Here is a 57671-nt window from a genome sequence, read left to right as displayed (position 1 = left end):
AAGAAGACCGCGTCTTCCGTTTTCGCGCTATTTGGCCGACTTGAGCAGGGCGTGGAGGACGCCAAACTACCGGAGATTCTCGACAAGATCCAGAATGGCGAGAACCCCGGCATCTTGGGCTCGCTGATGGGTAAGCTACGTGGCAAACGCCCCGACGAGCTGGTATCGGATTTGATGGCTGAGATCGGTGACCTGATCTCGGGCAGGACTCGGACCCTCGCAGACGAGTTGACCAAGCTGGAAGGCGAACTGTCCGGGGAAATGCAACGGTTGTTCTCCGAGTTGCAGCAGCTCGATGTACTCAAGAAGAGCTACGCCACCCATTTCAGCGATTTCACAGTCGCCGCCGCCGTGTCCCGCGCCTTGCTGGAAGAGGCCCGAGGTTACGTCGCTGAGGAAGAAGGCAAACTCAACCCTGCCGATGTGGTGGCGCTAGGCAGGATAGCGGAATTGCGTGATAAACTGCGGCTGCTCGAAAGCCGGGCACTGGCGCTAGAGGGAACCTATACGCGCCTGCCGGCCGACCAGATGGTCATCCAGCAGATCGAGCAGGCCGGCGTAGCTACGCTGCAGGAGACCGCGACCACTGTTGCCTCCCGGTTCGCGTCGATCAAGATGACGCTGCTGTCGATCCATGGTGCCTTTGCCGTGAAAAGCGTCCAGCAGTTGGCCAGCCGCCAAGCCAAACTCGACAAGCAGCTAACTGATATTCGTGGTCGCGCGCTCAAGGATGTCGCCGTGACCGCGGCGCTGACGCCTGGTGACAACCGCCTTGCCCAGGCGCAGCAGATCGAGCAAATCATCGCCACGACCAACGAGATCCATGTCTTGGTCGACGCGGCCCGGAAAAGCACAGAGGAAAAATTCGAGCAAGCGCGACAGAAGTTCGCGGTCGCCCGGCAGGACCTCGCTGCTCTGGCATCGAGATAGAACGCAACAGGGCCTCCCATACGCTGCGCATCGAGTCCGTCAATCACTGAGGATATATCCATGCTGACACTTTCCCTCGAGAAACCTGGGGTGCAGGCTCCGAAGCTCAAGCTGTCCTTGAACAAGGGCGCGCAGTTCACCGCCCGGATCGAGTGGCAATGTAACGCCAATCACCGCGACGATGTCGATGTCCACGCGCTCGAGGCCCGCAATGACGGTAACGGCGCCAAGGTCACTGAACTGGCCAGTGTGCTCTCGACTTACAACACCAAGCTGATGAACCCAAGTGGTGGTGCCTTGCCCAGCGACCGCGACGGGTCTTTCCAGACGCCGAGTGGCGGTCTTTCCCATAGCGGCGACAAGCGCGTGCAGAACAACACCGAAACCATCGTGATTGACGGCTCAAAATTGCCCGTGGGAGTGAACGAAATCCCGATCCTCGTCACGGTCCATGAAGCCGAGCACGGGGCCGGTCATGAAGCGGGTGAGGAGGAGGAGGACGAAGCGGCATTCGGGGATATCGACGTCTGCACGATCACGCTTCTCGACGATACCGGCAAGGAACTGGGTGCTTACCGGCTCTCCGAGGAATTCAAGGAATTCAACGTGGTCCAGTTCGGCAGCCTGCTGCTCGGCGATAACGGATGGGAATACGCCGCGGTCGGAAGCGGGTTCAACGGGGATTTCAACGACGTCCTCACCCATTTTTCGTGAGGGCGAAGGTGCCCGTGGACAAACCCGATACGTCTCTGGAACCCGGTCCAGAGAACGCGGCCGCAAGGCTTCGGCCAACGGTGATCAAGCCACCCGCAAAGACGAAGACGTCCGATAGTGTCATGGAGCGATCCGAGGAGGCGGATCAGAGATCAACGGCTGCGCAAATGCCACCGATTGATCCCGCGACGCGGAAAATCCGACAGGAGAATGACCGGCATAAGTCCACACCAAGCACTCTGAAACCAACGGCTCTGCCGGGGATTGAACGGAAGCGAATAGAGGTCGGACCGGCCCACCTGAAGAAAATCGCCCCCCTTGCTAGCCCAGATGTCGTGAGGCGGGCTATTCGCATTCTGGAGACTTTTGTACTTGACGCCGCTACCGATCGTACGGCGGTACTGTGGGGGCATCAGCTTCAGCGGCAATACAGCGATCTCGTTTCGCGGACCTTAGAACTCTCGCACGACGACCTACTGGTCAAAGCCACAGGCTATATAAACAGGATGACTGCCATCCTGACTTCGATCGACATTCAGGCCGCCGCCGATGTCCCTGCAGGCGCCGGAGCGCTTCGCCAATACCTCAAGAGACTGAACAGCAGGATCGACACGCCGGATGAACTCGAGAGCGCCCGCGTTGAACTGGACCAGTTGGTCAGGCTCATGGGCTCGTCGCTCGAGCCGCTGCTTGCCCTGAAGGAAACCCTTGAGCGGCACTCAAGGCGGGTCGACGACATGGGGCTCGAGGTCGAGGCCGCTGCCCTGGCGGCGGAGTATCTATCCACGCGTTTTTCGGAGAGGCGGCAGGACCTCTCGCGGCGCTTCCTGGAGCGCAGCATGAGCCTGACTCAGACCGTGGCCCAAATTCGCGGCAGCTCCTCGCTGCGGGTAGTACAGATCGAACAGCCTCTGAGCCTGATCGCTGCCATCCAGAATGTCGCGTTGGTGACGGTGCCGGGTTGGCTCGGCGGTCTCGCGGCTATGACCACGGTCCTACGCGGTCGCCACAAGCCTACACCCACTGAAGCTGGTGAACTCGCCTACGAGCTTAGCAATATCGTACAACAACTCAAAGTATGAGGATCGAACCGATATGACCCTGCAACTCAACCTGCAAAAGTCCGCGGACAAGCTGCGCCTCTCGCTCGACAAGGCGGGCGTCGCAGCAGACATCAAGGCCGAGCTGATCTTCGACATGGATGTGTCGGGGTCATTCGAGCATGAGCACGAAGAGGGCACGACCAGCAAGCTCATCGCGCGACTGGTCCCCTACGGCATGGTGCTGGACCCGGACGGCAAGATGGACGTTTTCACCTTTAGCAATGACAGAGGGTCCGTCCATCACGTCGGAACGGTGACGCCGGAAGATTCCGATGATTACATTCTCCGGAAGGTGATCGACAAAGTGCCAGGCTGGAAAGGCGGGACCACCTATAGCTATGTGCTGGAGCGCAATCTCCGGCACTTCGGCTGGCTACCGGCGGAAGAGAACCTTGGGGGGCTGCTCAGCCGGTTCTTTGGCGTGCAAAGGGACGCCCCGGTTGCCGCTCAGAAACGTTCAGTAGTGGTCTTCGTGACAGATGGCGAAAATGACCCCGCCGACCACGCCAGAACGATCAGCGTGCTCGAGGCGTCGGAGCGGCGCGGCGACCAAGTCTATTTCCTGTTTATGGGTGCCTGCGAACACGACGTCGATTTCACGTTCCTCAGGACGATCGCGGCGCGGTTCAAGAACACAGGCGTCGTGATCGTCCGTGACCTCGACGGCTTTGTCGAGCTCTCCGATGAGGAACTGAATGCGCAATTGCTCCGCCCCGAATTGTTGGAATGGCTCAGGTCCTAGCTCTGCTGGCTAGGTCCACCTGCGGTCCGACATTCCAATGTGGTCCACGCCAATCAGGGTGGGAACCGCAGGGTTTCGAATCGACTATATTGAGCCGAACTGATCGACTCATTGCATGCAGCAAAGCGAAGGAAGAGACAGCGTCATTGCACGTGACACAGTGTCCGGGCAGGCACAATCCCCATGAATCTGATGGTTTCTCGGAGTGTTCCAAGCTCCGATAGCCTTGTTCCTCTAGCTGCTGGAGAACGCAATTTAGAGTGCCCGCCGGGGCTCAAACGGAAGTGATTGTGCAACAGCAAAACCGAGTCGGACCGCCAGGATACGCATCGATGTCGCAGTGCAGTGGGCGGCGGGACGGTCTATGGCTGTATAGAACCGAAGGAGTATCGATGACCGCACCATCTCTCAACCCGGCCGATTTGCGATCGCGTACGCGACGTTCAATAATTCTAGGCATCGTCCTAGCTGTGATAGTGGTTGGGTTTTACGTTTATTCCATCCTCGTGATGGGCTCTGCGGTTTTAATGAAAGACCTCTAGCGCAACACCCGGGATTCCAGGGACCCGCGTCGAAGCTGCGGTAATAAGCAACAAGTCATAAGACGACTTTGAAGCCAGAGACAGGGATTGTCTTCTCGCAAATTCCGAGGTGACTATGGAAGCCGCGCAGTGCTTCGAGGAGAAGCGGCGCCTAGCCAACTGACCGACGGCAAGGTGTGTCCGTCAGGATCCTGTGGCGTTCTGTCCGCCTGCCGGGGGACGTGTTTTGTAGTTTTTCGAAGTATGCGCCTTATAGGTGGTGATCATGCTGCGTGTCGGTTTCAAGCATTCGAGTTATTTTTTGGTGCATAACAAATGCCGCTCTGTCGCGGCCGCTGGGCACAAGGTCACTGCGACAATGTGGAATTTGAACGACTCTAACAGTCAGTTTCGTTTAGTGCTGGCCGCAATCGACTCCGATCTGGCCCAGGGTCGCCTAGGAGAGACCGAGGCGCAGGTCGCCAAGGCTGAGTTGGCACGTGAGATGTTGCGCCAGCAAGCAGAAGCCGAACGCCCCATTGCCGGTGCACCCCAATTCGGCAAGGGCCAGCTTCTCCTTTGTATCGGTATTGTGGCGGCGCTTGCCTTGGGCAGTTATGTATTTCTCGGCAGCCCGGCGATGCCGAGCCAGCCACTGACCGGACGTGCCGATGTGGCGACAGCCAACATCGACCTTGAGGATGCACTCGCCAAGATCGAAGCCCAATTAGCCAAGACTCCCGACGATTTGCGCGGCTGGGCGGTGATCGCTCCGGTTTACATGCAACGCCGTCGATATGAAGATGCCGAACAGGCCTTTCGCCAGATCATCAATTTGGCAGGCCCAACGGCCGATACACAAACCCGTCTCGCCGAAGCAATAATGCTGCAGATGGATGGCGATGCCAGCGGCGAGCCACTGGAACTGTTGCAAAGCGCCGCTTCGAGCGATCCGGATCATGTGCTGTCACGGCTCTATATTGCTGCAGAATTGACGCGCTTGCGGCGCTATGATGAGGCCGTATCCGCCTGGGAAGCGCTCCTTTCTATGGCCAAGGCCGATGAGCCATGGTTAGCTGCCGTACGCGAAGGGCTGTTGGTGGCGCAGAATAAGGGTGTCGCGCCCGAGAGCAGGGCGCGCAACCTCGCCGAAGCCGACCTGGTGCCTCAGATGGTCGAACGCCTTGCCGGGCGTCTTGAAGCCCGGGGCGGGACGATTGAGGAATGGACACAACTGGTGCGAGCCTATCTCGTGCTGGACGATACGATGCGAGCTCAAGTCGCCTATGATCGGGCGGTCGGCGCCTATCCGCGCGCCTTCGATCGCGGCGATCTCGACGGGATCGCTTTAGGAGCCGACCTCAAACTGAATGGACCAACCCCATGACCATGCGAGCGGCTACCGACGAACTCGGACCTGGCTGGGCGATAGAACTCGCCGGACTAGTGAAGGACGGCATTTGGGGGTGCGACGGTCAGGAATACCCATTCGGCGTTACCGATGGACCGTCCGACCGGGCTCCGAGTTATGCCGGCCTTTCGCCAAATTTGTTCCGCGAAAGGCGCAGTGGCATCGCCCGTAGCAGCATCCGGCGAGAAGGCGGGTTTACCGCCGACAATGTACTGTATAGGCGCGATAACAATTATGTCTGCAAGGACGTCGTCGATGCGACTAAGGTGGGCGGCAAATGGTGGCCTGAAACTGCGGGAGACATCTGATGTCGATCGAATTGGGGCATTTCGCGCTGACTCTCGCCTTCGCCATCGCCAGCGTTTCGGCGGTGGCTGGCTATGTGTACTGGCGAAGCGGGGAGCGCATAGCACTGTTCCTTAGACAAGGAGCCGTCGTACAGTTCGTCTTGGTAGCGGCGGCCTTCGTCGTGTTGGTCCAGGCTTTCATCAGTTCCGATTTTTCGCTGAAACTGGCGGTGGAGAACTCCCATTCCTTAAAACCCCTGATCTTCAAGATTTCGGGGGTCTGGGGCAATCACGAGGGCTCGATGCTCCTCTGGATTCTTATTCTGGTCGCCTTCGGAGCCATGGTCGCAGCGTTCGGGCGCAGGCTGCCCTCGGATCTGCTGGCGCTGGTGCTGGCAACACAGAGCCTGCTGACGGCAGCCTTCGCCGGCTTCACCCTGTTCACCTCCAATCCGTTTGCCCGGGTGTTTCCTGCGCCGCTGGAGGGCAACGACCTCAATCCGATCCTGCAGGACATCGGCCTCGCCATCCATCCGCCGCTGCTCTACGCCGGTTATGTCGGCTTCTCGATATGCTTTTCCTTTGCCGTCGCGGCGTTGATTTCCGGGCGGATCGACCAAGCCTGGGCACGCTGGGTGCGCCCATGGACCATGCTGAGTTGGACCTTCCTGACTTTGGGCGTCACGATGGGATCCTACTGGGCCTATTACGAGCTCGGCTGGGGCGGCTGGTGGTTCTGGGACCCGGTGGAAAACGCCAGCTTCATGCCTTGGCTGGCCGGAACCGCGCTACTGCACTCCGCGCTCGTCATGGAAAAGCGCAATGCGCTCAAAATCTGGACCATTTTCCTCTCGATCATCACCTTCAGTCTCTCGCTGCTGGGCACGTTCCTGGTCCGGTCCGGCATCCTGACCTCGGTGCATACCTTTGCCAGCGATCCGACGCGCGGCCTGGTTATTCTGGCGCTGCTGGGAGTGGTTATCGGCGGGGCATTCACGCTGTTTGCCATTCGCTCTTCGTCGCTGCGCAGCGGCGGCCTGTTTGCCCCGGTCAGTCGCGAAGGCGCGCTGATCCTCAACAATCTGTTCCTGGCTACTGGCACCGGCGCAGTTCTGGTAGGCACGCTCTATCCGCTGGTGCTCGACGCTCTGACCGGCACCACGATTTCGGTGGGTGCTCCGTTCTTCAACCTAACGTTCGGTGCGCTGATGGCGCCACTGCTGCTTGTGCTGCCGTTCGGGCCGCTGCTTGCCTGGAAACGAGCCGATGTGATCGCGGCAGCGCAACGGCTGATGGGGGCCGCAACCTTGGCAATCTTCCTTACCATCCTGATTGCGGCGCTGAACGGCGTTTCGATTTCACTAGCGCCGCTCGGTTTGCTCCTTGGCTTCTGGGTGGCGTTCGGCGCCGTGGCCGATTTGATCGATCGCAGTAAGCTCGGGCGTATTCCGCTGCGTGAAAGCTGGCGCCGTCTCGTCGGCCTACCGCGCTCGGCATGGTCGACGGCCATTGCCCATTTCGGCATCGGCATCACCGTGCTGGGCATCGTGGCGACCTCGACTTGGGAAGCAGAACTTGTGACAACGCTCAATCCAGGGGAAAGCGCTGAACTCTCCGGATATATCATCGCCTTCGATAGTTTCGGTCAGGTGCCAGGACCGAACTACGTGGCCGACGAAGGCCATTTCACCATCACGGCGCCGGGCGGCGACACCCGACAGCTTGTTGCCGAGCGGCGGACCTATGTAGCCAGCGGCATGCCGACCACCGAGGCGGCAATCGAAACCTATGGCTTCTCCCAGATCTATCTACAACTGGGCGAGCCGCTGGATACGACCCATGTCATCCGCGTTTGGCACAAGCCCTACATCACCCTGATCTGGCTGGGTGCTGTATTAATGGCAGCAGCGGGCGCATTCTCACTCACCGACAGACGCCAGCGTATCGGTGTGCCGCGCCGGGCGGTCAAGCAAATTCCGGAGCCGGCCGAATAAGCTGGCTGCGGAATGGCGAAGGACGTTGATCGGCCGATAGATGCCCTACAGTTGCCGCTGCGATCATTGCTGCGACGACCGTAGGTTGCTCGATCTCCGGTAAGACGCTACTCGCCAAAATTGCGACGCTACAGAGAGGATCGTCAGGCGGGCTTTGATGGTCTTCCACCAAGGTCACCCGCGCCAAGCTCGAGGAAATCGTCAGACTTGATGACTACGATGTCGAGGACTGATCTTAGAGGCGAACACAATCCTTGAGGCTAGTTTGCGCTGTCTGGAGAACGCTGAACGCGCGACAAGAACGATGATATCATCCCGGCCCAGTTGGAAAGCGCGTCACGCACCCGTGCCCGGCTGAAGCTCAACGTTTCGGTCACCTGCGCACCCTGCGCTTCGGCGAGACCGAACTGCCGACGCCCGACGCCAAAGTCGAATTAGCGGCCATTGCCTCGATCTGCGTAATCTGCAAACGCCTCCATCGGATCCGCCGCCCGCAACATTTTTTGCCGTGCCCAGTTGCATGAAAACCGTGGCGTCCCAGACGCCGAAGTGTATCCTTATCCTATTTCGTGCCTTGCCCTTCGAGGCGTGGTGATCGATGGGGCTCAGCCAACGTTGCAAGAACGCATTACGATACGCATGACCCCGGAGATGATCGCGAGCATCGACGCGTGGATCGCAACCCAATCCGGCTATGTAAGTCGTCAAGATGCCATTAGGCGATGCGTCGATTTGGCGCTTGGTGCCGAAGAGCAACAAAGTCAGCAGCACCCTGGCCGCGCCGAGTCCGACGGCGCCCCCCTCGTGGGCAAGCGCGCGCCACCTGGGTTGTAGCCGACGTCTTGCGCAGTTGGCTCGTGCCCAGTCCCCGTGGGAACTGATTCCGCCATGCTGGCAACAGCATCGATCCTTAAAAGCATAGACGGCAGGTCCTTCATGCCCCACCGAGGATCAATGCTCGTAAGCGCTGGCGTCGGTGATCAGCCCCAGCATTCCTTCGAGGCCCTCTTGTTCCAGATCCGCGAGGCCCGTCTCAGTTCCAGGCCTTTTGCCGGCGCCAAGTGCCGCCAATGCCGTTCGAGACGTGACGTGGCGATGTGGTTGGACGGGGTCTTGCACCTCAAGCTGCCGACCTTCCCGCGCGAGTACCAGAAGCTGGCTCGGCTATGCGCCACCAAGGGCGTCGATCATGTCGGATACCTCACCCGGCTTTCCGAAAGGGAGATGATCGAGCGAGACCGCCGCAAGGTCGAGCGCCGCATCAAGGCAGCAAGGTTGCCAGTCGTCCAAAGCCTCGACAGCTTTGACTTCGCCGCCATCCAGAAGTTCAACAAGATCAGGTGCTGGAATTGGCGTGTTGAGAGTGGATCGAACGCCGGGAGAACGTCATCGCGCTTGGCCCCAGCGGAACGGGCAAGACCCATGTGGCTCTCGGTTTCAGCCTGGCAGCATGCCAGAAGGGCATGTCCGTCGGCTTCACGACAACCGACGCGCTCGTTAGCGAGATGATGGGCGCGAGACGAGCGACGTCTGTTACGGTTCCAGAAACAGACGGTCGCCTCCCAGCTTCTCATCATCGATGAGTTGGGCTTCGTGCCGCTCTCCAAGACCGGCGCGGAATTGCTCTTCGAGCTGATCGCGCAACGCTACCAACGGGGTGCACCCTGATCACCAGCAAATCTTCCGTTTGACGAATGGACGGAAACGCTGGGATCCGAGCGCCTCACCGGCGCACTTCTCGACCACATCATCCACCACGTCAATATTCTCGAGATGAATGGCGACAGCTATCGTCTCGCGCACAGTCGCGCCCGAAAGGCCGGCTGAAACCCTCTCATAAATCGCCACGCACGCATAAGACCCCCGCTCGGGCCACGCCCACCCGACGGTCCCATGCGTGCGCCACAAGTGGCCTGGTTTTGCTCCGCCGTGTGGCCGGATTTTACTCAGCCGTTGACAGTGAATGCGTTTTTTTGCCAAACCGCCGGGCAACGAGGAGCACCACGGTCGGCCAAAGCATTGTGTTGCCGATGTCCCGGAGGGCGCCAGTGACATCGATGTCCAGCGCGCCGTGATGTATGCCGTCTAGCAGTTCGTTCGCTAATTGTGCGACGAGAACAACTAACCATGGAACGATGCTGGCGGGACCACGCCGGAATAACAGCATGGCCGCAACGTAGATGCCCAAGCCGATGTGGATATGCAGCGCATCCCTGCTGAGGAACAGCAACTCACTAAGTTCGGTTTTTATCTTGTTCAGCATGCCTGCCCTCCTACCGAATTTCTAACAGGCAACGCTTGCCGCAGACTTAAGTGGCAGCAGACTAGGGCGACAAAGTTAGATTTTCTCCCCGAGGCGGCCAAGCGTTCACCCGAGGCCCAATTAGGCGCACTCGGCAACAATAGTGCGTCCCTCAGCTTGCCGCAGCAAGTTGCTCGAGCAGTCGCCTCGAGTTCCCACTCCTGGATCGATGCGGCGGCACGGTTCCGATCCGGTTGCTGATCGGGAAGGTAGAGGCACGTCGTTGAAGGGCATGGGAAAGTGGTCTTCGGCGCTCTTGGTTTCAAGTTTTACCTTCGGCAACTGCACTGGCCTCTGTCGACCCCTCTGGCACCCAGTCCCTGTCGCGACGGATCCTGCCTGGGACGATAGAGCAGGCTCTTGCTGCGGTTCAACGCCGTAACTTCTCACGGACCACTGCGACCATCTGCATTACCTGGGCCAAGCGGCGCTCCAATGACAACTATTACCCGGCTCTGGCTACAGCATGATACGGATCATGGTCGTCCCCGGTCTCAGTTGCTGCGTTCCTCGATGCCGACAAAGTGAAATCGTGTCTTGCCTTGACGCACTCGACCCTTCCAGAGAGTTTGCCGCATGCACTTTAATTTATGGACAAAGCTTTCATGACCTGGCTGGCCGAAACCGCTATGCTGAGCCATGGTTGGCGCCGTTTCCTGCTGCTGGTCGTGGCCGGCGCCATCGCCGGTCTGTCCGTCCCCCCGCTTTTCATTGTCCCTGCCCTCTTCGTGAGCTTCCCTCTTTGGGTCTGGTGCCTGGATGGAGCGGAGCGCAGCCGCGGATGGCGGCGCCTGTTCGGCCCCGCCTTCACCATCGGCTTTGCCTTTGGCTGGGGCTATTTCACAGTCGCTTTCCATTGGATAGGCACGGCATTTCTAGTGAGTGGCGGGATCATGATCGCGCTCATGCCTTTTGCCATCCTCGCTTTGGCAGCGTTGATCGCCTTCTTCTGGGGCGTGGCCAGCGCCATGGCGCACCTGTTATGGAGCCATGGCCCCTGGCGCATCGTGACGCTCGCGACGTTTGTGACGATCGCCGAATGGGCGCGCGGCCATGTGCTGACGGGCTTCCCGTTCGATTTGCTGGGATATGCCCTGACCCCGACTGACGAGATGATGCAGATCACCTCGGTCATTGGTGTCTATGGGCTGACGCTGGTGGCAGCGCTGCTGGCCATGACCCCGGCATTGATCTGGCCTGCCGATGGGCGTGGCCTCAGCCGGCGCCTCCTGCCCTTCTTTATCGCTATGGCGGTTATTGCGGCGCAACTCGGCTATGGCCACAATCGCCTGGCTAGCACCGTTTCCACCGAACGCACGGACATTGCCATGCGATTGGTGCAGCCGCTGGTTTATGAGCATGCGGACTGGGGCAATGCCGATCCGGTAACGTTGATCGACCGGCTGCTGATGCTGTCCGAAATGCGGATGGACCCGGCCGATCAGGGGCTTGCCGACATCACCCACCTGGTGTGGCCCGAATCGAGCCTGCCGTTTTTCCTCTCGACCTATCCCGATGCGCTGGCGCGGATTGCCCGGCTTCTGCCGGAGACCACGACACTGCTGGCGGGGATTCCGCGGCAGCAGTACGAGCCTGGGCAGGTTCAACGCTCGGGCCCACCGTTCAATGCACTGATGGCGATCGACGCCAGCGGTGAGGTTATTGCGTCCTACGACAAATCCCACCTTGTGCCATTTGGTGAGTTCCTGCCGTTCAGCGAGTTCTTTTCCAAGCTGGGGATCAAGCAGTTCGTTCCGGGTGCCGAGGGTTGGGCCCATGGGGATGCGCGCCGCCGGCTGATGAGCCTGCCCAACACGCCGGCCTTCCTTGCGCTGATCTGCTACGAAATCCTGTTTTCTGGCGACATGGGGGACACGGCAGGTGCGCAGTTTATCCTCAACATCACCAATGATGCCTGGTTCGATGGGTCCATCGGGCCGGCCCAGCATGCCCATCACGCGCGGGTGCGGGCGGTCGAGGAAGGCCTGAGCCTGGTGCGTGCCGCTAACACGGGACTGACCTTTGCCACCGATCCGCTGGGTCGGGTGACTGCCGAGATCGCGCCGCTGCAGATGGCCGTGCTCGATGTGCGGCCTCATCAGCGGCTCGCTGCAACGGTGTTCTCGCAGGTGCGTCACTGGCCATTGCTGATCGCGCTGCTTGCGGGGTTGTTGATTTCGTTCGTCGTTTCACGCGACGCACGCCGCAGAACGGTTTGAGTACCGGAGAAACACGGCTCGTAAAAACGCACTTGTCCCCACCTCCAGACGCCGTTTGCCGCTGGATCATTGCAAAGTTGTAAAGACTGACCTGAGCCCCAGGTTCCCTCCGGTTTTGAGGAGAGTCCTTGGGTTGATGTTTGGCCCTATGCGGCCTGTTTTTTCAGTGCCAGTTGCGTGGCGAACTCGTTGGGCGTGAGATTGCCCAGCGAGGAGTGTGGCCGGTGCGTGTTGTAGTCCTCCTTCCATGCGCTGATCCGGTCGCGAGCCTCGGGTAGCGAGGAGAACAGCGTCTCGTTGAGGCATTCATCGCGGAAGCTGCCGTTGAAGCTCTCGATGAAGCCGTTCTGCATCGGCTTGCCGGGCCTGGGACCAGCGCAGGATCGCCATGCTGGTAAACTCGGTACCATTGTCGCTGACCACCGCGAGCGGTCGACCGCGTCTGGCGATGATGTCAAAAGTCTGGCCAACCTTCGAAGAAGTGGACCTCGCGAAACAGAACCTCCCGGCAACAGTCAAAGACGCAACCCACAGGCTCAGCACGCAGCGCATTTGGCTCGATAGTGGATTTTGGTAGCCCTTCAGGTCTCAAAGGTCACCTTGCCAACCATATCGAATTCATAGACGTCATCCCGGAAGCTGACGACACCCTGCCGATTGGCCCAAGCAGAGATGTAGGTGGTGTGGATTTCTACTGGGTTACGGACATCGACGTCCTTGCGCTCGCCGGTGGTGAACACGTTCGCGATCTCGCCGGAGCCCCAATCGCCGTTGTCGCGGAGCACCCAAGCCACGAAATCCTGCACCTGATCCACCCGTACGCAGCCAGATGAATAGAACCGCGCATTGTCGCCGAACAGGCCCTTCGTCGGCGTGTCGTGCAGGTAGACGGCATGTGGGTTGTGGAAGTTGATCTTGACGTTGCCCATGGAGTTGAGCGGCCCGGGATCCTGCCGAAAATTGTAGTTCACGGCCTCCTCGGTCTGCCAATTCACCTGACTAGGCTGCAGCTCCTGGCCGCCACCGTCGAAGATCCGTATCTTCTGCTCTGTGAGGTAGTTGGGGTTCTCGTTCATGTACTTGATGAGGTCGCGCCGGATGATCGACACCGGCACGTTCCAGAACGGATTGAAGTTGATCTGGTGAATACGGCTCTTGAGAATCGGGGTCTGACGGTCGATGCGCCCGACCACGGCAGTGTGCCGCCGCGCCACCATGCCGCCTTCCACCGTCTCGATGAACGCAGCAGGGATGTTGACCACCACGTATCGATCGGCCAGCGCCGGCGCCATCGTCTGCACTCGCACCAGATTCAGCTGCAGTTGACGTAACCGCGTCTCGGCGGGCACGTTCAGTGCGTACCAGGTGGCCTCGTCGACCTGACCGTTCACCTGAAGGCCATGGCGCGCCTGGAAACGGCGCAAGGCCGCATCGGTAGGGGCATCCATGGCATCATCCACGTTTTCGACCATGGGCATGTCCGCCGATGCGAGTAGACGCCGCTTGAGCTGGACGACGCCGTCACGTGCAACGCCCATGGTAACGCCATAGGTCTCCTGCGGCACCTGCTCCCAGCCACCCCGGGCGACGAACGGCTCATACTGGGCGATGGCCATCTGCAGGTTGTTGACCGTGTCGTACGACAGTATCGGCTCAACGGTATCAATGGCCTGGATCGCGGCGGCGCTGTTGGCCTCGCGCTCGGCGTCGCTGAGCGTGCGACTGCGGTTCATCATGTCCCAGATCGATGCGGCCTGTGCCCCGGAAATGAAGGGCATAGTCGCCGCGGCGCCGAGCGGCAGCAGTCGTATGAATTCTCTTCGCTTCATGTGCGTTCCAGTGCGTATTGTTTCGTCGCCATGCGGACGGAGGATACGCCGACATCCGCATGCGGGTAACCCAAGGCTCGAAGAAGAAAGGCCACGAACGGTCGGCCTTCGGAAGTGAACGACGGCAGACGTTCTCTCCTGGCGAGGTCAGGTCGCGCCGAGGACGGAACAGTCTCGAAGGCGGCGTCGGATCTGCAGCGACAGAGCGCGGATCGATGGGTCCGATCAAACCAGACGGGGTATCGAACCCGATCGCGACGGCGCTGGGTGCCAACGCGAAACAGCACGACGTCGAGTGCATCGGGTCGTTGCCCGTGCAGTCGAGGTCGGGTTCGGACATGTGCGCGAACTTCCCTTCGCTTTCGAATGGACAGGCGGACCCGCTCGCCTGGTGCCCGGCAAAGCACCAGGACGATCATCGCGATTACGAGGGGCAATACGAGCCCCACGCGGATCTTGGAAGTCAAAACAGCCATGCCCAGCACATCTGCCATCGTTGGAATAATGCTAGCCTACAGCTAAATCAGGCAATAATTTGTATCCCTTCCGGTGGAAAGCCTCCAACCGGATAGCCGGTGCTCTATGAAGCGCCGTGATGTTCCCCAGCACCGGTCTCGATAACGGTGGTCAGGTCACAGATCGTCTGTCATGGGCGCAGACCGGCCTTCCGCTATCAGCGGTCGTCACCTTCAGGAGCGCATCATTATCGACTCGAAAATACCCAGCGCCTTCGCAACCTTGAGGACGATCTGTTGCGCGCTGACTACGAAGACGAATGACATCCATCCGGAAGGGTTCCTTAAGGTTATCAAATGATGATCGCCGGCATGATCACACCGACGCGGATTCGCGATCCCCTGACCCTGCTCGTCGCCGTCGTGGCGATGGTGCTGGTGCTTCTCGCGCCGGGGCATGCGACAGGGTCGGCGCCTGGGCCGGTCCGGGAGGCAATGACAAACCATCGGCATACGAGTGGCATCGCCGCGATCGTTACCCACACCAACCACAAGGGGTCGGTCCACGATCATGCGCATGACACGTGCGCTACTCGCCCGGCCATGATCAACGGCCTCTCGCCGAGCGCCGCCTCCTGGACGCACCTCATCGTCTCCGGGGCGCCCTTTGCTTTGAGCCCGATCCCTGGCCAGCCTCCCAGGCCCTGACTGGTCGCCGAGCGCTGCACAGCGCTCTCCCCCCAGTCAATCCTCGACCGTTCACCGACGACGGGTCCCCAAGGGCTACTCCATCATGGAATACACCGACTCCACCCGGATGCGGGTGACGAGCGCCTGCTCGAACGCACGCCAGCAACACCGCGCCATCTCTGCCTTCGTCCCCAGCATTCGTCTACTAGCGCCATCCAACGGCATGTCGTCGATCCGACACTCTCTGAAGGCTGCAGCATGGAGGCCGGCATGCGACTGATCGTAGGAAGTATCCTCGTCCTCGTCAGCGTGTTCGGCGGCTACATGGCCATTGGCGGCAAAATCGACGTGTTGTGGCAGCCGTTCGAGTTCGTCATCATCCTGGGTGCGGCAGTCGGCGCCTTCGTCATCGGCAACACTGGTCCGATCATCAAGGGCACCCTGGGATCCTTCGGCACCATGCTCAAGGGACCGAAGTACAGCAAAGCCGATTTCGTCGAACTGCTCGGCATGCAGTACGCCATGTACAAACTTGTGCAGTCAAAGGGCATCCTGGCGCTCGAGCAGCACATCGAGAACCCGAGAGAGTCCAAGCTGTTCAACGCCTTCCCGTCTTTTGCGAACAACCACCATGCGGTGGAGTTCGTCTGCGACTACATGCGCATGGTCACGCTTGGCTCCAACAACGTGCACGAGATGGACGCGTTGATGGACGAAGAACTCGAGACGCATCACCAGGAGCAGGAGCGTCTGATAGGCGCCATCCAATCGCTGGCAGATGGCACCCCCGCCTTGGGCATCGTCGCGGCGGTGCTGGGCGTGATCAAGACGATGGGGTCGATCAGCGAACCGCCGGAGGTCCTGGGTCACATGATCGGCGGCGCGCTGGTCGGCACCTTCTTCGGCGTGTTCGTCGCCTACGGGTTTTTCGCTCCGATGGCCCAGTCGCTCAGGAACCTCTACGAGGTGGAGTCAAAATACTTCATTTCGCTCAAGGCCGGTCTGCTGGCCCACATCTCCGGCCAGCCGCCGGTCATGGCGGTGGAGTTCGCCCGCAAGGCACTCATGAGCGAGGTAAGGCCGACCTTCCTGGAAGTGGACGAAGCTACGCAGAACCTTCCGGCAACTGTCTGACCTCGAGAGGACCGGCCACCGCGACCGGTCCTCTCGCAGCTTCCTTGGCCGATATGGAGATGTCTGACCTGTGGCGTGAACCGCTGAGGGATGTTCGGGCTCGACAAGCTGTGCGTAGAGGATAGCTTCCACTACGACCAATACGACGGTGGCGAGCAAAACGTATGCGATTGCACGCCGCCGCCGGGTCATGAAACCCACCGGTAATGGCCTGACCACGGCAAAACCAACTACGCAGCATAGATCGTTCCCCTTCCTTACCCCTCAGTATCAACGACAGCTTCGCTGACGTGGACTATTATCTGCACCAGCACAGTCCTGATGTGATCGTCCGAAACTTCATAGGAAACGCGTTTCGCTTTTCGAATGCCGACCACGAGCCGGGCTGAACGGAGGAGCCTCAAATGCTGGCTGACCAGCGACTGCGACAGTCCTAGTTCCAAAGCGACGTCACCAACGGATCTTGGCGCATCCAGGCACCTCAGTACGATGCGCAGCCTGGTCGGATCGCCCAGCAACTTGAAAGTCGCGGCCAGGGCGGTGGCCTGCTCGAGATGCGCCGGAGCGAGCAACGAAACCGGGAGCCCGTCCGCGACACTCACGCCTTTGCCGCCGAAGTTTCTCTTGGCGATCTCGCCGAAAGAGGGGCGAGGCAACGACCTACGGGTAGTTCGAGCGACTTATGTAGAAGAAGCCCGAAAGCCGTAGCGCAGACAATCGTCGTTATCGCGACCGTTACATAGACGACACCATTTCCGGACGGGAGAACTGTATATGCCAGCCACGACAGCGCGCCCACGACATAGATGTGGAAGAGGTAAGTGGAATACGACGCATCTCCCACCCGCTCGAGCAGAGCGACCTTGGGAAGCGCGCGTTCCGACTGCACCCCGATGAAGACGACAGCGACCGCGAACGCCAAACAACCGATAAATGCGGTCCAGTCCTCTACCCGGGACGCCGGCCACGCCAACCCAAAGACCAGCCCCGCACCCCCCACCACACCCACCGCAATCATGAAGCCGGTCGAAGCGCGGTAGGACCCGTCAAGCGCCATCAAGCCCAGACCCATTCCGGCGCAGAACGCCAGGGGGATATAGCTGGTGTAGAACGCCGACAAGTCGGTCGTTGGCCCGGCGACGAACCCAAAGGTGGCGAGCCCGGCGAAAATTACCGTCAGGGTAACCACGCGCGAAGTCGATCCCAAAAACCACAGCAGGGCGAAGCAAAGATAGAAGTAGACCTCGTAGTTCAGCGTCCACCCAAGTTTGTAGATGGGATGGATGCCGCCGCTGGTTTCGTTGAAGAACGGGACGAACAGCAGAGAACGCCACAGCTGAGAAAAGTCGAACGTCATGGTCTTGAACAGGGACGGTGCCCAGAGGGCCAGTACGGCTGTGAGCAGGGTGACCGCCCAGTATAGGGGAATGACGCGAATTGCCCGGCGGCGGATGAAGAGCCCACCATCGAACCGGCCATTTCCGGTGACGGTCACCATGATGAAGCCGGAGATGACGAAGAACAGGATCACTCCGAGCCATCCCCACCGTCCGTAGAGCATCGGTTCGTCGGTAAGGGGATAGAGGAATGCGTGCGAGGCAACCACCAGGGTTGCCGCCACCCCCCTCAGGTATTGGATGGACCGATATCGGTCCATCATTCAGCGTCCATCTCCCGCTCGATGGACACGATCAAGTCTTCCAGCGATTTCCTGTCGAGCGGGCCGACACGCCTGGTGAGCACGACGCCGTCGCCACGCACCAGGAAGGTCTCCGGAACGCCGTAGACCCCCCATTCTATCGAGGCGCGCCCATTGGTGTCGGCGCCGATGGCGTCATAGGGATTGCCGAGCTCGTCGAGGAATGCACCGGCGTTTTCTTCCTCGTCCTTGAGGTTCAAGCCGAACAGACGAACCCCGGTCCGCTCTTTCAGTTCGACGAGTAATGGATGCTCGTCCCTGCAGGGAATGCACCAGCTTGCGAAGACGTTGACCACGCTGATCTGTCCGATCAGGTCGCTCCGCCCCAGGCCCGGCACTCCCGACCGTACAAGTGGTGGCAACGAAAATTCTGGCGCCGGCTTGTTGACCAGCACCGATGGCAGGTCGGTCGACGGGTTTCGGAGCGTGAAAGCGAAAACCCCGACCAGACCGAGCAATGCCAAGAGCGGCAGTCCAGCGAGCAGCATCCTGCGCGTCGGCTTGGGCGGTGACTCTTCGGGACTCAAGGGGAGATCGCCATATTGGCGGGCTCTTGGATCGGCACCAAGGTATCTGACCCCGGCGTGCTCGTTGAAGAACTATCGGGTGGGAGTTCTGGCGTCCTTGTGGCCTCGGGCGCCGTGACCCTGAGGAAGATCGGAATGAGTAAGACCCATGCCACGACGAACAGCATGAAGGCCCAAAGTGCGTAATGGAAGATCCGCAGGGGGAGCGGTGCCTTATAGGTCATGGGCGGCCTCCAAGGGCAAACTGCTGTATCCGGTCATGGCGATTGGTTCTCGCGGACGGGGATGCTTTTTCGAGAATTGAGAAGTGCGCCGCCGAACAGGAGGGCCACGCCGACCGTGATCCAGATATCGGCGAGATTGTTGGTGAAGAGCGGCGCGGCCGGGTTTCCGAACGACAGGAAGTCAGTCACCGCCCCGTTGAGGAGCCTGTCGATCAGGTTGGAGACAGCACCGGCCAGGATGCAGCCGATGGCGAGAGGTTCCCCGCTGGATGTCGACCGCGCGAACCAGACCGCGAGCGCCGCGGTCATGGCAGCGGTGACAAGGATCACTGCCCAGGGCGAGCCCGCCAACAGGCCGAAGGAGACGCCGAGATTGGCGATGAAGCGCAGGGAGATACCGGGGAACAGCGGTATCGGGTTCTCTAGACCCACCAGTACCTGAAGCGCCCAGAATTTCGCGCCGAGGTCGACAGCGATCAGGATGGGGACGAGGTACAGGGCGACCGTCGCCTTCCTCACGCCTTGGCCCCCATTCCCTTCCAGCCGAGCAAACGCATGGCGTTGGCAGTGACCAGCACTGTAGCGCCGGTATCGGCCAGGATGGCCGGCCATAGGCCGGTAACGCCGATGACTGTGGTGACCAGGAAGAACGCCTTCAGCCCCAGCGAGATCGTGATGTTTTGGGTGATATTGGCCATGGTCGCCCGCGAGAGCGCGATCATGTTCGCCACGTCGATGACGCGTCCGTGCAGGACCGCGGCATCCGCCGTCTCGAGCGCAACGTCGGTACCGCCGCCCATGGCAATGCCGATATCGGCTGCGGCCAACGCGGGCGCATCGTTGATGCCGTCGCCGACCTTCGCCACCACCTTGCCGCTGGCCTTGAGCTCGCCGACGATCCGCTGCTTGTCCTCGGGCAGCAGCTCGGCTTGCGGCTCGATGCCAAGGGCCTTGCCGATCGCGGCGGCAGTACGCTTGTTGTCTCCGGTCAGCATCACAATGTCCGCGCCCAGGGCCTTGAGCGCGTTGAGTCCTTCCACGGCATCGGGACGCGGCTCGTCACGCATGGCTATGATGCCGGCAATGGCGCCGTTGGCGAGAAGGACGGATACAGTCTTGCCCTGATCGTTGAGCGCGACGATCTTAGCATCGAGATCGGCACCAAGCGTGACCTTTTCGCCGACGGCGTTGGGCGAGCCGAGGAACAGGTCGATGCCGTTGACGGTGCCAACGACGCCCTTGCCGCCCACTGCGCCGCCCTTGGTCGACTGCGCCGGCTCGATACCGTCGGCCTTGGCCCGGGCCAGAATGGCGCTGGCCAAGGGATGGCTGGAACCCACTTCCAGCGCCGCCGCCAGTTCCATGGTTTCACGCTCGGTTTTGGACACGCCGATGACGTCAGTGACCTGGGGCTTGCCTAGGGTCAACGTTCCGGTCTTGTCGAGCGCGACCATGTTGATCTTGCCCAACTGCTCGAGCACGGCGCCGCCCTTCATCAGGAGTCCACGGCGCGCGCCGGCCGACAGCGCCGCGGCAATCGCCGCTGGGGTCGAGATAACCAGAGCGCAAGGGCAGCCAATCAGCAGTACGGCGAGGCCCTTGTAGATCCACTCGCTCCACACCTGTCCGAAAAACAGCGGCGGGATGATGGCTATGAGAGCCGACACCACCATTACGGATGGGGTGTAGTATTTGGAGAACTGATCGATGAAGCGCTCGGTTGGCGCCTTGGACTCCTGGGCTTCCTCGACTAGCGCGATGATGCGAGAAATCGTGTTGTCTGCCGCAGCGGCAGAAACGCGGACGCGAAGGGCGCCCTCCTGGTTAATGGTGCCGGCAAAGACCTGGTCGTCCACCGTCTTGGTCTTGGGCACGGACTCACCGGTCACCGGCGCCTCGTCGAGGGCGCTCTCACCAGAGACGATAACGCCGTCGGCCGGCACACGATCGCCAGGGCGTATCAGGATAACGTCGCCGATGACCAGGCTCTCGGCCGGGACCTCGGTGGTCTTGCCATCGATTTCGCGCAGAGCGAACTTGGGGACCAAGTCGGCAAGCGCACGGATGCTGGCCCTGGCACGGCCGGTGGCGACGCCTTCGAGCAATTCGCCCACGAGGAAGAACAGCACGACGATGGACGCTTCCTCGGCAGCGTTGATGAACACCGCGCCCATCGCGGCTACCGTCATCAGGGTCTCGATCGAGAATGGCGACCCGTTGATGGCGCCGACATAGGCCCGGCGGGCGATTGGCACCAGCCCGACCAGCATGGCGACGATGAAGGCCCACTGGGCGATATCTGGGAACATCCGTCCCGCGACAAAGGCCACGGCCACAGCCGCCGCGCTCATGATCGTCATGCGCGCCTTGGGCGTCTTCCACCACGGCCCTTCATCGAAACTGCTATCGTGCCCGTGCATGCCTTGAAGGGCGTCGGCAGGTTTGGCCGCCACGGTCGCAGCGGCAACGGCCTTAGCGGCCGCAGGCGACCTGATGCCGTGGTCGTGTCCGGCATGATCGTGTCCGGCATGATCGTGATCAGAATGATCGTGGCCTTCGTCATCGGCCGGATCGCTACCTGCAGGAACGGCGCCCTCAGCAGGCTTGGGCGGCATGGTCGCGGCCTTATAGCCAAGGCTGGTAACCTTCCTGGCAATCACGTCCGAATTGACGGTCGCCGCATGCTTGACGGTCATCGTGCCCCGCACGACCGAGACTGACACATCCTCGACCCCACCAATCCTCCGGACGGCAGTGTCAATCTTGGAAGCACAGCTGGCGCAATCCATGCCCTCCACACGGAATCGTGTAGTATCCAGTTCACCGTCCATGGCGCGAGCTCCTTGCAATCTTTGCGTAGAGCGTACAACCTCTAGCCACTATAGGAGCAAGGACAAAATGCATCACGGTATCGCTATCGGAAAGGTGTCCGACGCAGCGCGGGTCAAAATCCCCACCATCCGCTACTATGAGCAGATCGGTCTTTTGGCCCCGAACCGGACTGAGGGGAACCGGCGCACCTACGGGCAGGATGACGTTGAGCGGCTGACCTTCATCCGGCACTCGCGCGAGCTCGGCTTCAATATCGACGAAATTCGTACCCTGTTGTCATTGCAGGACGCCCCCCACCAGTCGTGCCACGAGGCCGACACGATCGCAAAGGCTCGCCTGGTCGAGGTCAAAAGAAAGATCGCCAGCCTGACCGCCCTGAAGGCCGAGCTTGAGCGGATGGTCGAGGGCTGCTCGCATGGTCGGGTGGAGACCTGCCAGGTCATCGAGATTCTCGCGGACCACGGCAAGTGCGTGTTCCACGACCACACCGTCGCCGCCTGATCCCGACCCTAGACGTTCTTTCCGGTCATGGCGACGATTTGTCCCGCCCCCGGTGCAACCGGCGTCAGTCCCGATCAGGCGCGCCATTCTGTACCAAATTCTCCGTTCCTCACGACCACGTGATGGGTTGATGGTCTTGCAAGCCTCAAAATTGCCCATCTAAACCTTTGTGGGATGTCGAACAGCGGTCGGGCATAGACAGAGGGGATAATGGCAGAGAGGGGTGAATCTCGGTTCGGGCGACGCCCGAGCCACCGCTACATGCATCTGCACGGCTTCGAGGACGAAGCGGCGCTAACGGTCCTGTCGGCTGAAGGGACCGAACCCGGCGGGCGAGAAGTCAGTATCGGCTGGCTGGCGGGCACGGTCCTGACCGGTGTGACCTCGGTCCTACTCATGGGCGCCGCCCTCTATGTATCGTTCGCCGGCATCGACAGCTTCTCCACCGCCTACAAGGCACTCGATCTCGCTCCGTCGAAAACTGTGTCGGCTGCTGTCGCGGAGGGTAAGACGGACCGCCTACGCCCGATCCTGACCACGAGATCAACGCGCGACGAGATCGAGGCTAGCGTGATGGAGGCGGTCGGCGAAAGCAACGTCATCCGCAACGCGAGGTTCGTTCGGGTGAACGCGACGCTCGCGACGTCGGAAACGATCCTGACCGACGATGTCGTTGCGTACCAACCCCAGGACTACCTGGACGCTGTAGAGAGCGAGATTGCTGCCACCTCCTTGGTCAGCCTCGATGTCATGGGCGAACCGGTCGATGCCGAGGTTGCCGTCAACACCTCGGCGCTGCCACTCGAGTTCGTACCAGCTCGATCAATCGACGACGCCGCCGCCGCATCCTTTGCTGCCATCGGAGTATCCGAGGTCAAGCAGGACTACACGATGGCTTATGCGTCCATGCCCGGCACGAGCTATGACATGGCGTCCCCGTCGCTGGGCGTGGCCGAGAACGTCACCGTCGTGCCCAAGAATGCCGTGGCCGGCGACGGTCTGCGGATCACGGAGCGGATCGTGAAGCTCGAGGAGACGACCTACCTCGCCGATGCCTTGCTGAAGCACGGTTTTACTGCGGCGGGCGCCCAGTCTGTCCTGGAGACTGTTCGCAACATTGTGCCCGTCACGACGTTGGCCGCCCGATCCCGCCTGCGCATCCTGCTCGGTCCGTCACGTTCCGGCCCGGGTCTCATCCCCTACCGGCTCAGCATCTATCGTCACGACGACATCACCAATTCCGATACCCACGTCGCGACGGTCGCTTTGACCGACGCGGGCCAGTACGTCCTCGGCTTGGCGCCGCCCGAAATTCCCTTCGCCGAGGACAGCACCGAACGCATCAGCGTGGCGAACCTGCCTACCATATATAAGTCGATCTGGGAGACAGGACGACGGAACGAACTCGATGACGCCACCATCTCCAGGATCATCGCCCTGGTGGCCTACGATGTCGATCTGACCAAAAAGGTCCAGCCTGGCGACTTCATCGAACTGCTGCAGGCGGCAGCCGTCGACGCCCTGCCCGCCCAATTGCTATATGTCAGCCTGACGCTCAGCAACGCGGAGCGGAGCTTTTACCGTTTCCGCACCGACGACGGCGCCATCGCCTACTTCGACGAGAGCGGCGAGAGCGGCAAGCGCTTCCTGCTGCGCCGTCCGCTCGAAGGCGGCGGTCGCCTGACGTCCGCGATGGGCTCCCGGATCGACCCATTCAATGGCGGCAACGCCAACCACGAGGGCACCGATTTTGCAGCGCCGCGGGGCACACCGATATTCGCCGCGGCGGATGGCACCGTCGAGATGGCCCAATGGTACTCAGGCTATGGGCGCTATGTCCGGCTCTCCCACGCGAACGGTTACCGGACTGCCTATGCCCACATGAACCAGATCGCGGACGGCATTGCGCCCGGCGACCCTGTCCGGCAGGGACAGGTCATCGGCTATGTCGGCTCCACTGGCCGTTCTACCGGCAACCACCTGCATTTCGAGTTGGAGATCAACGGACGCGTCGCCGATCCTCTGGAGGTGAAGCTGCCGAGGGCGCGCACCCTCCCTCCCCAGTACGAGCGCGATCTCGAGCAAACCATAGAACAGGTGCGGGGCATTATGGGTACCTCGCCAAGCCGCCAGGCCTCTGCGGCGTGAACCAGTGGCGCTACCGGACGTCAGGGAGTTCATAGGAGACGCGGATTAACCAATCCCAACGCCAGCGAAGATTTTGAACGCGAAAGCAACGTCCTATTACCCCCCAGGGTCGGAAATGGCATTCATGAATTATCGTCGTTTCGGACTGCTGTTACGGCCGGTTGCGCTGATAGCGCTGCTTCTTACCATGACACTACTTCTGGGCCTGCCCGGATATCACGCAGCCCCTTGCCCTGCTCCGAACGGCTTTCAGGCGGTCCAGTCCGTAGATGGCCACGGCCGCATCCGGGGAGCGGTACATGGCCACAGCTTGTGTCCGAACGAGCAACTACGGAGCGAAAAGTCGCTCACAGCAACCGGCTGCGGCACGGAATACGTCCGGCAGGCCTGGCCACGCACCGACTCTCCCTTCACCAAGATGACGTTGCAGCATCCCCTCGACCGTCCGCCAATTTCGGCCTGATCACGCAACTTGGGCGCGATGGCGCGCCTCGTTCCACTGCTGCACGTCGTCAACGGCGCGCAGCTTAGTCACGGGATTTGTTGTGCAGACCATAGATCAGACGATCACGCTGGAAGGCGCCAAAAGCGTTCGGGCGGCTATGACCCGTCGACGCATCTCCATCATGGCCATCGTTATGACGATCGGGTTCGTCATCGTCGCTGCGCGGCTCCTGCAACTCGGTTCCGTCGAGACGGAGACAGTGATCGAGGGAAGGACGATCAGCGAAATCGAAGCGTCTCGACCGGCGATCCTCGATCGGAACGGGTTGCCTATGGCGGTGGATGTCCGCGTCCCCTCCCTCTATGCCGAGCCCCGGCGGATCATCGACGTGGAAGAAGCTGTAGCAGCCCTGAGGACGGTCCTTCCCGAGTTGGACGAAGCATGGTTGCGCGAACGCCTGACCGGCGACCGCGGCTTCGTCTGGGTAAAGCGAGAACTGACGCCCGCCGTCCGCGAGCAGGTGATGCGCCTGGGGATACCGGGCATCGATTTCCTCACCGAGAGCCGCCGCTTCTATCCAGGCGGCGCCGATGCCGCGCACGTGCTCGGCAGCGTGAACATCGATAGCCAGGGCATCGCCGGAATTGAGCGAGGGATCGATGATGGCGGTATAGCCGCGTTGCAGGCGTTCGGCCTGGCGCGCGGTCAGGAACTGCAACCGATCGCGCTCAGTATCGACATGCGTGTTCAGTATGCCATGCGCGAGGAACTGGTGGACGCCTTGACACGCTACCAGTCCCTCGCCGCCGCGGGTGTGATGCTGGACGCGCGCACGGGCGAAGTGCTCGCGATGGTCTCGCTGCCGGATTTCAACCCCAATGTCCCCGCCTCCGCATTGGAAGAGGGACGTTTCAACCGCATCACCGCCGGTAATTTTGAGTTGGGATCGGTCGTCAAGATCGTTTCGTTCGCTGCCGTTCTCGATAGCGGCGCCGTTACCTTGGCGGACTCGTTCGATGCCCGCTTTCCAGTGCGCTTTGGCAGGTTCGCAATCAATGACTACCGCGGCCAGGGCCGGATCCTGACTGTCCCCGAGATTTTCCGCTACTCGTCTAACGTCGGGACTATCCAGATGATGCAGCAGATGGGCAAGGACAACTATCGCTCCTTCTTCAGCCGCATCGGCTTCGACCAATCGATCGTCACCGAACTCCCCGAGAGAACGCCGCCGAACGTCCCGAAGGAGTTTTCCGATGTGGTTGCGGCGACCGCTTCGTTCGGCCACGGCTTCAGCGTTTCACCATTGCATATGGCGCGAGCCCTGGCCGCTTTCGTCAATGGCGGGCGTCTAATCCCGCCGACCTTCTATCCGAGAACTGAGGAAGAAGCGTTGGCCCAATCCACTCGCGTGATCTCGGAGCAGACCAGCGCTCAACTGCAGCAGCTATTGCGTTTCAACGCACTCGTTGGCTCCGGTTCGCGGATGAACCGGCTGGCACTGGCCTACCGAGCCGGCGGCAAGACCGGCACGGCAGAAAAGGTGATCAATGGGCGATATGGCACGGGCAAGAACCTCAATGTGTTCATCACCGCGTTTCCCATGGAGGCCCCCCAATACGTCATGGTGATCCTGCTCGATGAGGCTTCCCCCGAAACTCCGCAATCCGGAAATACTGCAGGCTGGAACGCCGGGGAGGTATCAGGACGCATCCTTGCCAGGGTAGCAACCATGCTGGGTGTAAAGCCGGGCGAAAGCGAGGCGTTCGATGCTCGAGTGATTGCAGCCATGCAATGAGGTCCGTGGCTGGGTGACGGACTACACGATCGTAATCGCGCAGGATTTGGTCACTGGCTAACCCGATATGTGGGCGTTCTTGGCGGTCATAGGCAAGTCCGTGACGCATCAGCTCAAGATTAGAGCGCCAACGCTTGGAACGTCGACATTGAGACTGGGCAGGCACCTAGCGGGTCGAGTGGTGCCGCCCCAGGGATGCCTTGATTGAAGATATATCGTTTCTCGCACACGTCCCAGGACGGTGCCTGCTTCGTCGCATCGAAGAAATCGGCACCTTCCTTGAGGTTCCGCCAGAAGGGAGTATGCGGGCTGGAAGCATTCGCGGCCATGTTGACCTCGTTCATGCGGAACGGCAGTAACTGGAGCTGGAAGGAGCGGTGGCCAGCTCGAAAAGTCTCCCGTGCCATGGCGTATATCTCCTTGATGCCGTCATCCGTCATGGCGTAGCACCCCACGGATTTGCAATCCCCGTGGATCATCAGGTTCGTGCCGGTGCGGCCCCAAGCCTGATCGAACTTGTTGGGAAACCCCACATTGAACGATAGCCAGTAAGAAGATTTCGGGTTCATCAGGCCGGGCGTGACATCGTAGAACCCTTCCGGCGACTGGTAATCACCTTCGCGTATCTTGGGTCCCAGTGCGCCCGACCACTTGCAGATCTCATATGTCTTGAGGAGCGCATAGCTTCCCGAGTTCGTGCGTTTCCAAACCTCGAGCTCCGAGGACTGTTTGAACAGGCGGATCACCATCGGCTCGGAAGGTGACGAGCCGATCTGCGCCATCTGGTCGACCAGCGCCTTGGGCAGGGGCACGTTTTGCCGGTTGTCGCCCACGAACTGGCTGCATGCGGCCAGTGTCACGGCGGCGAAGACGACGCTGGTGATACGGAGCGTGCGCCAGAGAAATTCGTACATACCGTCCACCATAGTGAATACCGCCCTAGCTTATCACTCCTGGCGTTACCGATATCTTGCCCGGCGAGGGCCCAGCCGATCACGCTAACTTGAAAGGCGAAACGCGCTATCCAATCCTTGCCCTTCTAGCGATATCAGCGCGGCCGCCACGACCAGGTCGCTCTGCACCGATCATTTCCCTCGCTCGGGTCCGTTGCCAGGAACGCCCCAGCCAGAACACGCCTTGCTCCGCTTCGTTCGCGAGCCGCAACTGCCAAGGCTTTGAACACGCTACCATCACTGGCCACTCGGGAAGCCAGTACAATCCTCCTATTTGCAAATCATTCCTACTTGCAACTAGACCAAGAATGTCGTCTAGTTGCGAATTATTCGCATAAAGGAAGACGCATGCGCCAGAACGAACCCACCGACACGGTCACGCGCCGAAGCCTCCTTATAGGGGGGCTCGTTGCCGCTGGGGGGACGGCGGTCCTGGCCTCCTCCGCAGCGGGCCAGCAGATGCTCGAGCACGGCATGGGCGCGATGCCCGCCCCCGACCCTGTCAATCCTTACGCGGCTCCCTCTGCCCACGAGGGAGCGCACGGCCAGATGATGACAGTCGGGCGTGTCGACCCCGAGACGAATGGCTTTGATCCCACCCCAATGCTGACGGAATGGGATTTAGGCACGGTCACGACAATGGAGGACGGACGCGCGCTGCGGACCTTCGAGGTCGAGGCCTCCGACAAGGAGATCGAGATCGCACCCGGCGTAATGTTTCCCGCTTGGACCTTCAATGGCCGCGTCCCGGGTCCGGCCCTTCGGGCGAAGGAAGGCGAACGCCTGCGCATCGTCTTCCGCAACTACGGATCGCACCCTCATTCCATGCATTTCCACGGTATCCACTCCTGGCGCATGGACGGGGTTCCCGGAGCCGGCCTGATAAACCCTGGTGAGGAGTTCGTCTATGAGTTCGACGCCAAGCCCTTCGGCTGCCACCTCTATCATTGCCACGCCCTGCCGCTGAAGCGGCACATGCACAAGGGCATGTACGGGGCATTCGTGATCGACCCCGACCCCGAACTGCACCCCGAGTTCGAGGCCGTGGCCAAGTCGCGCCTGCTCGGGACACCTGAGAACGCGAGTTGGCAGGAACTGATAATGGTGATGAACGCGTTCGACACCAACTTCGATGGCGCGAATGAGTTCTATGCTGTCAACACGATCGCGCATGCCTATGCGCTCCAACCCATCCGAATCGAGAAGTCGCGACCGGTCCGCATCTATCTGATAAACGTGACCGAGTTCGACCCGATTAATTCGTTCCACCTGCATGCCAACTTCTTCAACTATTTCGACACCGGCACGACGCTCACCCCCACGCTGCGGACCGTCGACCTGATCATGCAGTGCCAGGCGCAGCGTGGCATCCTCGAGTTCAGCTACGCTGACCATGAGGCCGGCCAATATATGTTCCACGCGCATCAGGCTGAGTTCACCGAACTGGGCTGGATGGGCATGTTCGACGTGGTGGAGGACTAAGCCATGACCGCTCCCGAAATGATGGCCGTCTCCGAGGATCGCCCAAATCGCCTGTTGCTCCTCTGGCTCTTGTTGCCATTGACGCTACTGGGGATCGCCATTGCGTGGATTGCATCGGCAGACCCGTTGCGCAGCTTCGACAACAGTGCGCCGCCCGTTGAGGCCTTCACCTATGAGAGGACGATCCTGGACGGTGACGGCATCCGTGTCCTGGTGCGAGCCGGCGGGTCGGAACCGATGAAAGTCGCCCAAGTCCAGGTCGATGACGCCTACTGGATGTTCACCCAAGACCCTCCGGGTCCGATCGCCCGCGGCAGCACTGTATGGCTCCGCATCCCCTATCCATGGGTGCTCGGCGAGGCGCATGCAATCAACATCGTCACCGATACGGGCGCCACGTTCCTCCACGAAATACCAGTGGCTGTCCCCACTCCCGTTCCCACGCAATCCCTCCTCTGGCAGCAGGCATTGATCGGGTTGATCGTTGGGGTGCTCCCGGTTGCCATAGGACTGCTGTGCTACCCTGCGCTGCGGGGCGTCGGCGTTGCCGGCATGAATTTCATCCTGGCGCTGACGGTCGGGCTCCTCGCCTTCCTGTTGGTCGACATGTCCCTGGAAGCGTTGGAGATGAGCGCCGCATCGGCCGTGCTGTTCCAGGGTCCACTACTCGTACTACTTGCCGGTGCTGCCAGCTTCATGCTGCTCATGGCTATTGGGCGCTGGCGCGGGGCGCCGGCGGGCTTGGCGCTGTCGTTCTACATCGCCCTCGGCATCGGGTTGCACAACTTTGGCGAGGGATTGGCAATAGGCGCTGCCTTCGCCGCCGGCTCCGCCGGCCTTGGCACATTCCTCGTCCTAGGTTTTGCAGTACACAACGTCACCGAGGGAATCGGCATAGCAGCCCCAATCCTCAAGGCCAGGCCACCGCTATGGAGCTTCGTGGCGCTCACTCTTCTGGCCGGCGCGCCCGCCGTGGTGGGGCTCTGGATTGGTAGTCTGGCTTACGCGCCGCAATGGTCCGCGCTCTTCCTCGGCATCGGTGCAGGAGCAATCGCACAGGTCATCGTAGAGGTGACCACCTACATGACGCGCACTGGCAAGGGCCGAAATACCCTGCTGTCCGTCCCGGTCATAACCGGCTTCCTAGTCGGCGTCGCCTTTATGTACGTGACTGCCGCCGCCATCAAGTTCTGATCCGGCGATTCCGGTATTTCACCCGACTGGCCACGGGCTCGCGACGCGCACGTGGCCGCTGTCGTCCCACTTGTTGCGAAAAACCGGCCTCGCGGAAAAGGGCTCACCGCGATTTGACTCGCCGGGTGTAAGCCACAATGGCAAGCATCGGTCATGACAAGCCGGATTTTGGGTCTTACCGCACTGCTGAGCCTTCTTCCTGGCGCCATAGGCGTTGCTAGTGCCGAGCTCAGCAGCCCGCCGAAAGCAGTCCTGGAACTCTTCACCAGCCAGGGCTGCCCCTTCTCCCCGGGCGCGGATCGTCTCGTGTCCGAGCTGGCGGAGCGCGGCGACGTAATCACCCTCAACTATCATGTCGACTACTGGGACTATGCCGGGTGGAAGGATACCTTCGGCAGTGCCGCCAATGCCGAGTTACAGCGTGACTACGCTTCGCTGTGGGACACCCGCAAGCTCTACACTCCGCAGCTCATCGTTGCCGGGACCACCGACGTCCTAGGCTCGGATGAGCCCGGGGCAGTCGAGGCAATCGAGGCCAGCAGCATGACGCGCCAAATCGACCTCACTCGAAACGGAGATACCCTGCGCATCGTCGTCCCCGAACAAGGAGGGGCCCGGCCCTCGATCATCTGGCTCGTCACCTACATCGAGCAGGATACCGTCACCATTCAGGCCGGCGATAACGCTGGCAAGACCCTATCCTATGACCACATCGTCACGAACCGTACGCAGCTGGCGGCTCTGGGTGCCGGCATGGGCGCTCGGCTCGCCCTCAATATAGAGCGTGTGCTGCCCGAGCCCGGCACGGGCGTTGCTGTTCTGGTGCAGGAGGATGTCGGCGGAATGCCCGGGCCAATCACCGGCGGCAACACCTACGAGCGTTGATCTGCGACTGTAGTGTGTAGCAGCAACACGCTCCGGGCAGGTGCCTCCCCTGCGCCGACTATCATTTTCCCCTCTCGCTCCTCTAGCGACCAGAGATCGCAGACACTTTGCTCGCCGCAACCGTACTCACTGCAGGAATCTTGACCGCCGGCCACTCTCGCATCGGCGTCTGGACGATGCATATATTCACGTCGTTAGGTGCGCGGGTCCCGGCTCTGATAATGTAGGGAAATACTATCCATATCGCATTTTATGCAAATCCGCTGCGCATCTACTTGGGCCGGTTGGATGATGACCTGCTGTCTTCGCGGACCCACGGGACGGTGGCGATTTCCAAAGTTGGCGCCGATTTGTGGCGCGCGTTCGAGCGTTTATGATCGTCGCGACAGTGATCTTGGTTCACAGACCGCGCCTAGTCGACCGCGTCGCTGCCAGCGGTGTCCTGCGCCGTCGCTCCGGACGCGCTGCCAAGTCCCCGCTCGTGAGTGGGCTGACCGAGTACAAATCCACGCAGTGCCGGACGGCATCCTGACGGCTGCCATAGCCGGGTTAGTGCGCGATCCAAGAGTCGATGCGCGCGATCATCTCAGAAGATGTGTACGGTAATGCGCTCTTTCAAAGCCGCTATTCCATCCCTGTTGCCCACCGGCATTCTAAGCCATAGCCGGCAGCAGACCAGGATTTATTGCGTTTACAGGTGGGCAAAACTGCCGAGTTCGGCATCCAGCCACTCGGCCGACCGCCAAACAATAGGCGGTCTGGCGCACCCTAATGCAGATCAGTAGAGCGGTAGGGCGCTCGTCTAAAGGTAGGCGCGCCCACCGGCGGCCTTAAGTCACATGATCGGCGCAGACACTCGTGGGAACGTTTTTCGGCATGTTGGTGGCCTATGTTGCGCCGACTGCACAGTCGGCGCAACATTCTAAGAGGCCTAGTCCAATTTCCTGTCCCTCAAGACCGCCTCGCTCGTCCACATCTGGGGATCGGCGGCAACGCCATCGAAGGGGAATTCTAAGGCGGGCTTCCGAACTTAGAGACGCTTACCGATGGCCTCCATCTGCTCGATCTCGCGACGCTGCGCCTCGATGATCTCACCGCACAATCGAACCAGTTCGGCATCCTTGATGTCGGCTTCGCGGCACATCAGGATGGCGCCCGAGTGATGCGGGATCATGGGATCCACGAACTGGCGATCGTCGATGAAGGCCTGCGCCCGGGTCGCCCAGAATGAGAGCACGGTCAATAGGATAAACCGGCATAGAGCAACAGGTTCATGCGACTGTTAGGGAACATGCCCGGCATGGTGGCCAGCATGAAAATGCCCATGGGCGCCCACATTGTGACCGCCATGTAGAACATGTTCAGATTGTTCCGGAAGTCCCCCGGTCCGTCGATCATAGAGAACATGACCCCGTACATCACGACGAGGCCCAAACCCATGTTGATTCATCAGGTAAGGCCGAGCGTGCTTGCCATGCTCGCCCTTGTGCTGTTGCCCATGGTCGTGGTGTGCGGTCATATCTGTTCTCCTCTCAGTTGCGCGGCGACCTTCAACTGCCTTGACGCGAACCATCGCTTCCGCTCAACCACCGAGCCATCAGCAATGCCGCTGTCGGCTGCAGCATTGTATGGCCGACGTCCTCACGGCATCGACCGTGTCGAACGGGTACTTCGCCTGGTGGGGCGCGCCCGTAGGCGCACCCCTATGCTGTTCTACTCGTTGGCGCCTTCGCCTTCGAGCCAAGCGATCATGTCGGCCATCTCCTGCTCCTGTGCGTCGATGACCTTCTGGGCCATGTCCTTGGCCCATTGGTTGTCACCATGTTCGAGCTCGGCCTTGGCCATGTTGATGGCGCCCTGGTGGTGCGGGATCATTCCGCAGACGAAAGCCACGTCGATGTCCTCGACCATCATGCTGTCCATCATCTGCTTGTTGGTCACGTCCATGCCGGCCATCAGGTCGGTATGGGCCTGGTCCATTTCATGGGACATGTCCATCGACATGTCCCCGGCCATGGCTTCGGCGGTCTTGCAGATTTCCGGCAGGTCCACTGACATGCTGCTGTCCGCTCCCATGGCGGACATGTCGTGCCCCGCCGCAGCATCCTGTGCGAATACGGAAACGGAAGTGGCCACCAGAACGGCGCCGGCGATAAGAGTCGTCTTGAATAGGGTCATTTCCCTGAATTCCTTCTACGAGTTAAGTTTCAAACTTCATCTCGGGCGGAACCCTTCGGGGGTCGATCGATACGGCTCTTGAGGGATTTAGGGATCAGACCGCGATGGAATACTCGTGCCACCGACTTCCGCGCTGCCAACAGCTCCGACGACGGCGCCACCGGCAATCCCGAAAGGCACAGCCCGATGCCGCAACATGCGGGCATAGAATGCGGACGAGTGCCGCAATCCACGGTGCAACCGGCGTCTTCAACAGGGTGGGCGATACGCGCTTCGGCGTGATTCTGCGCTGTCGGCGCCGACGCCATCGCACCATGGTGCAGCGTCATACTAGCAACCACAGCCACCATCACCAAAAGGATCACGCGCACGCGCGTCCTGAAAGCAGAGTTCCGGACCATGATCCCGAAACTCCTCGCCGCCGCCGCGGTTCCTGCCATTGACGTGGATCGTGATGTCACTTGTCGCCAAGATCCAGAAAATCGGTCGCCATATCCTCCAGAGGCCGGCCGAGAAGCAACGTCGTGCTTCCGCGCACCATCTCGGACAGTGAGCCCCAGAAGCGGGGACCGCCAAGGACCTCCGGCGCGATGGTCGAGCTCATCGGATCCGCGCCGAGCGCAGCCGAAGCGAATTGCCGATGACGCTGACGGAGGACAGCGCCATGGCAGCGGCGGCGATCGCCGGCGAGAGCGTCAATCCGAAGAACGGGTAGAGCACGCCGGCGGCAACGGGGATGCCCGCTGCGTTGTAGACGAAGGCCAGGAAGAGGTTCTGGCGGATGTTGCCCATGGTGGCCCGCGAGAGCCGTCGCGCCCGGGCAATGCCGATCAGATCGCCGTTCAACAGCGTAACCCCGGCGCTCTCCATGGCGACGTCGGTGCCGGTACCCATGGCGATCCCCACATCGGCCGCCGCAAGCGCTGGAGCGTCGTTCACGCCATCGCCGGCCATTGCGACCACCCTGCCCTCTGAGCGAAGCCGCTCCACGACCTCGCTCTTGCGCTCCGGCAGCACATCGGCCTCGACGTTTTCGATGCCCAGTTCTCGAGCCACGGCAGCGGCGGTCACGGCATTGTCGCCGGTCATCATGACGACCTTGATGCCTTCGGCGCGCAGTTCGTTCAATGCTTGGCGTGTGGTGCCGCGTATCGGGTCGGCGATGCCGAGGGCACCGGCGACCTGGCCGTCCGCTGCGACCAAAACGACGGTGGCGCCATGCCCGCGAACCTCGTCGGCGCGTGTCTTCCATTCGCCTGCGGCGACGCCTTCGGCTTCAAGGTATTTCGCGCTGCCGATCAGCACCCTTTGGCCATTCACCAGACCCGTAAGTCCCTTGCCCACCGGGGAGTCGACGTCGGTCGGCTCGGTGAGGACGAGCTTGCGTTCTTCGGCGGCGTTGACGATCGCGACCCCGAGCGGTCGCCCGCTCCAGGCTCGCCGCCATGGTAAGTAGCGCTGTCTCGTCGAACCCGGCAGCCGGCAGGACGTGGGTAACCTTAGGCCTGCCTTCCGTAAGCGTGCCGGTCTTGTCGACCACGATGGTGTCGACTTTCTCAAGGCGTTCCAGGGCCTCGGCGTTCTTGACCAGGAGCCCGAGCTGGGCCCCCTTCCCCACTCCCACCATGATGGACATCGGTGTGGCGAGGCCCAGCGCACAGGGACAGGCAATGATCAGCACGGACACCCCCGCCACCAAGCCATAGGCCAGGCGCGGCTCGGGCCCCCAAATGCCCCACACGATGAAGGCTGCGATGGCGATTCCGATCACCAGCGGCACGAACCAACCGGACACCTGGTCGGCCAACTTCTGGATGGGCGCCCGGGACCGCTGTGCCGCCGCCACCATCTGCACAATCCGCGCTAGCATGGTGTCCTGACCGACCTGCAGGGTTTCCATCACCAGGCCGCCGGACTGGTTGATGGTGCCGCCGATCAGCCGATCGCCGACTTCCTTGGTGACCGGCAAGGATTCACCCGTGACCATGGATTCGTCTAGCGCACTACGACCCTCGACGACCTGTCCGTCGACGGGCACCTTTTCACCGGGCCGTACGCGCAGTCGGTCGCCGACGGCAATAGCTTCGATCCCGACCTCCTCGTCCGAACCGTCGGCGCGGATACGCCGCGCGGTCTTGGGCGCGAGACCCAGCAGCGCCTTGATGGCGCCCGAGGTCTGCTCGCGGGCTCGCAGCTCCAGCACCTGGCCGAGGAGCGCCAGGGCGGTGATCACGGCGGCGGCCTCGAAGTAGACAGGAACCGCGCCGCCCATTCCCTGCATATCGGAGGGGAAAATGCCGGGAAGTACCGTAGCGATCATCGAATAGAGCCAGGCGACCCCGATGCCCATGGCGATCAGCGTGAACATGTTAAGGCTGCGATTGGCGATCGAAGCAGCGCCGCGCTGGAAGAACGGCCAGCCGGCCCAGAGCACGACTGGCGTTGCCAGCACCAGTTGAAGCCAGTTGAGGTTCTGGGCCGATATGAAGGCGTGGAAGTCGAACAGGTGGCTGCCCATTTCAAGCAGGAATACGGGAATAGCCAGGGCGGTGCCGATCCAGAAACGACGGGTCATGTCGACCAGTTCCGCGCTTGGGCCGGTGTCGGCCGTGGGCAGTTCAGGATCCAGCGTCATGCCGCAGATCGGGCAGTTGCCGGGATGATCCTGGCGGACCTGAGGGTGCATCGGGCAGGTGTAGATCGTACCAGGATTGGCGCCACGGGGCGCTTCGGTTTCGGTGAGGTAGGCGCCCGGGTTTGCCACGAACTTGTCGTGGCATTTGGCCGAGCAGAAATAGTAGGTCTCGCCAGCATGCTCCGTGCTGAATTCGGCGTTCGCCGGATCAACCGACATGCCGCAGACCGGATCCCTCGCTTGATGGTCACCATCGGCGCGCTGATGACGCCCATGGTGATCATAGCCATGATGGTGATGGTGGTGGGATGTATCCTTGGTGCCGCTCATGTCACTACCTCAGGGTTCGAGCCTTCAAGTGTGCGCCTTCCCACGGTGGCAAGGTCAACCCCTCGCTTTCACGTTGGTGTCTTGGCTAGCAGCAATCATGTTGCCTGGAGACCGCGACGATGTTGGTCGGTACGGCGGCCATGGCGCAGTCGGCACCGCCCAGCGGCCATGCGCTCTACCTCGAATACTGCGCCAGCTGCCACGGCGCCAATCTCGGGCAGCCGGACGGGCGATTGCCGGCGCCGCCACATGACGAGACGGGGCATACCTGGCATCACTCCGATGAGCAGCTGCTGGTCATCGGAGTGAGGACTGGCTGCCATCGCCCCGGGCTACGAAACGGATATGCCGGCATTCGGCAGCACCGAGGACGATCAGGAAATCATTGGCGATCTTGGATTACATCAAGCAACGCTGGCCGGACCGGGCGGGAAATCCAGCGGCGCCGACAGTGTCTTGGGCGGGCCTCGGGCCACGTTCAAGATTCTGTCGTCCTGCGGGTCTGGCGCCGAAGAAGCGGCAACTCCGTTTGGACGTCACGGACATTGCCGCGGATCTGGCGTACGCGCAGTAGGCCGACGCCTCTTCGGCCTCCCGCTTTAAGCCTGCTCCACTTCAAACGTGAGGTGGGACAACTCGGGCAAATGGGACAGGAGTTCCCGGTAGTAGGTTGGCGCGCGCGGGCTGGCCGAGCGGAGCGACACGATAGCACCGTGATGCCCTGGCCCGACCTGCCACACATGCAGGTCGTAGATCTCGTCGCCGCCTACCTCGATGGCCGACCTGATCTGCTCGGGTAGTTCCTCCACTTCGGGCAGATAGTCGACCAGAACCGCGCCGGCGTCCCGCATCAGGCCCCATGACCAGCGGGCGATGACCAGGCTGCCGAGGATGCCGATGGCCGGATCAAGCCAGAGCCAGCCGAAGACGCTCCCCGCCACCAGAGCGAAAATCGCCAGCACCGAAGTCAGGGCATCCGCCAGAACATGGAGATAGGCCGCGCGGAGATTGTTGTCCCGATGCCGCTCGTCGGTATGCTGATGCTGATGGGCGGCATTCTCATGAGGGTGATCATGATGCGCATGGGACGACCCATGACGATGATCATCATCCCGAAGCAGCCAGGCACATACCAGGTTGACCGTTAGTCCTATGACCGCAACGACAATGGCCTGGTTGAAATTGATGGTGACCGGCGCCGAGAAACGAAGCAGGCTTTCCCACCCGATCAATAACGCAATGAGCGCCAAGACGATTGCGCTGGCGAATCCCGCCAAATCTCCCAGTTTGCCCGTGCCGAAGGTGAAGCGGCGATTCCGGGCATGGCGGCGGGAGAACACATAGGCGAGTGCCGCTATCAGCAAGGCGGCCGCATGGGTCGCCATGTGCCAGCCATCCGCGACCAGAGCCATAGAGCCGTAGACACTGCCGGCCACGATCTCGGCGACCATCATGACCGTGGTCAGGGCGATGACAGCCCAGGTTCGGCGCTCATTTCGCGCATGCTGGGTGCCTAGAAACACGTGCTCGTGCCCAAACGGACGGCTCGGCGTATCGGTCATTTGAGATAGGTCCTTACGGCGTCGATCAATTCGCGCGTGGCACCGGCACGAGCCGCGTCGGCCTCCAGCTCAGGGTCCACCACATGCTCGCGGATGTGATCCTCGATCAATTCGGCCATGAGGCCGGCGGTGGCGCCGCGCACCGATGCCACTTGGTTGAGCACGTCCCCACAAGGCGCCTCGGCCTCAAGGGAGCGCTCAATCGCTTCGATCTGGCCCTTGAGGCGACGGACGCGGGCGAGGAGCTTAGCGCGGTGCTTGATCGTGTGAGACATAGTATAGGGGGGTACCCTATTTTCGGCGGCTACGCAAGGTTGGCCCATGCAGCCGGCTCCCGCCCGCAACGAGGGGCGCTTAGGCTGTTGACCCTCCAAGAGTTGGAAGCCTCAGGCCGCCTCCTTGGTGGAGGTATCGGCCCCGATCACGACGGGGTTAGGAACAGGGCGTGTAACTCGGTGCCATCATGTGCCCTCGCCGGTGAATGAGACTTCAATGACTTACCGTGCCGATCGGCACCTCATGAAAGGCTGATGCCACTGCCCCGCAGCGCTTGGCGAGGTTCCAAAACCCGGCGGCGCAGAGCGCGAGCGCTACCACACTTTGAATGCACGATCCCACGTCCAGTTTGGTGTTACATTTTTGGCTACAGGTAAAGTACATTTTTGCATCGACTTTAAAATAGTGCTATATTGTCCATTATGATTGGACACAGAGCCGACAAGCTAAAGAACCTACTTGAGACCCTACCACCGGGCTTCCTGGTGGATTCGCGCTGGCTGGAAGCCCATGGCATCTACCGGCAGCTTGCCCATTCCTATCTGCAAGCGGGCTGGCTGGAGCGTCCGCTACAGGGCCTGTACCGGCGTCCCTTCATACGCGGCGGCAACGAAAGCGCCGAGCGTGACTGGAAAATTCCCGTTCTCTCCGCGCAGTGGATCATGGACTTCAAATTCCATGTCGCGGCAACGACCGCCATGGAGCTCCATGGCTACACGCACTACCTGCGCATGTCCGGCCCACATAAACTCTATCTCCATGGCGATGCGCCCTCCTGGCTCTCCAGACTCGATCTGAGTGCCGACGTGACTGTGCGCCAGGGCTCGCTCTTTCAGGACATGGATGTCGGCGTCGACAACAAGGAGTTCTCGCTTGAGGACAACGGCGGCGAGCTGCAGCAGAGCCCGTGGCAATGGCCCATGCGCGTGTCATCACCGGAACGCGCGCTCCTTGAAACCATCGACGAAGCCCCAAACCACGAGAGCTTCCATCAAATCGACGTGCTGTTCCAGTCCATGGCGAACCTGCGTCCCAAGCTGATGACGCAGCTCTTGAAACTTTGCCGCAGCGTGAAGACGAAACGCCTCTTTTTCGTGTTCGCGGAACGCCATACGCATGCCTGGCGAAAATATATCGACGAGACGGCCATCGACCTTGGTAGTGGCGATCGCATGTTAGTGAAAGGCGGCAAACTGCACCCGCACTATCGCATCACGATACCTGCCGAATTCGTGACCAAGGGAGAACAAGATGGCGCGTAAAGCTTACACACAGCAGGTCCGTCTGCTCGTGGGCTGCCTTCCCTCGATCGCGAAGTTCGACGTCTGTGCCCTCAAGGGCGGCACGGCTACGACCAGCAAGCTCATCGCGCGACTGGTGCCCTATGGCATGGTGCTGGATCCCGACGGCAAGATGGACGTCTTTACCTTCAGCAATGAAAGGGGTTCGGTCCATCACGTCGGAACCGTGACGCCGGAAGATTCCGAGGACTACGTCCTTCGCAAAGTCGTCGGCAGGGTGCCGGGCTGGAAAGGCGGCACCACCTATAGCTACGTGCTGGAGCACAATCTGCAGCACTTCGGGTGGTTGCCGGCCGAAGAAAACTTTGGCGGGCTGCTTAGCCGGTTCTTTGGCGTGCAGAGGGATTCGCCTGTTGCCGACCAGAAACGTTCCGTAGTGGTCTTCGTGACAGATGGTGAAAACGACCCTGCGGATCACGCCAGGATGATCAGTGTGCTCGAGACGTCGGAGCGGCGCGGCGACAAGTCTACTTTCTATTTATGGGTGCCTGTGAGCATGACGTCGATTTCAAGTTCCTTCGGACCATCGCCGCGCGGTTCAAGAACACTGGCGTCGTGATCGTCCGAGACCTTGACGGCTTCGTCGAGCTTTCCGACGAGGAACTGAACGCGCAGTTGCTTGGCCCCGAACTGTTGGAATGGCTCAGGTCCTAGCTTTGTCGGCCAGGCCGTCCACAGACCAAGCTCCAAAAGCAAGACGCTCGAGCGATCTGAAAAACTCTCGGCCTTGTCGATTGTGGGATTACGGAGCCAGCGGATGGCTTTGGTGAACTGGAAAGACGAGTATCATCGTCAGTATCGCGGCCATGCAGAGGAGCAGAAGAACAGCGATGCTGACATTGTCCCATCTCAACATGACGAACTCTCCTTGCCGCGGTTGCCGAAAGGAGTCGTTTACAAGAGAAAACGGAACGTATTAGGGCCAAAACCTGGCGGCAGATGTTTAAGATGCGGCCATGTGTGTGGATGAACGCGGAGAGGCACGTTGGAGAAACTGGTGCTCCCTTGGGCCTAAGGCGATTGTAGGGCGACCGAGACGGACCAGCTCGACGGCGCGCCCTGCTCCCGCTATCAACGCTGACGCCCTGTTCCCTTGCCATGGCCGTCCAGTAGGACAAAGGCCTTCTCGTCTTCCTGGCGCCCATGAACGATCTTCGCGATACCCGATCGCCCAGACCACCGCCCCGAATTGGCCGGACGATCCGTCCTTGAATAAGACGCCCGAACCATCGGCCATGGAAAGTTGAGGACGAATGGTGATGCCGGCAGCGCAGAGCGGCCCGGCTTCGGCCCGATCGGGAAAATGGATCTGCAGATCGCATCAACCTGCCGAGCATCGAGGTCGGACGGGAATAGAGGAGACCCTCGCGCTGATCTCGGGCCCGTCCTGTAGTCCCGCATGGAACTTGCCGATCCGGGTCAACCGTGTGCCCCCTTCTCGGGCCCGTACCGGCAAATCCAGCCTCGATGCGCATCTTTCGAGGTAGTCCGCGAACTCTGCCCGGCTGGCATAGCCCTCTTGGCCGCTTATGCCGTCGTTGTAAGCAAAGAATAAGGCGACCCGACCGATGCTAAGCCAGTAAATTGCAGCGCAGCGGAACAACGTGGCTTTTTGTGTGCGTTCGGCGTTCAGGGCGCGCGAACTATCGACCTTGGTAGCTCAGCTTCGGGCAATTGCGTTTTTTGTCAAACCGCCGGGCAATGAGGAGCACCACGGTCGGCCAGAGCATTGTATTGCCGATGTCCCTGAGGGCGCCAGTGACATCGATGTCCAGCGCGCCGTGATGTATGCCGTCTAGCAGTTCGTTCGCCAATTGCGCGACGAGAACAACTAACCATGGAACGATGCTTGCGGGACCACGCCGGAATAACACCATGGCCGCAATGTAGATGCCCAAGCCGATGTGGATATGCAGCGCATCTCTACTCAGGAACAGTAACTCACTAAGTTCGGTTTTTATCTTGTTTAGCATGCCTGTCCTCCTGCAGAACTCCTAACAGGCAACCCTTGCCGCAGACTTAAGTGGCAGCAGAACTAGAGCAATAAAGTTAGATTGCTCCGAGGCGGCCCCGGCGTTCACCCGAGCCCAATTAGGCGCACTCGGCCACAATGGTGCGTCACTCAGCCTGCCGCCGCAAGTTGCTCAGCAGCCGCCTCGATCGCTCCTGGATCAATGCGGCAGCACGGTCCCGATCCGATTGCCAACCGGTAAGGTAGAGGCGCTTCAGCAACTGGACCGGCCTCTGCCGACGCCTCTGGCACCCAGTCCTTGTGCGACGGATCCCGCTTGGACGATCAGCGTCTCGTAACCGCCGGAAAATTAAGCGCGTCGCTCTCATCAACAGCACGAGCTACCATACCCAACGTAGTCATTGGGATCAAATAAGACGGTCACTCCCGTCCAGGAGGAAGTATGATCGAGCTTGCGGACTTTACCGCGTAGGCGCAACCGGCGTGGTGGTCGGCTCCACGGGGGCACCAGGGGTTTCGGCCGCAGGCGCGGCGCCGGCACTCGCGCCAACAAAATCGGCAGGCACTAGCGGATCGATCTCGGCGGCGAACTGATCGAGCGTTTTATTACCAGTGAGCGTCTTGCCATTGACATAAAATGTCGGGGTGCCTGAGAGACCAAATTCGTTGAGTGCCTGCTCGCGCAGCGCTTCCATCCCAGTGAACAACTCCTGATCCGTCAATGCGGCGTCAAAAGTTGCCTGGGTAAACCCCAACTGCGTCGCAATTTCGAAGATGGCGTCGCGCGGCGTCTCGGACGTGGCCCAGTCGGTCTGGGTCCGGAAATAGGTCGACAGCACGTTATGGAAATTTGTCGGACCGGCCGCCTCGGCCAGCATAAATACGGCGGCGTCCAGCACATTGCGCACGAAGGGGCGGACGATCAGTTTGATCTTGCCGGTATCAACATACTGCTTGACTAAGGCTGGCAGCACTTCGTTAGAGAAGGTGGCGCAGTGCGGGCAAGTGGGAGAGGCATATTCGATGACGGTGACTGGCGCGCTCTCGCTGCCCTGAACATGATCCGCAACGCCCCCGGCGGGTGCCATTAGCTGCGCTACATCAATCATGTCCCCTTCAGCAGCATTGACAACGCCACCCCCGTACAAGCTGAGCGCCGACGCAGCAACGCCCAAAACGATAGTGTCACGGCGGGTAAAGTTCACGGCTAATGCTCCTGTTGTTATGTGCGGGAAACTACACGGAGCAAATGTAGAGGCAAGTAGGCATTTTCATCAACCCGGCGTGATAGTCTGACGCATCATTGGCCCTATCGGGCCGGTTTAGCTATCAATCGCCCCCCGGTCTGCTGGAGAGTTCACGATGTTTTCCGTGCTTCCGTCAGATCGAAAATAAGATACGCGCTGTCCTGGCAATCTGGCGCCGCAGCAAACCCGAGAGCCTTTTTCATCCCTCCATCCAGGGCGGCCAACAGGCATCTAAGCAGCTCCAGCGCCTGATGGACGATCACATCACCTGCTCGATGAGCCAGTCCAGCAAGGCTTCGGACAACGCGGCAATGGAGAGCTTCTTCTCATCGCTTAAGACCAAACGCACCGCCCTCAATGTCTATAGCATCAGGGCGGTGCCAATGCCGATGTGTTCGACTATATCTAGCGCTTCTACACCCCGAGCACCGTAGCTCTACACTGGGCTAGCTCAGCCCCGTGGAATACGAAGAGCAAGCCAAGCGAGTCTAACTTCGTAGCCCACCGAAGCGGCAGCACTTCAGTCCCTGCGACCTAAAGATCCCTCATGATGGCGGCGGAACCCATCACGAAGATGGAATAGACATAAAAGCTTATGACCAAAACGGCGAGGAACATCCCCAGAACTAATGAACGCCGCTTGCGTAATCGCAAACCGGCCTGATTGAGAGTTGATGCGCTCATCGAAGCTCCTTTTTCAAAGGTTGTAAGCATCGCATCAGCTCAATGCACTGCGACATCGATGCGCATGTTCGCTATAACGACGCTGTCGGGTCTGCTTCAGCTGGGCGGCCAACGTCCGCGGAACTGACACAGCATAAAGTTTCTAGCCGTGGGCTGATGACGCGGTAGGTATCACGCCCTTTTAGCGCAACACCGGCCTGCCCCCATCACCTTCCGCGTCATTGTCGGTCAGCCGGTTATTGTTTCTCGCAAGCCTGCGATCACTTTCTGGCCACGCTGCACGTCAAGCAAGCATCTGACTGCCCCGCACTGCGTTGGTTGGCCGTCCTCACATCCAAATCGTCAGGCTGCTTCGTTCGACAGAGCCGGGATAGCGTCCCTTCTCACCGCGTCGATACGTGAACAATCCTCAAGATGCACAGACCGTCAAAGGAGCATTGAAATACGGAGGGCATGAGAAAGGGCCGCTAGCGACCCTTTCTTGACCTGGACTACGTCCTGGTGCCGCTCTTGTCACGGTGACCGTGTTGGTCAAAATCGCCTAGTTCGTGGTCTTGATGATCGTGATGTTCGCCTGGATTCTCCGGTGCGGGTTTATCACGGTGACCATGCGAGTCGAGGTCGCCAGGTTTGTGGCCGGGATGATCATGATGTTGGCCGGGGGTTTCCTTCGCCACTATAACTCTCCTTTGCCATGTCGGTCGGCAACAACTGCGGCTCAGCTGCTGCGTTCCTCGATGCCGGCAAAGTGAAATCGTGTCTTCCTTGACGCACTTGGCCCTTCCGGTGAGTTTGCCGCATGCACTTTGATTCGTGGACAAGGCTTTCATGACCTGGCTGGCCGATATAGCCATGCTGAGCCATGGTTGGCGCCGTTTCCTGCTGCTGGTGGTGGCCGGCGCCGTTGCCGGTCTGTCCATCCCACCGCTTTTCGTTGTCCCCGCCCTCTTCGTGAGCTTCCCGCTTTGGGTCTGGTGCCTCGATGGCGCGGAGCGCGGCCGGGGCTGGCGACGCCTGTTCGGCCCGGCATTTGCGATCGGCTTTGCCTTTGGGTGGGGCTATTTCACAGTCGCTTTCCATTGGATAGGCACGGCATTTTTAGTGAGTGGCGGGATCATGATCGCCCTCATGCCTTTTGCCATTCTCGCCTTGGCAGCGTTGATCGCCTTCTTCTGGGGCCTGGGCAGCGCCTTGGCTCATCTGTTCTGGAGCCATGGTCCCTGGCGTGTCGTGACGCTCGCCACTTTCGTAACCATCGCCGAATGGGCGCGCGGCCATGTGCTGACCGGCTTTCCGTTCGATCTGCTGGGCTATGCGCTGCCCCCGACCGACGAGATGATGCAGATCACCTCGGTGATCGGCGTCTATGGGTTGACGCTGGTGGCAGCATTGCTGGCGATGACCCCCGCGCTGATCTGGCCTGCCGACGGCCGTAGCCTCAGCCGCCGCCTCCTGCCGTTTTTTATCGCCATGGCGGTTATTGCGGCGCAACTTGGTTATGGCCACAATCGCCTGCCCCGCACCGTTTCGACGGAACGCACTGATATCGCCATGCGGCTGGTGCAGCCGCTGGTCTATGAGCATGCCGACTGGGGCAATGCCGATCCGGTGGCGCTGATCGACCGGTTGCTGATGCTGTCAGAAATGCGGATGGACCCGGCCGACCAGGGGATCGCCGACATCACCCATCTGGTGTGGCCGGAATCGAGCCTGCCGTTTTTCCTGTCGAGCTATCCCGATGCGCTGGCGCGGATCGCCCGGCTGCTGCCGGAAACCACCACATTGCTGGCGGGAATTCCGCGGCAACAATACGCGTTGGACCAGAGCCAAAGCTCGGGGCCACCGTTCAATGCGCTGATGGCGATCAACACCAATGGCGAGGTCATTGCGTCCTACGACAAGTCCCATCTCGTGCCGTTTGGCGAGTTCCTGCCGTTCAGCCAGTTCTTTTCGAAGCTTGGTATCAAGCAGTTCGTTCCGGGCGCCGAGGGCTGGGCGCATGGCGATGCGCGGCGTCGGCTGACGAGCCTGCCCAATACCCCGGCGTTTTTGGCGCTGATCTGCTACGAGATTCTGTTTTCAGGCGATCTGGGCGATACGGCCGGCGCGCAGTTCATCCTCAACATCACCAATGACGCCTGGTTCGACGGCTCGATCGGACCGGCCCAGCATGCTCATCATGCGCGGGTGCGGGCGGTCGAGGAAGGTCTGAGCCTGGTTCGTGCCGCCAATACCGGGCTGACCTTCGCCACCGACCCGCTGGGGCGCGTCACGGGGCAGATCGAGCCGCTGCAGATGGCGGTGCTGGATGTGCGCCCCCATCAACGGCTGGCAGGCACGGTGTTCTCCCAGGTGCGCCATTGGCCGCTGCTGATTGCCCTGCTGGCAGGTCTGCTGATTTCGCTGGTGGTTTCACGCGCCGGGCGCCGCAGAGCGGTTTGACTACCGGAGAAACACGGTTCGTAAAAACACATTGGCCCCCACCTCAGACGCTGTTTATCGCTGCATCGTTTCAAAGTCCCGATGACGGAGGGCGATCAGATTGCCGCTTACCGAGAAGCTCTTTCAATACTGACTTATCAACTTCGCATCGGCTCAACAGCCACTTTTCAGGAGTGTTGAGAGCACTCGAAGGCGCAGGATAGGAATAGGTGGAAGGCCGATGAGGCGCCGGCCTTCCATTGCCTCGGCTATTGCACGACCACGATTGGCGCGCCCCACCGGACCCGATCATAGAGGTCGATGACATCCTGGAAGAGCAGCCGTACGCAACCGCTGGACACGGCCTTCCCGATTGAATTGGCGTCCATATTTCCGTGCAGGCGATAGAGAGTGTCCCGATTGCCCTGGTGAATGTAGAGCGCGCGAGCTCCCAGCGGGTTTTCCGGGCCTGGCTCCATGCCGTTCCGGTAAGGTTCAAGTTCGGGCTGCCGATTGATCATGTCGGATGGGGGCGTCCAGGTCGGCCATTCGCGACCATAGGCGATATGGCCGCGGCCTTCCCAGGCAAAGCCCTCCCGGCCGATGCCTACGCCATAGCGCATGGCCCGGCCGTTCTCCATCGTCCAGTAGAGGAAGCGGTTCGGCGTATCGACCACCACTACGCCCGGTTTCTCACCAGTGATGTTGGCCACTTCCTGCCGCCAGTATATCGGGTCGATCAGATCGATGCGGGCCGCCGGAATGGGAAAACGCTCATCCGGTATGGCCGCATACATGGCGAGGTATTCGGGCGGGATCGCGGGTGCGGGAGGCGCAACGGGTATCGTGGGTTTGGTGGTCGTGCAGCCGGCCAGAGCCAGTGCAGCAAGGCTTGTGGCACCCAGCATCATGTGCCGGCGCGAAATCATGGTGATATGCATGTCATCCAGCAGCCTTCGCGACTGCCTCTCAAGAGATCAGAATTGGGGGATTTGGAGCGGCCTTTGTCGCCGGCGTTCATAGGCGGTTCGCGGAGGTCGGAAACGCCCGTCGTCGCCCAGGGCAGTAATGGCGCTGTCCTGCGCCGCTGCGAACACCGCGGCTTGCGCATAGAGACAGCACTCGTGCACGAAGACCAAGACATCAATTGCCTGCTGGCAGGATATCACGTGCCCGTTGATCTTCTTGGAACAGCGTTTGAACGCTGGCGCGCTGCGTTGGGACGCCTCCGCCTCAACGCATAGCTCCTGGCTGGCGATCGTCCAGAACTGGCCACTTGCCGCGACGCTAGCCATAGCCGGCCCCGGAACGGCGGCCAATCCAAACAGCATAGCCATCAGCAGCAGGAACCTGTTCATGGCCCGGTTATAATTCATCCCGGAACAGGATGCGAGGCAACGGACGAAAGAGTCTTGCGGCGTTGCATCTGCACAACGCCGCCTTGATGCACAGCATCAATGGCCGTGGTGGGGAGCACGGCATATTCCTCCCAATTAGGAAGCCGTCAATTACGGGCATGAAAAACGTCATCGAGGTGGCGGAGCAGCAGGGTGGTTTCGTCATAGTCACGCCTGTTCGCGCTCGAAATGACCGCGAACGGGAACAAAATGCACATATGCAACTTAATGAATGGCTAGCCACCCATTGCTACTCACTCGGTATTTGCTGCCAAACAAGCAATGCTAGCCAACCTGTTGCAGCAATTCCTCCATCCGGTCTGCCGCTTTTGGAGGAAGTTTAGCTTCCTGTATAGCTTGCATGTTCGAAATGTCTTCGCCGACCTGAATCAACCCGACCATACCCATGCCAAAATGGGGTAGGCACTTGTAGCCATAGAGTCCCTCCGCGGTGAGGGTTACCGAGATCTCTTCATTGATCTTGCCTTTCCAGCCCTCGCCACCTGCTGGAAGCGCGTCAGCAATGATCTCGGAATTGTGTCCCTTGTCGGTTGGCACAAATATAACGGTATCTCCCGGCGCAATTTTGAGGAACGCCGGTTCAAACTGCATTCGGCGCCCCTCGCCATCCTTGTTTAGCATTTGCACTCGATGCTCAGTTCCTACAGACTGCGCGACGGCCGCGCCACCGAATGCTAGCGTGCTCACGAACAGAGTAGAGGCACCTTGAATCAAGGTTCGCCGTGACACCTTTAACTGCGAGTTGAGCAAATTTGCTTTTTGATCTTTTGGTCGGCCTGCCATGACGTCTTTCTCCGTTTTAAAACTTACAATGAAGTGAGTGGGGAGCATCGGAAAAGTAGAATATTACCACGAGACTAAGGGAGGTGCCGACAGCAATCTCGTTAATGGGAGAGTGTGCAGCTTCTCCACCAAACGTTAATAGACCAAAGAGCCAGCTTCGGCACTGCGACATCGATGCGCACCCGCAGTTCGTCTAACACCAGACTAGTACCGCATGGACGTGTGTCGCTGACTGATAATTGGCAGACCGATCGATGCGACACATCCGGCACATGCGAACTCGCGGCCTCATCGACAACGAGTTCAATTTCGGTCCAAATACCCCGAGGAGCGGCACCGGCTCCTGAGGTGATCCTGGCGCCTGCATGCTTTTGGCAGTGGCCGTGTTTATTGCCACCTTTGCTCTAACTCGCGATCTGCCAATGATTGACCGCTTGCTGACTATGACCGGAATTGCCGTCCTCGCCCTGGCATGGGCTGGACCGTTGCCCGGCATGGTGCGCGGAAGCTTTGCGGCCCATATGACCCTGCACATGACCGTGGTGGGCATCGGTATACCATTGTTGGCCGCGGGGATCGGCCCCTTGGTCGCCCGGCGGAACTGGCTGCGCTCGCAGCTCGCTCTGCCGATTGCCGTCAGCGTCATCGACCTGGTGGTCGTCTGGGGCTGGCACGCCCCGGCGCTGCACCACGCTTCTCGCACCCAGCCCTGGGCACTTGCCGCTGAGCAGGCGAGCTTTGCCCTTGTGTCGCTACTCGTTTGGCTGGTGGCGTTAGCCAGCACCGGGGAAACCAGACGCATCGCGGCGCTGGCCGGTGCCATGGCGCTGTTCTTCACCTCAATGCACATGACCCTGCTTGGCGCCCTTATTGGGCTGGCGCCGCGTTCAATATACGGTGACCACCTGCAATCTTCCACGGGTGGACTTCCCGTTCTCGTCGATCAGCAACTGGGTGGCGTCATTATGCTAGGTATTGGCGGGGTAATTTATCTGTCGGGCGGACTAGTGCTGATGGCGCGCGTCCTGCGGCGATAGAGGCGACACAGCCATGACTATCTAGGGCCAATCTGATTGGCGCCATCTTGCCGAATGGTCTCTGCGGCAACAACGTCCCCTGCCGTACCAATGTTGGGAATGTGCTGGTTTCTCTCTACTGTAGATTGCCGCAGCGTTAGGTGCTTCGCGAGCAAGAACGAAGCGGCGCGATCGAATATGCCTATATATAGAGCTAGAGCGCGGTTTGCGATGTCGGACACGTTTACCTGCTCCATTTGGATCGGCCGTGTAGCCGAGGCACGGAGGCTTAGAGCCGTTTGAGAACTCCTATTTGTGGGCGATGCGCCTGAGGAGGAGGCTTCCGAGGGCGACGTGGATCATGGCATCGGAGCAATCGATACGCTCTTCGTAATCGCGCACGAGACGGCGCCGTCGGCTCATCCATCCGAGAGTGCGCTCGACGCCCAACGGCGCGGGAGGACTTCGAAGCCCTGGGCCGTATCACAACGCCTGATGATCTCGACGGTGAAGTCGAGAAAGGCGGCCTTATCCATGAGCTTGGTGCGGTCGTAGGCGCCATCGGCGAAAAGATGCTTGAGCCAGGGCCAGCGCTTGCGCAGGCTGTCGAGGATCAACTGGGCGCCGGCGCTGTCGGAGATGTCGGCGGTGGTGAGATTGACCATCAGTAGGCGACCATCGGTGTCCACGGCGATGTGACGCTTGCACCCGACGATCTTCTTGCCGGCGTCGTAACCTCTTGTTTTTGCTTCGGGAGCCTTGACCGACTGGCTGTCGATGACGCCGCCCGAGGGGCTCGCCTCGCGCCCGGACCGCTCGCGATCGAGCATCAGCGCCACGTCGTGGATCGTCCGGAACATGAAACGCCGGACGAAGCGACGAAACCACCAGTAGACGGTCTGCCAGGGCGGGAAATCCTTCGGTAGCATGCGCCAGCCGCCGCCAGAGCGGGCCAGATAGCGGATCGCGTTCAAAACCTCGCGCAAATCCGTCTCAACCGGACGCCCGCTTTTCGCAAGGCTAGGCAGGAACAGCTGTATCCGCCCCCACTCCTCCTCGGTCAGATCCGTCGGGTAGCGCTTGGTCTTCTGCTCAATTTCGGCCATCCGGTCACGCGTCGCTGGGGTCCACATCCAAAGCTTGAATCACGCAAGCACAAACCGTTCAATGCACTTCTCAAACGGTCTCTTAGGTCACATAGTCGGGACACCCCTGGTAACGTTCTTCGGCGTTTTTTGACTTGTGCCTTTTCATGTTGATGGCGCATTGGCTTACGCAACATCTGCGAGGTGAGGCCAAGTACTGCTTTCGCTCAAAGCCGTACGCCTGCCCACACTTGGGGACAACTGCCGATCGGGGCCGCCGAGTTCGTTTGGATCTCTCAAAACGAGCCCCGCGGGGCGGCTGAGGCCATTGCCCCTCAAAGACGCTCGTCAATGGCTCCATTTGCTCGAAAGTGCGGCCGGGGCAAGAAAGCAAACCGGGGCGTTTTTGCATCGGCAATGGCAGCAGCACTCGCGGCCAAAAGGCTGCGACGGAAAAAATAGTCATAGCGTCTCCCGTTCACAAGAATGAAACGCCGCGGGCGAGCAGCCTGCGCCATCGCGTAGGAAGCACCGCGCCACCCGCCTTCGCCTTGCCGGATCCGCCCAAGAGGGGCAAAGGCGGCTCCACTCTTGACGCCAACACCGTCTCCCTTTAACCCCTCGTGGGAGAAGTTGCCTGCAGGACGGATGAGGGCGCTTCCTATGACCGATTATCCCGCCACTGCCCGCCCGCGCTTTGCCCTTGTCGATATCGTCCGCGGCGTCGCCATCATTGCCATGGTGGTCTATCACCTGTTCTGGGACCTGAGCTATTTCCGCTTCATCGCCGCCGATGTCGGAAACGATCCGGTCTGGGTCTTGTTTGCGCGCAGCATACTTGCGGTTTTCCTGTTCCTGGTCGGGGTCGGGCTGGTGCTGGGCCACGGGCGCGGCGACATTCGCTGGCGGAGCTTCTGGAGGCGCTGGGGCTTTGTCGTTGTTGGCGCACTGGCCATTAGCGTGGCGACGTGGTTCGCCTTTCCGCAGAGCTTTGTCTATTTCGGCGTGCTGCATGCTATCGCCCTGTTCAGCCTGATGGGGCTGGCCTTTCTACGTGCCCCGCTCTGGCTGGCGGCGGGGGTAGCCGCCGTGGTCATCGCGCTGCCCTTCTTTTACTCCGACGCCCTGTTCAACGAGAAGGCCTGGTCCTGGATCGGCTTCTGGCAGGTGCCGCCGTCCACCAATGACCTGGTGCCGGTCTTTCCTGGGCTGGGTGTTGTGCTGCTGGGCGTTATCGCCGCGCGGCTGGTGCTGTCCTCGGCTTGGGCGCCCCGTCTTGCCGCCATCGCACCAGCCGGGCGACTGGCGCGCCTACTAGCCTGGCTCGGACGCTGGAGCCTGTTGCTTTATCTGGTGCACCAGCCCATCCTGCTGGGGCTGGTCTATCCGGCCTCCTTGGTCTTCCAGCCGCAGCTGGATATGCGCAGGGCCGACTTCCTGCGCTCGTGCCAGTCGACATGTCAGACGGGGGGCACAGCGCCGGGTCTCTGCACCACTTATTGCCAATGCGGGCTAGAGGGCGTCGAGACCAACAGGCTCTGGAACGCCATCGAAACCGGCATGGTCACGGCCGGCGATCAGACCCTACTCGATGCGCAGAACCGGCAGTGCTCGGCCTTGATCTATCCCGAGCTCAATGCGCGGCAGTGAGCCCGCGCACTATAGGAACCCTATTCTCTGCGTTTTTTGCTCAGATTCTACCGTGGATAGTAGGGCAAAAACGGGCCTTGATTGTCCCAGCCCGGGCCACGGGTGGCTCCGCGTCGCTCGGGACCCACATATATCCTAGTCTGGACTGGCGTGCATCAAACTGCGACGCCGCCGAGGTCTTGCACATGATCAGCAGATATCTGCGCAACACCGTCGAGCACGTCTTCGGCACCATCAAGGGCTGGATGGGCGCCACCCACTTCCGAACGCGGGGCCTCACGAACGTCGCCACCGAAGCCAACCTGGCGATCCTAGCCTACAACATCAAGCGCGCCATCGCCATCGCCGGCGTCGGCCCTGCCCTCAATGCGATCGCTGGGTGACCGGAGCTGACGCGTGTCGGGGCGAAACGCCCTGTGCGATGGGCTGCGCCTCGTTCTCACACAGCCTCGGGTGGGAAGGGGACAGTCGGCTTTTCGGCAAAGGACATGCTAAAAACTAGACATTACGTCCAAACTGAACTGTGCTTCTTTGCACTTGGCTTATGCACCAACCAAGCTGTTGAGATTGCTGAAGCGGGAAGTTGGTGCACAAATCTTGAACTATGCGCCCAGCCTCGACGCGGCTACTGCAAATGCTTTTCATAATCATTTCTAACTACCTGAAAACCTTGATGTTTCTGCAGTTCAGTGATTGAAGGTGCCCTATGGAGCACTCTCTTAGAATCGCCTTTGCGAGCTTGGCCGTCAGCATTGCGGTGCTGGCGATCAAATACGCTGCATTTTTGCTCACTGGCAGCGTGGCTCTTTATTCGGACGCACTCGAAAGCATCATCAATGTTGTGACGGCTATGACCGTAATCATCGCGATCCGGATTGCTGCGCGGCCCGCTGACGCCGAACATCCATATGGACATCACAAGGCCGAATATCTCTCGGCCATTGTGGTCGGCATTATGATTGTTGTTGCAGCCTTTGCGATCCTACGTGAAGCCTATGAGGCGTTTCTTCACCCCAAGCTAATCGAAGACGCTTGGGCAGGGCTCGCGGTAAGTGTGGCTGCAACCGTACTCAACGTGATCTGGAGTTTGGTCCTGATCCGGCAAGGTCGAGCACATCGCTCGCCGTCGCTTGTGGCAGACGGCAAGCACCTGATGGCAGATGTGGTCACGACCATTGCCGTGCTCGTCGGTGTAGTCGCCGTTGTGCTGACGGGCATCGCCGTCCTTGATGCCGGGATCGCAGCGCTAGTTGCTCTTAATGTGCTTTGGAGTGGTTGGGGCGTTATTCGAGATAATGCAAGCGGGCTCATGGACGAGGCCGCACCGCCTGAAGAGCTGGCCACAATCCGCAACATTATCGGACAGAACGCGCTTGGCGCCATCGAGGCCCATGCCCTACGCACCCGCCATGCGGGAAAAGCGACTTTCATCGACTTTCACTTGGTTGTGCCAAGCACGATGAGCGTTGGGGCGTCGCACGATATTTGCGACATCATCGAAGCGGCGCTGAAAGCCCATGTTACAGGTGCCATCATCACTGTTCCCCTGTCCGCCGTCAGCACCCATGGCACAGATTCAGGGTTGAGATTTAAGGAGTGTTTTGGTCTCGTCGTGTGACGAAGGAACCAAGATGACCGCTAAATCCTCGAACACCAAAAGGCCTGCTGAGCAGGTGGTGAAGGACATTCGCCGGGCGACCCGCCGGCATTTTTCAGCCGAAGACAAAATCCGGATCGTGCTGGATGGCCTGCGCGGCGAAGACAGCATTGCCGAGTTGTGCCGCAAGGAAGGTATCGCGCAGAGCCTCTATTACACTTGGTCCAAGGAGTTTATGGAGGCCGGCAAGCGCCGCCTGGCCGGCGATACGGCGCGCGCTGCCACCAGTGATGAGGTCAAGGATCTGCGCCGCGAGGCCGGTGCGCTCAAGGAATGCGTCGCTGACCTGACGCTGGAAAACCGTCTGCTCAAAAAAAGCATGATCGCGGTTGGGGACGAGCCAGAATGAGGTATCCCGCATCCGAAAAGCTCGAGATCATCAATCTCGTCGAGCAGTCGCACCTGCCAGCAAAGCGCACTCTGGACCGGCTGGGCATCCCGCGCCGGACCTTCTATCGCTGGTATGACCGCTACCTTGGTGGCGGCCCTGAGGCATTGGAGGACCGACCATCGGCGCCCAGCCGGGTGTGGAACCGGATCCCGACCAATATCCATGACCAGATTATCGAGCTGGCGCTGGAGCAGTCCGAGCTCTCCCCGCGGGAACTGGCCATACGGTTTACCGATGAGACGCGCTACTTCGTCTCCGAGGCCAGCGTTTACCGGCTTCTCAAGGCCCACGACCTGATCACCAGTCCGGCCTATGTGGTGATCAAGGCCGCCGATGCGTTCCACACCAAAACGGTGCGGGCCAACGAGATGTGGCAGACCGACTTCACCTACTTCAAGATCATTGGCTGGGGCTGGATGTACCTGTCCACCGTGCTCGACGATTACTCGCGCTACATCATCGCCTGGAAGCTGTGCAGCACCATGCGAGCCGAGGACGTGACCGACACGCTGGACATGGCGCTGGCCGCATCAGGGTGCGATCAGGTCCATGTGCAGCACAAACCACGCCTTCTGAGCGATAATGGCCCGTGCTACATCGCCAGCGAACTGGCCGATTATATCGAGGCGCAGGCCATGAGCCATGTTCGGGGTGCGCCGATGCATCCCCAGACCCAAGGCAAGATCGAGCGCTGGCACCAGACCATGAAGAACCGCATCCTGCTCGAAAACTACTTCCTGCCCGGCGATCTCGAGGCCCAGATCGGCGCCTTCGTCGAGCACTACAACCACCGGCGCTACCACGAGAGCCTGGCTAACGTGACCCCGGCAGACGCCTACTTCGGTAGGGCCGCAGCCATCATCAAACAGCGCGAAAGGATCAAACGCAAAACCATCCAGCATCGGCGCTTGCAGCACCGCAAGCTCGCCGCATAACATCAAACCCAGGACGAGGCCGACGCTCCACTAATCCGCAACCCAACATGAGCCAAATCATCTGACGACGGACAGGTGCCATAGAGCACCAGCGGGTCGGCGGGGCTGACGGACAGGGCATGGAAGTCGACCGGCCCCTGTACACCGTCGGATAGCTTCGACCACGGTCCGTCGGCACTTCATGAAGTCGTCGGCCTCTTCCGAGGCCATTCGTGCGGAGCCGGCGCTGTTTACTGCGAACAGACCATGATGGGTGGCCAACAACACCACGTCTGAGTTCGGCGGCAGAACGACGCCATGAATATGGGTTAGTTCGCTCACCGGAATTGCGGCTGAATGCTCGGATGCCACGGCCGGCAAGACGAGCGCCGCGGCGAACGCCAGGCCAATAAGCGCTTTCATGATATAACCTTACCTCCGTTGTGGAAGAGGCTAGGCTTTTGCACCTGCCCGTACTGCCTCACGCCTGCAGTGCGCGGCATCGTCGATCGCGATGGCAAACACCGCCGCAGGTTTCTCGCTCCTGATCTCGACGCGATGAGTCGAGAGGTCGATCTTCGCCTGTGCATCGGAATCTACGCTTTTCACCGCTTTCTCGACGGTAGCGGCGCAATGGCTGCAGGTCATGTCGTTGACTTGAAAGTTATGCATGGGACAGCTCCGTGGAGTTCAAGCCCGAAGCGTGGGGCCTTCCAAGGTAGGAAGGTCAAGGCTAATCGATTGGAACACGGAGGGAGCCACCATCAGCATTCTTGACCGCTGGCCAGCATTGCTGGATAGGCCTCCCGACCATCCAAGCACTGTCGGAAATCGGGACTCGTCCTCACTTCTGGAACCAGAATGGGCCAGTCGACTTATACCCCATGGGGTATGGAGACGAGCATGTGTGCCGAGCAGTCATTGGCTATCCGCAACCGTCTGAACCGCGTTGCCGGCCAGGTAGCCGGAATTTCGCGCATGATCGAGGAAGGGGCCTACTGCATCGACATCCTTACCCAATTGCAGGCCGCCTTGGCCAAGGCGGAGGATGCAATCCTCAAGCAACATGCCGATGGGTGCGTCGCCGAAGCGATCGCGTCTGGCGATCCGGATGCGCAACGGGCCAAGTTCAACGAGCTCGTGGACCTGATCGCCAAATCGAAAAGATGAGCGAAAAAGAAATATTAGATGACCCAAGCGCGAACGGCATCTCACTCTACCGGATGGTTGCGCCAGGACACACAACGGGCATGGAGCTCCAGGAGATAGAAAATGTCGGATACCACGCATCACTCGAGCCAACCCGAACATCGCGGACACGCGGTCCACGGGCGGCCTTATCTGATGTTCTGGATCAACATGATCCTGGGCCTGATCGTCATGTATGTCGTCATGTTCTCCATGATCGACGGGTTCGCCGATTTCCGCAACAATCTCAACATGTTCTACATGGCTGTCACCATGTGGGCACCCATGGGCATTTTCATGCTGGCAACCATGCCCGGCATGTTCCCGAACAGGAGGATGAACCTCGCCTTGTACGTGATATTCGCCCTGCTGACGGTCCTCTCTTTCTCGGGCACCCGCGCTCAGACATTCATCGACGACCGCCAGTTCGTGGATTCCATGATCCCGCACCATTCGGGCGCCATCCTGATGTGCCGTGAGGCAGATATCGAAGACCCCGAACTATTGACCTTGTGCGGCGAAATCATCGAGGCGCAGCGCCGGGAAATCGACCAGATGGAAGCGATCGGCGCGCGCCTCCAGAGACTATAGCTGCGGCGCGGCGATGGCGTAGCGGGGCGACGTTTCATCATCGCGACGCCGCCAGCAGCAGATCGAAAGCTTCGATGATTTCCGCCCCTGCCCCTTTGGCACCGGCATCGATCCACCCACGGATACCCGCAAGAAGTGCTCCACTCAACATGGCCGTTATCGTCGCCTGCGCCTCGCCCGGGCCGATTTCCGTCGCCACGATGTCCTCGACGATGCCGCGAAACTCGGCCTCGGCGAGCCCTCCACCGCCGCCGGCAAGAGCTACGAACAAGCCAGCGTGCGACTTTGCATGGTCCAGCAGGGCACGGATGAACACCCTGCGATCTTCGGCAGTGGATCGTGGTAGGGACGCCAGTTGCTCCCGCAGGCGGGCGAACCCGAACCGCAGCAGATCCTCCTTGGCCTTGAAGTGCGCATAGAACGTGGTGCGTCCGACATCGGCTTCATCAAGGATGGCGCGAACCGAGAGCTGGTCATACCCCTTCTCGGCGACCAGCGCGGCAAAGGCCGAATAGAGCGCCTCCCTGGTTTTTCTGACCCGACGATCCATGGTTTTTCGGAACGCTCCCCTGTCATCGGTTCCGAAGCGAACGCCAGTCGGTGGACACTGCTCAAACTTCCGAACACTTGTTCGGTAGCGGACAATCGGTCCGCCAGCAAGGATTTCAGATCATGTCCAAAATCTCTCTGGCCTCAGCCTCGCTTGTGGCACTCATCGCCACCCTGATCGCTACGGGAATTCATCATATCTTCCGGCTCGGCCCCGAACTGATCCTGCCCACGGCGATCGGCGTGGCCATACCCATCGTGCTATGGTCGCTGCATGAAAGGACCGGCAAGCCGGCCCTGCTCTGGGCGTACCGTGCATACGCCGCCCTCGTCGTGTTCTGGTTCGGCTTTCTCGACGGATTTCTGGACCACGTCGCGAAGGCCGCAGGCCTAGACAACGTGACCTTCTTGGCTGGCAGCGAAGAAGAGATCGTGGGGACGGCCATGCAGCTTTGGTCCAAGTCGGCGTCCACGGCCTTTTACGAAGGGACCGGTATTCTCAGCGCAGCTCTGGCCCTGCTGACCGTCATCACGACCTGGCGTTACCTGGTCGACCAAATTCTGGCTAGCGGTGAAGCGCAGCACCGGGGATAAGCCGTCAAGGGCAAGGATCATCCGAAAAGGCCGCCGCAGTTGCGACGGCCTTGGACTTCCGGTTCGGCTGCGTCAGGCGCGTAGCTCGCCGGTGTAGCCTGCATCCTCGATCGCCTTGGCGAAGCGCTCGACCGGCTTGTCGCTCTCGATCTTGACCGCAAGCGCACCCAGATCGATATCGACCTTGGCGGCGCCGTCGACGCTCTTGACCGC

At 60.4% G+C, this 57671-nt stretch carries 48 protein-coding genes and 7 pseudogenes (1 of these 55 running past the window's edge); 30 read left to right on the top strand and 25 right to left on the bottom strand.

Annotated features, from left to right (window positions below):
* The 9 genes and pseudogenes from BUA69_RS14570 to BUA69_RS21600 form a co-directional block, all read left to right on the top strand.
* Positions 1 to 930: the 3' portion of a hypothetical protein gene (locus tag BUA69_RS14570; RefSeq protein ID WP_046135129.1), read on the top strand. Its footprint begins 249 nt before the window's first position; 930 of the gene's 1179 nt are visible here — the last part of the coding sequence; its start codon lies off the left edge, out of view; the stop codon is at positions 928 to 930.
* A 60-nt stretch (positions 931 to 990) separates the two neighbouring features.
* Positions 991 to 1644, top strand: coding sequence for a TerD family protein (locus tag BUA69_RS14565; protein ID WP_046135130.1), 654 nt, complete (start codon positions 991 to 993; stop codon positions 1642 to 1644).
* Between the two features lie 14 nt (positions 1645 to 1658).
* Complete coding sequence (locus BUA69_RS14560) at positions 1659 to 2726, top strand: hypothetical protein (protein WP_244468734.1); 1068 nt, start codon at positions 1659 to 1661, stop codon at positions 2724 to 2726.
* A 13-nt stretch (positions 2727 to 2739) separates the two neighbouring features.
* A complete protein-coding gene (locus tag BUA69_RS14555) occupies positions 2740 to 3489 on the top strand; it encodes a VWA domain-containing protein (RefSeq protein ID WP_046135132.1) in 750 nt (249 codons plus the stop codon).
* Between the two features lie 807 nt (positions 3490 to 4296).
* The gene (ccmI, locus tag BUA69_RS14550) at positions 4297 to 5397 is read left to right on the top strand and encodes a c-type cytochrome biogenesis protein CcmI (RefSeq protein ID WP_143154530.1); all 1101 of its coding nucleotides are present in this window, start codon (positions 4297 to 4299) and stop codon (positions 5395 to 5397) included.
* On the top strand, positions 5394 to 5729 hold the full coding sequence (locus BUA69_RS14545; RefSeq protein WP_052950522.1) for a cytochrome c maturation protein CcmE domain-containing protein: 336 nt from the start codon (positions 5394 to 5396) through the stop codon (positions 5727 to 5729). Before ccmI ends, BUA69_RS14545 begins: the two co-directional genes overlap by 4 nt.
* Positions 5729 to 7702, top strand: a complete 1974-nt coding sequence (locus BUA69_RS14540) for a heme lyase CcmF/NrfE family subunit (RefSeq protein ID WP_046135134.1) — start codon at positions 5729 to 5731, stop codon at positions 7700 to 7702. Before BUA69_RS14545 ends, BUA69_RS14540 begins: the two co-directional genes overlap by 1 nt.
* A gap of 888 nt (positions 7703 to 8590) precedes the next feature.
* Complete coding sequence (locus tag BUA69_RS21605) at positions 8591 to 9211, top strand: ATP-binding protein (protein WP_483188920.1); 621 nt, start codon at positions 8591 to 8593, stop codon at positions 9209 to 9211.
* Positions 9124 to 9529 (top strand): annotated as a pseudogene (locus tag BUA69_RS21600) (ATP-binding protein); the annotation flags it as partial. The gene BUA69_RS21605 and the pseudogene BUA69_RS21600, both read left to right, overlap by 88 nt.
* A gap of 115 nt (positions 9530 to 9644) precedes the next feature.
* On the opposite strand, the gene BUA69_RS14525 reads toward BUA69_RS21600, so the two are convergent.
* Positions 9645 to 9965, bottom strand: a complete 321-nt coding sequence (locus BUA69_RS14525) for a hypothetical protein (protein ID WP_046135136.1) — start codon at positions 9963 to 9965, stop codon at positions 9645 to 9647.
* 629 nt (positions 9966 to 10594) lie between these two features.
* On the opposite strand from BUA69_RS14525, the gene lnt (BUA69_RS14520) reads away from it, so the two are divergent.
* Positions 10595 to 12223: an apolipoprotein N-acyltransferase gene (gene lnt, locus BUA69_RS14520; protein WP_046135137.1), complete on the top strand. Its 1629-nt coding sequence runs from the start codon at positions 10595 to 10597 to the stop codon at positions 12221 to 12223.
* A 146-nt stretch (positions 12224 to 12369) separates the two neighbouring features.
* On the opposite strand, the pseudogene BUA69_RS21170 reads toward lnt (BUA69_RS14520), so the two are convergent.
* Positions 12370 to 12676: pseudogene (locus BUA69_RS21170) on the bottom strand (integrase core domain-containing protein); the annotation flags it as partial.
* Positions 12677 to 12804: 128 nt separating this feature from the next.
* A complete protein-coding gene (locus BUA69_RS14510; RefSeq protein WP_046135139.1) occupies positions 12805 to 14052 on the bottom strand; it encodes a L,D-transpeptidase family protein in 1248 nt (415 codons plus the stop codon).
* A gap of 812 nt (positions 14053 to 14864) precedes the next feature.
* Between BUA69_RS14510 and BUA69_RS14505 the strand changes: the two genes are divergently transcribed.
* Entirely contained in the window at positions 14865 to 15215 is a 351-nt protein-coding gene (locus BUA69_RS14505; RefSeq protein WP_046135140.1) for a hypothetical protein, read from the top strand.
* A gap of 252 nt (positions 15216 to 15467) precedes the next feature.
* The gene (motA, locus tag BUA69_RS14500; protein ID WP_046135195.1) at positions 15468 to 16331 is read left to right on the top strand and encodes a flagellar motor stator protein MotA; all 864 of its coding nucleotides are present in this window, start codon (positions 15468 to 15470) and stop codon (positions 16329 to 16331) included.
* Positions 16332 to 16588: 257 nt separating this feature from the next.
* Here the strand turns inward: motA and BUA69_RS14495 are convergent, their stop codons facing one another.
* Genes BUA69_RS14495 through BUA69_RS14470 form a run of 6 tightly spaced genes read right to left on the bottom strand, consistent with a single transcriptional unit; the run spans position 16589 to position 21612 of the window.
* On the bottom strand, positions 16589 to 16933 hold the full coding sequence (locus BUA69_RS14495; RefSeq protein ID WP_244468735.1) for an ArsR/SmtB family transcription factor: 345 nt from the start codon (positions 16931 to 16933) through the stop codon (positions 16589 to 16591).
* Positions 16930 to 17991 carry an acyltransferase family protein gene (locus tag BUA69_RS14490; RefSeq protein ID WP_052950523.1) on the bottom strand — a complete coding sequence of 354 codons (1062 nt, stop codon included), beginning with the start codon at positions 17989 to 17991 and terminating at the stop codon, positions 16930 to 16932. Before BUA69_RS14490 ends, BUA69_RS14495 begins: the two co-directional genes overlap by 4 nt.
* Positions 17988 to 18557, bottom strand: coding sequence for a DsbE family thiol:disulfide interchange protein (locus BUA69_RS14485; RefSeq protein ID WP_244468736.1), 570 nt, complete (start codon positions 18555 to 18557; stop codon positions 17988 to 17990). The genes BUA69_RS14490 and BUA69_RS14485 overlap by 4 nt, the downstream gene beginning before the upstream one ends.
* A complete protein-coding gene (locus BUA69_RS14480; protein WP_046135142.1) occupies positions 18554 to 18781 on the bottom strand; it encodes a hypothetical protein in 228 nt (75 codons plus the stop codon). Before BUA69_RS14480 ends, BUA69_RS14485 begins: the two co-directional genes overlap by 4 nt.
* A gap of 33 nt (positions 18782 to 18814) precedes the next feature.
* The gene (gene lspA / locus BUA69_RS14475; protein ID WP_046135143.1) at positions 18815 to 19300 is read right to left on the bottom strand and encodes a signal peptidase II; all 486 of its coding nucleotides are present in this window, start codon (positions 19298 to 19300) and stop codon (positions 18815 to 18817) included.
* A complete protein-coding gene (locus BUA69_RS14470) occupies positions 19297 to 21612 on the bottom strand; it encodes a heavy metal translocating P-type ATPase (protein ID WP_046135144.1) in 2316 nt (771 codons plus the stop codon). The genes lspA and BUA69_RS14470 overlap by 4 nt, the downstream gene beginning before the upstream one ends.
* Positions 21613 to 21679: 67 nt before the next feature.
* On the opposite strand from BUA69_RS14470, the gene BUA69_RS14465 reads away from it, so the two are divergent.
* The 3 genes from BUA69_RS14465 (at position 21680) to BUA69_RS14455 (ending at position 26502) form a co-directional block, all read left to right on the top strand.
* Positions 21680 to 22114 carry a MerR family transcriptional regulator gene (locus BUA69_RS14465; RefSeq protein WP_046135145.1) on the top strand — a complete coding sequence of 145 codons (435 nt, stop codon included), beginning with the start codon at positions 21680 to 21682 and terminating at the stop codon, positions 22112 to 22114.
* Positions 22115 to 22375: 261 nt separating this feature from the next.
* A complete protein-coding gene (locus tag BUA69_RS14460; RefSeq protein WP_046135146.1) occupies positions 22376 to 24262 on the top strand; it encodes a M23 family metallopeptidase in 1887 nt (628 codons plus the stop codon).
* A gap of 545 nt (positions 24263 to 24807) precedes the next feature.
* Complete coding sequence (locus BUA69_RS14455; RefSeq protein ID WP_046135147.1) at positions 24808 to 26502, top strand: peptidoglycan D,D-transpeptidase FtsI family protein; 1695 nt, start codon at positions 24808 to 24810, stop codon at positions 26500 to 26502.
* 119 nt (positions 26503 to 26621) lie between these two features.
* Here the strand turns inward: BUA69_RS14455 and BUA69_RS14450 are convergent, their stop codons facing one another.
* Positions 26622 to 27416 carry a L,D-transpeptidase family protein gene (locus BUA69_RS14450; RefSeq protein WP_046135198.1) on the bottom strand — a complete coding sequence of 265 codons (795 nt, stop codon included), beginning with the start codon at positions 27414 to 27416 and terminating at the stop codon, positions 26622 to 26624.
* Between the two features lie 387 nt (positions 27417 to 27803).
* Here BUA69_RS14450 and BUA69_RS14445 point away from each other — a divergent pair, with 387 nt between their 5' ends.
* The 3 genes from BUA69_RS14445 (at position 27804) to BUA69_RS14435 (ending at position 31016) form a co-directional block, all read left to right on the top strand.
* Positions 27804 to 28937, top strand: coding sequence for a multicopper oxidase domain-containing protein (locus BUA69_RS14445; RefSeq protein WP_046135148.1), 1134 nt, complete (start codon positions 27804 to 27806; stop codon positions 28935 to 28937).
* Between the two features lie 3 nt (positions 28938 to 28940).
* Positions 28941 to 30131 carry a ZIP family metal transporter gene (locus tag BUA69_RS14440; protein WP_244468737.1) on the top strand — a complete coding sequence of 397 codons (1191 nt, stop codon included), beginning with the start codon at positions 28941 to 28943 and terminating at the stop codon, positions 30129 to 30131.
* A 153-nt stretch (positions 30132 to 30284) separates the two neighbouring features.
* Entirely contained in the window at positions 30285 to 31016 is a 732-nt protein-coding gene (locus BUA69_RS14435) for a DUF1223 domain-containing protein (protein WP_052950524.1), read from the top strand.
* Positions 31017 to 32046: 1030 nt separating this feature from the next.
* Here BUA69_RS14435 and BUA69_RS14430 read toward each other — a convergent pair.
* The 6 genes and pseudogenes from BUA69_RS14430 to BUA69_RS14410 all read right to left on the bottom strand — a co-directional run bounded on the left by BUA69_RS14430 (position 32047) and on the right by BUA69_RS14410 (position 37996).
* Positions 32047 to 32466, bottom strand: a pseudogene (locus BUA69_RS14430) (DUF305 domain-containing protein).
* Positions 32467 to 32729: 263 nt separating this feature from the next.
* Positions 32730 to 33194, bottom strand: a complete 465-nt coding sequence (locus BUA69_RS14425; protein WP_052950525.1) for a DUF305 domain-containing protein — start codon at positions 33192 to 33194, stop codon at positions 32730 to 32732.
* 457 nt (positions 33195 to 33651) lie between these two features.
* Positions 33652 to 33798 carry a hypothetical protein gene (locus BUA69_RS21035; RefSeq protein ID WP_160300127.1) on the bottom strand — a complete coding sequence of 49 codons (147 nt, stop codon included), beginning with the start codon at positions 33796 to 33798 and terminating at the stop codon, positions 33652 to 33654.
* Positions 33795 to 36159, bottom strand: a pseudogene (locus tag BUA69_RS14420) (heavy metal translocating P-type ATPase). The gene BUA69_RS21035 and the pseudogene BUA69_RS14420 overlap by 4 nt, the downstream one beginning before the upstream one ends.
* Before the next feature lie 599 nt (positions 36160 to 36758).
* Positions 36759 to 37721: a CDF family Co(II)/Ni(II) efflux transporter DmeF gene (gene dmeF, locus BUA69_RS14415; RefSeq protein WP_046135149.1), complete on the bottom strand. Its 963-nt coding sequence runs from the start codon at positions 37719 to 37721 to the stop codon at positions 36759 to 36761.
* Positions 37718 to 37996: a metal/formaldehyde-sensitive transcriptional repressor gene (locus BUA69_RS14410; protein ID WP_046135202.1), complete on the bottom strand. Its 279-nt coding sequence runs from the start codon at positions 37994 to 37996 to the stop codon at positions 37718 to 37720. Before BUA69_RS14410 ends, dmeF begins: the two co-directional genes overlap by 4 nt.
* Before the next feature lie 423 nt (positions 37997 to 38419).
* Here BUA69_RS14410 and BUA69_RS14405 point away from each other — a divergent pair, with 423 nt between their 5' ends.
* The gene (locus BUA69_RS14405) at positions 38420 to 39259 is read left to right on the top strand and encodes a type IV toxin-antitoxin system AbiEi family antitoxin domain-containing protein (RefSeq protein ID WP_046135150.1); all 840 of its coding nucleotides are present in this window, start codon (positions 38420 to 38422) and stop codon (positions 39257 to 39259) included.
* The gene (locus BUA69_RS14400; protein ID WP_244468738.1) at positions 39249 to 39857 is read left to right on the top strand and encodes a hypothetical protein; all 609 of its coding nucleotides are present in this window, start codon (positions 39249 to 39251) and stop codon (positions 39855 to 39857) included. Before BUA69_RS14405 ends, BUA69_RS14400 begins: the two co-directional genes overlap by 11 nt.
* 1084 nt (positions 39858 to 40941) lie before the next feature.
* Here the strand turns inward: BUA69_RS14400 and BUA69_RS14395 are convergent.
* Both BUA69_RS14395 and BUA69_RS14390 read right to left on the bottom strand, forming a co-directional pair.
* Entirely contained in the window at positions 40942 to 41271 is a 330-nt protein-coding gene (locus BUA69_RS14395) for a hypothetical protein (RefSeq protein ID WP_046135151.1), read from the bottom strand.
* Positions 41272 to 41731: 460 nt separating this feature from the next.
* Positions 41732 to 42475 carry a DsbA family protein gene (locus tag BUA69_RS14390; RefSeq protein WP_143154529.1) on the bottom strand — a complete coding sequence of 248 codons (744 nt, stop codon included), beginning with the start codon at positions 42473 to 42475 and terminating at the stop codon, positions 41732 to 41734.
* 200 nt (positions 42476 to 42675) lie between these two features.
* Between BUA69_RS14390 and BUA69_RS21295 the strand changes: the two are divergent.
* Positions 42676 to 42967: pseudogene (locus BUA69_RS21295) on the top strand (IS3 family transposase); the annotation flags it as partial.
* Between the two features lie 84 nt (positions 42968 to 43051).
* Here the strand turns inward: BUA69_RS21295 and BUA69_RS21030 are convergent.
* Entirely contained in the window at positions 43052 to 43201 is a 150-nt protein-coding gene (locus BUA69_RS21030; protein WP_169749454.1) for a hypothetical protein, read from the bottom strand.
* Between the two features lie 828 nt (positions 43202 to 44029).
* Here BUA69_RS21030 and lnt (BUA69_RS14385) point away from each other — a divergent pair.
* Positions 44030 to 45643: an apolipoprotein N-acyltransferase gene (gene lnt, locus BUA69_RS14385; RefSeq protein ID WP_046135152.1), complete on the top strand. Its 1614-nt coding sequence runs from the start codon at positions 44030 to 44032 to the stop codon at positions 45641 to 45643.
* A 248-nt stretch (positions 45644 to 45891) separates the two neighbouring features.
* Here the strand turns inward: lnt (BUA69_RS14385) and BUA69_RS14380 are convergent, their stop codons facing one another.
* The 3 genes from BUA69_RS14380 to BUA69_RS14370 form a co-directional block, all read right to left on the bottom strand.
* Positions 45892 to 46563, bottom strand: coding sequence for a L,D-transpeptidase (locus BUA69_RS14380; protein WP_082093807.1), 672 nt, complete (start codon positions 46561 to 46563; stop codon positions 45892 to 45894).
* A 36-nt stretch (positions 46564 to 46599) separates the two neighbouring features.
* Positions 46600 to 46980: a hypothetical protein gene (locus BUA69_RS14375; protein WP_072866571.1), complete on the bottom strand. Its 381-nt coding sequence runs from the start codon at positions 46978 to 46980 to the stop codon at positions 46600 to 46602.
* 324 nt (positions 46981 to 47304) lie between these two features.
* Positions 47305 to 47823, bottom strand: a complete 519-nt coding sequence (locus BUA69_RS14370) for a pseudoazurin (RefSeq protein WP_082093808.1) — start codon at positions 47821 to 47823, stop codon at positions 47305 to 47307.
* Positions 47824 to 48245: 422 nt separating this feature from the next.
* Here BUA69_RS14370 and BUA69_RS14365 point away from each other — a divergent pair, with 422 nt between their 5' ends.
* Complete coding sequence (locus tag BUA69_RS14365; protein WP_046135205.1) at positions 48246 to 48860, top strand: cytochrome c oxidase assembly protein; 615 nt, start codon at positions 48246 to 48248, stop codon at positions 48858 to 48860.
* Between the two features lie 288 nt (positions 48861 to 49148).
* Here the strand turns inward: BUA69_RS14365 and BUA69_RS14355 are convergent.
* Positions 49149 to 49972 (bottom strand): annotated as a pseudogene (locus tag BUA69_RS14355) (IS5 family transposase).
* A 615-nt stretch (positions 49973 to 50587) separates the two neighbouring features.
* On the opposite strand from BUA69_RS14355, the gene BUA69_RS14350 reads away from it, so the two are divergent.
* The 4 genes and pseudogenes from BUA69_RS14350 to BUA69_RS14330 all read left to right on the top strand — a co-directional run bounded on the left by BUA69_RS14350 (position 50588) and on the right by BUA69_RS14330 (position 54557).
* A complete protein-coding gene (locus BUA69_RS14350) occupies positions 50588 to 51574 on the top strand; it encodes a heparan-alpha-glucosaminide N-acetyltransferase (RefSeq protein WP_052950527.1) in 987 nt (328 codons plus the stop codon).
* A 203-nt stretch (positions 51575 to 51777) separates the two neighbouring features.
* Positions 51778 to 51957, top strand: a pseudogene (locus tag BUA69_RS14345) (transposase); the annotation flags it as partial.
* A 323-nt stretch (positions 51958 to 52280) separates the two neighbouring features.
* Positions 52281 to 53192 (top strand): cation diffusion facilitator family transporter, encoded by a 912-nt coding sequence (locus tag BUA69_RS14340; protein WP_072866569.1) that lies wholly within the window; start codon positions 52281 to 52283, stop codon positions 53190 to 53192.
* 13 nt (positions 53193 to 53205) lie between these two features.
* A protein-coding gene (locus tag BUA69_RS14330) for an IS3 family transposase (RefSeq protein ID WP_425283940.1) occupies positions 53206 to 54557 on the top strand; the annotation gives its coding sequence in 2 pieces (ribosomal slippage) (positions 53206 to 53541 and positions 53544 to 54557; 1350 coding nt in all).
* Positions 54558 to 54989: 432 nt separating this feature from the next.
* On the opposite strand, the gene BUA69_RS14325 is transcribed toward BUA69_RS14330, so the two are convergent.
* Positions 54990 to 55208 (bottom strand): heavy-metal-associated domain-containing protein, encoded by a 219-nt coding sequence (locus BUA69_RS14325; RefSeq protein ID WP_046135158.1) that lies wholly within the window; start codon positions 55206 to 55208, stop codon positions 54990 to 54992.
* Between the two features lie 231 nt (positions 55209 to 55439).
* Between BUA69_RS14325 and BUA69_RS14320 the strand changes: the two genes are divergently transcribed.
* Complete coding sequence (locus BUA69_RS14320) at positions 55440 to 55706, top strand: metal-sensitive transcriptional regulator (protein WP_046135159.1); 267 nt, start codon at positions 55440 to 55442, stop codon at positions 55704 to 55706.
* A 102-nt stretch (positions 55707 to 55808) separates the two neighbouring features.
* Complete coding sequence (locus BUA69_RS14315) at positions 55809 to 56315, top strand: DUF305 domain-containing protein (RefSeq protein ID WP_046135160.1); 507 nt, start codon at positions 55809 to 55811, stop codon at positions 56313 to 56315.
* A 37-nt stretch (positions 56316 to 56352) separates the two neighbouring features.
* On the opposite strand, the gene BUA69_RS14310 is transcribed toward BUA69_RS14315, so the two are convergent.
* Positions 56353 to 56865: a TetR/AcrR family transcriptional regulator gene (locus tag BUA69_RS14310; protein WP_052950528.1), complete on the bottom strand. Its 513-nt coding sequence runs from the start codon at positions 56863 to 56865 to the stop codon at positions 56353 to 56355.
* 122 nt (positions 56866 to 56987) lie between these two features.
* Between BUA69_RS14310 and BUA69_RS14305 the strand changes: the two genes are divergently transcribed.
* Positions 56988 to 57458, top strand: a complete 471-nt coding sequence (locus BUA69_RS14305; RefSeq protein ID WP_046135161.1) for a hypothetical protein — start codon at positions 56988 to 56990, stop codon at positions 57456 to 57458.
* The last annotated feature ends 213 nt before the right edge of the window (positions 57459 to 57671 follow it).

It is taken from the genome of Devosia limi DSM 17137 (assembly GCF_900128975.1).
GTDB classification, from domain to species: Bacteria; Pseudomonadota; Alphaproteobacteria; order Rhizobiales; family Devosiaceae; genus Devosia; species Devosia limi.
The sequence above is the reverse complement of the archived record's forward strand: the minus strand, read 5'-3'. Positions and strand labels throughout refer to the sequence as shown.

What these genes read in the sequence shown, in the direction of transcription:
- BUA69_RS14565 (WP_046135130.1), top strand. Translation starts at nt 991, where the DNA reads ATGCTGACACTTTCCCTCGAGAAACCTGGGGTGCAGGCTCCGAAGCTC.
- BUA69_RS14555 (WP_046135132.1), top strand. Translation starts at nt 2,740, where the DNA reads ATGACCCTGCAACTCAACCTGCAAAAGTCCGCGGACAAGCTGCGCCTC.
- ccmI (WP_143154530.1), top strand. Translation starts at nt 4,297, where the DNA reads ATGCTGCGTGTCGGTTTCAAGCATTCGAGTTATTTTTTGGTGCATAAC.
- BUA69_RS14545 (WP_052950522.1), top strand. Translation starts at nt 5,394, where the DNA reads ATGACCATGCGAGCGGCTACCGACGAACTCGGACCTGGCTGGGCGATA.
- BUA69_RS14540 (WP_046135134.1), top strand. Translation starts at nt 5,729, where the DNA reads ATGTCGATCGAATTGGGGCATTTCGCGCTGACTCTCGCCTTCGCCATC.
- BUA69_RS21605 (WP_483188920.1), top strand. Translation starts at nt 8,591, where the DNA reads ATGCTGGCAACAGCATCGATCCTTAAAAGCATAGACGGCAGGTCCTTC.
- BUA69_RS14525 (WP_046135136.1), bottom strand. Translation starts at nt 9,965, where the DNA reads ATGCTGAACAAGATAAAAACCGAACTTAGTGAGTTGCTGTTCCTCAGC.
- lnt (WP_046135137.1), top strand. Translation starts at nt 10,595, where the DNA reads ATGGACAAAGCTTTCATGACCTGGCTGGCCGAAACCGCTATGCTGAGC.
- BUA69_RS14510 (WP_046135139.1), bottom strand. Translation starts at nt 14,052, where the DNA reads ATGAAGCGAAGAGAATTCATACGACTGCTGCCGCTCGGCGCCGCGGCG.
- BUA69_RS14505 (WP_046135140.1), top strand. Translation starts at nt 14,865, where the DNA reads ATGATGATCGCCGGCATGATCACACCGACGCGGATTCGCGATCCCCTG.
- motA (WP_046135195.1), top strand. Translation starts at nt 15,468, where the DNA reads ATGCGACTGATCGTAGGAAGTATCCTCGTCCTCGTCAGCGTGTTCGGC.
- BUA69_RS14490 (WP_052950523.1), bottom strand. Translation starts at nt 17,991, where the DNA reads ATGATGGACCGATATCGGTCCATCCAATACCTGAGGGGGGTGGCGGCA.
- BUA69_RS14480 (WP_046135142.1), bottom strand. Translation starts at nt 18,781, where the DNA reads ATGACCTATAAGGCACCGCTCCCCCTGCGGATCTTCCATTACGCACTT.
- BUA69_RS14470 (WP_046135144.1), bottom strand. Translation starts at nt 21,612, where the DNA reads ATGGACGGTGAACTGGATACTACACGATTCCGTGTGGAGGGCATGGAT.
- BUA69_RS14465 (WP_046135145.1), top strand. Translation starts at nt 21,680, where the DNA reads ATGCATCACGGTATCGCTATCGGAAAGGTGTCCGACGCAGCGCGGGTC.
- BUA69_RS14460 (WP_046135146.1), top strand. Translation starts at nt 22,376, where the DNA reads ATGCATCTGCACGGCTTCGAGGACGAAGCGGCGCTAACGGTCCTGTCG.
- BUA69_RS14450 (WP_046135198.1), bottom strand. Translation starts at nt 27,416, where the DNA reads ATGTACGAATTTCTCTGGCGCACGCTCCGTATCACCAGCGTCGTCTTC.
- BUA69_RS14445 (WP_046135148.1), top strand. Translation starts at nt 27,804, where the DNA reads ATGCGCCAGAACGAACCCACCGACACGGTCACGCGCCGAAGCCTCCTT.
- BUA69_RS14440 (WP_244468737.1), top strand. Translation starts at nt 28,941, where the DNA reads ATGACCGCTCCCGAAATGATGGCCGTCTCCGAGGATCGCCCAAATCGC.
- BUA69_RS14435 (WP_052950524.1), top strand. Translation starts at nt 30,285, where the DNA reads ATGACAAGCCGGATTTTGGGTCTTACCGCACTGCTGAGCCTTCTTCCT.
- BUA69_RS14425 (WP_052950525.1), bottom strand. Translation starts at nt 33,194, where the DNA reads ATGACCCTATTCAAGACGACTCTTATCGCCGGCGCCGTTCTGGTGGCC.
- BUA69_RS21035 (WP_160300127.1), bottom strand. Translation starts at nt 33,798, where the DNA reads ATGAGCTCGACCATCGCGCCGGAGGTCCTTGGCGGTCCCCGCTTCTGG.
- dmeF (WP_046135149.1), bottom strand. Translation starts at nt 37,721, where the DNA reads ATGACCGATACGCCGAGCCGTCCGTTTGGGCACGAGCACGTGTTTCTA.
- BUA69_RS14410 (WP_046135202.1), bottom strand. Translation starts at nt 37,996, where the DNA reads ATGTCTCACACGATCAAGCACCGCGCTAAGCTCCTCGCCCGCGTCCGT.
- BUA69_RS14405 (WP_046135150.1), top strand. Translation starts at nt 38,420, where the DNA reads ATGATTGGACACAGAGCCGACAAGCTAAAGAACCTACTTGAGACCCTA.
- BUA69_RS14400 (WP_244468738.1), top strand. Translation starts at nt 39,249, where the DNA reads ATGGCGCGTAAAGCTTACACACAGCAGGTCCGTCTGCTCGTGGGCTGC.
- BUA69_RS14395 (WP_046135151.1), bottom strand. Translation starts at nt 41,271, where the DNA reads ATGCTAAACAAGATAAAAACCGAACTTAGTGAGTTACTGTTCCTGAGT.
- BUA69_RS21030 (WP_169749454.1), bottom strand. Translation starts at nt 43,201, where the DNA reads ATGAGCGCATCAACTCTCAATCAGGCCGGTTTGCGATTACGCAAGCGG.
- lnt (WP_046135152.1), top strand. Translation starts at nt 44,030, where the DNA reads ATGACCTGGCTGGCCGATATAGCCATGCTGAGCCATGGTTGGCGCCGT.
- BUA69_RS14380 (WP_082093807.1), bottom strand. Translation starts at nt 46,563, where the DNA reads ATGCATATCACCATGATTTCGCGCCGGCACATGATGCTGGGTGCCACA.
- BUA69_RS14375 (WP_072866571.1), bottom strand. Translation starts at nt 46,980, where the DNA reads ATGAACAGGTTCCTGCTGCTGATGGCTATGCTGTTTGGATTGGCCGCC.
- BUA69_RS14370 (WP_082093808.1), bottom strand. Translation starts at nt 47,823, where the DNA reads ATGGCAGGCCGACCAAAAGATCAAAAAGCAAATTTGCTCAACTCGCAG.
- BUA69_RS14365 (WP_046135205.1), top strand. Translation starts at nt 48,246, where the DNA reads ATGATTGACCGCTTGCTGACTATGACCGGAATTGCCGTCCTCGCCCTG.
- BUA69_RS14350 (WP_052950527.1), top strand. Translation starts at nt 50,588, where the DNA reads ATGACCGATTATCCCGCCACTGCCCGCCCGCGCTTTGCCCTTGTCGAT.
- BUA69_RS14340 (WP_072866569.1), top strand. Translation starts at nt 52,281, where the DNA reads ATGGAGCACTCTCTTAGAATCGCCTTTGCGAGCTTGGCCGTCAGCATT.
- BUA69_RS14325 (WP_046135158.1), bottom strand. Translation starts at nt 55,208, where the DNA reads ATGCATAACTTTCAAGTCAACGACATGACCTGCAGCCATTGCGCCGCT.
- BUA69_RS14320 (WP_046135159.1), top strand. Translation starts at nt 55,440, where the DNA reads ATGTGTGCCGAGCAGTCATTGGCTATCCGCAACCGTCTGAACCGCGTT.
- BUA69_RS14315 (WP_046135160.1), top strand. Translation starts at nt 55,809, where the DNA reads ATGTCGGATACCACGCATCACTCGAGCCAACCCGAACATCGCGGACAC.
- BUA69_RS14310 (WP_052950528.1), bottom strand. Translation starts at nt 56,865, where the DNA reads ATGGATCGTCGGGTCAGAAAAACCAGGGAGGCGCTCTATTCGGCCTTT.
- BUA69_RS14305 (WP_046135161.1), top strand. Translation starts at nt 56,988, where the DNA reads ATGTCCAAAATCTCTCTGGCCTCAGCCTCGCTTGTGGCACTCATCGCC.